The 54,155-nt window shown below is 71.9% G+C and carries 61 protein-coding genes and 2 tRNA genes (2 of these 63 running past the window's edge); 40 read left to right on the top strand and 23 right to left on the bottom strand.

Annotated features, from left to right (window positions below):
- The 3 genes in view from Ari01nite_RS05990 to Ari01nite_RS05980 are tightly spaced (at most 23 nt apart) and all read right to left on the bottom strand, a layout consistent with a single transcriptional unit that may run on beyond the window.
- Positions 1-460 carry the 5' portion of an endonuclease/exonuclease/phosphatase family protein gene (locus Ari01nite_RS05990; protein WP_203780030.1) on the bottom strand. It extends 458 nt beyond the left edge of the window, so only the first 460 of its 918 coding nucleotides appear in the window; it begins with the start codon at positions 458-460; its stop codon lies off the left edge, out of view.
- A gap of 23 nt (positions 461-483) precedes the next feature.
- Complete coding sequence (locus tag Ari01nite_RS05985) at positions 484-1,827, bottom strand: M16 family metallopeptidase (RefSeq protein ID WP_203780029.1); 1,344 nt, start codon at positions 1,825-1,827, stop codon at positions 484-486.
- On the bottom strand, positions 1,824-3,137 hold the full coding sequence (locus Ari01nite_RS05980; RefSeq protein WP_203780028.1) for a M16 family metallopeptidase: 1,314 nt from the start codon (positions 3,135-3,137) through the stop codon (positions 1,824-1,826). The genes Ari01nite_RS05985 and Ari01nite_RS05980 overlap by 4 nt, the downstream gene beginning before the upstream one ends.
- A 129-nt stretch (positions 3,138-3,266) precedes the next feature.
- On the opposite strand from Ari01nite_RS05980, the gene arfB reads away from it, so the two are divergent.
- The 3 genes from arfB (at position 3,267) to Ari01nite_RS05965 (ending at position 6,366) form a co-directional block, all read left to right on the top strand.
- Positions 3,267-3,692, top strand: coding sequence for an alternative ribosome rescue aminoacyl-tRNA hydrolase ArfB (gene arfB, locus Ari01nite_RS05975; RefSeq protein ID WP_203780027.1), 426 nt, complete (start codon positions 3,267-3,269; stop codon positions 3,690-3,692).
- 157 nt (positions 3,693-3,849) lie between these two features.
- The gene (locus Ari01nite_RS05970) at positions 3,850-5,115 is read left to right on the top strand and encodes an MFS transporter (RefSeq protein WP_203780026.1); all 1,266 of its coding nucleotides are present in this window, start codon (positions 3,850-3,852) and stop codon (positions 5,113-5,115) included.
- Between the two features lie 495 nt (positions 5,116-5,610).
- Positions 5,611-6,366 (top strand): alpha/beta fold hydrolase, encoded by a 756-nt coding sequence (locus tag Ari01nite_RS05965; RefSeq protein ID WP_203780025.1) that lies wholly within the window; start codon positions 5,611-5,613, stop codon positions 6,364-6,366.
- Here Ari01nite_RS05965 and Ari01nite_RS05960 read toward each other — a convergent pair.
- Positions 6,353-7,294 (bottom strand): 3-methyladenine DNA glycosylase, encoded by a 942-nt coding sequence (locus Ari01nite_RS05960; RefSeq protein WP_203780024.1) that lies wholly within the window; start codon positions 7,292-7,294, stop codon positions 6,353-6,355. The genes Ari01nite_RS05965 and Ari01nite_RS05960 overlap by 14 nt on opposite strands.
- Positions 7,295-7,438: 144 nt before the next feature.
- On the opposite strand from Ari01nite_RS05960, the gene Ari01nite_RS05955 reads away from it, so the two are divergent.
- From Ari01nite_RS05955 to Ari01nite_RS05940, 4 genes are read left to right on the top strand one after another with little or no spacing between them, the layout of a single operon-like run.
- On the top strand, positions 7,439-8,365 hold the full coding sequence (locus Ari01nite_RS05955; protein WP_203780329.1) for an ABC transporter ATP-binding protein: 927 nt from the start codon (positions 7,439-7,441) through the stop codon (positions 8,363-8,365).
- Positions 8,362-9,204: an ABC transporter permease gene (locus Ari01nite_RS05950; RefSeq protein ID WP_203780023.1), complete on the top strand. Its 843-nt coding sequence runs from the start codon at positions 8,362-8,364 to the stop codon at positions 9,202-9,204. Before Ari01nite_RS05955 ends, Ari01nite_RS05950 begins: the two co-directional genes overlap by 4 nt.
- Positions 9,201-9,455, top strand: a complete 255-nt coding sequence (locus Ari01nite_RS05945) for a helix-turn-helix transcriptional regulator (protein WP_203780022.1) — start codon at positions 9,201-9,203, stop codon at positions 9,453-9,455. The genes Ari01nite_RS05950 and Ari01nite_RS05945 overlap by 4 nt, the downstream gene beginning before the upstream one ends.
- A 36-nt stretch (positions 9,456-9,491) precedes the next feature.
- Positions 9,492-10,286 carry a fumarylacetoacetate hydrolase family protein gene (locus tag Ari01nite_RS05940; protein ID WP_203780021.1) on the top strand — a complete coding sequence of 265 codons (795 nt, stop codon included), beginning with the start codon at positions 9,492-9,494 and terminating at the stop codon, positions 10,284-10,286.
- Here the strand turns inward: Ari01nite_RS05940 and Ari01nite_RS05935 are convergent.
- On the bottom strand, positions 10,275-11,057 hold the full coding sequence (locus Ari01nite_RS05935; RefSeq protein ID WP_203780020.1) for a TetR/AcrR family transcriptional regulator: 783 nt from the start codon (positions 11,055-11,057) through the stop codon (positions 10,275-10,277). The genes Ari01nite_RS05940 and Ari01nite_RS05935 overlap by 12 nt on opposite strands.
- A 79-nt stretch (positions 11,058-11,136) precedes the next feature.
- On the opposite strand from Ari01nite_RS05935, the gene Ari01nite_RS05930 reads away from it, so the two are divergent.
- The 4 genes from Ari01nite_RS05930 (at position 11,137) to Ari01nite_RS05915 (ending at position 12,984) form a co-directional block, all read left to right on the top strand.
- Positions 11,137-11,940 (top strand): NAD(P)H-binding protein, encoded by an 804-nt coding sequence (locus Ari01nite_RS05930; RefSeq protein WP_203780019.1) that lies wholly within the window; start codon positions 11,137-11,139, stop codon positions 11,938-11,940.
- A 68-nt stretch (positions 11,941-12,008) separates the two neighbouring features.
- Positions 12,009-12,080: transfer RNA gene (locus tag Ari01nite_RS05925), tRNA-Gln, on the top strand.
- Between the two features lie 89 nt (positions 12,081-12,169).
- Positions 12,170-12,242, top strand: a tRNA-Glu gene (locus tag Ari01nite_RS05920).
- Between the two features lie 55 nt (positions 12,243-12,297).
- Positions 12,298-12,984: an N-acyl homoserine lactonase family protein gene (locus Ari01nite_RS05915; RefSeq protein WP_203780018.1), complete on the top strand. Its 687-nt coding sequence runs from the start codon at positions 12,298-12,300 to the stop codon at positions 12,982-12,984.
- Here Ari01nite_RS05915 and Ari01nite_RS05910 read toward each other — a convergent pair.
- From Ari01nite_RS05910 to Ari01nite_RS05895, 4 genes are read right to left on the bottom strand one after another with little or no spacing between them, the layout of a single operon-like run.
- The gene (locus Ari01nite_RS05910) at positions 12,933-13,673 is read right to left on the bottom strand and encodes an MBL fold metallo-hydrolase (RefSeq protein ID WP_203780017.1); all 741 of its coding nucleotides are present in this window, start codon (positions 13,671-13,673) and stop codon (positions 12,933-12,935) included. The two genes, Ari01nite_RS05915 and Ari01nite_RS05910, sit on opposite strands and share 52 nt — an antisense overlap.
- Positions 13,670-14,458 carry an alpha/beta hydrolase gene (locus tag Ari01nite_RS05905; RefSeq protein WP_203780016.1) on the bottom strand — a complete coding sequence of 263 codons (789 nt, stop codon included), beginning with the start codon at positions 14,456-14,458 and terminating at the stop codon, positions 13,670-13,672. Before Ari01nite_RS05905 ends, Ari01nite_RS05910 begins: the two co-directional genes overlap by 4 nt.
- Positions 14,459-14,509: 51 nt before the next feature.
- Entirely contained in the window at positions 14,510-17,224 is a 2,715-nt protein-coding gene (locus Ari01nite_RS05900) for a helix-turn-helix transcriptional regulator (protein ID WP_203780015.1), read from the bottom strand.
- A gap of 31 nt (positions 17,225-17,255) precedes the next feature.
- Complete coding sequence (locus Ari01nite_RS05895) at positions 17,256-17,942, bottom strand: IclR family transcriptional regulator (protein WP_203780014.1); 687 nt, start codon at positions 17,940-17,942, stop codon at positions 17,256-17,258.
- A 49-nt stretch (positions 17,943-17,991) separates the two neighbouring features.
- Here Ari01nite_RS05895 and leuC point away from each other — a divergent pair, with 49 nt between their 5' ends.
- The 4 genes from leuC to Ari01nite_RS05875 all read left to right on the top strand — a co-directional run bounded on the left by leuC (position 17,992) and on the right by Ari01nite_RS05875 (position 21,555).
- Positions 17,992-19,449 carry a 3-isopropylmalate dehydratase large subunit gene (gene leuC / locus Ari01nite_RS05890; protein WP_203780013.1) on the top strand — a complete coding sequence of 486 codons (1,458 nt, stop codon included), beginning with the start codon at positions 17,992-17,994 and terminating at the stop codon, positions 19,447-19,449.
- 12 nt (positions 19,450-19,461) lie between these two features.
- Positions 19,462-20,049: a 3-isopropylmalate dehydratase small subunit gene (gene leuD, locus Ari01nite_RS05885; protein ID WP_203780012.1), complete on the top strand. Its 588-nt coding sequence runs from the start codon at positions 19,462-19,464 to the stop codon at positions 20,047-20,049.
- 175 nt (positions 20,050-20,224) lie between these two features.
- Positions 20,225-21,043: an HU family DNA-binding protein gene (locus tag Ari01nite_RS05880; protein WP_203780011.1), complete on the top strand. Its 819-nt coding sequence runs from the start codon at positions 20,225-20,227 to the stop codon at positions 21,041-21,043.
- Between the two features lie 89 nt (positions 21,044-21,132).
- A complete protein-coding gene (locus tag Ari01nite_RS05875; RefSeq protein WP_203780010.1) occupies positions 21,133-21,555 on the top strand; it encodes a hypothetical protein in 423 nt (140 codons plus the stop codon).
- On the opposite strand, the gene Ari01nite_RS05870 is transcribed toward Ari01nite_RS05875, so the two are convergent.
- The 4 genes from Ari01nite_RS05870 to cofC are packed head-to-tail and all read right to left on the bottom strand — an operon-like array spanning position 21,512 to position 25,630.
- Complete coding sequence (locus tag Ari01nite_RS05870) at positions 21,512-22,390, bottom strand: NUDIX hydrolase (RefSeq protein WP_203780009.1); 879 nt, start codon at positions 22,388-22,390, stop codon at positions 21,512-21,514. The genes Ari01nite_RS05875 and Ari01nite_RS05870 overlap by 44 nt on opposite strands.
- The gene (locus tag Ari01nite_RS05865) at positions 22,390-24,675 is read right to left on the bottom strand and encodes an RNA degradosome polyphosphate kinase (RefSeq protein ID WP_203780008.1); all 2,286 of its coding nucleotides are present in this window, start codon (positions 24,673-24,675) and stop codon (positions 22,390-22,392) included. The genes Ari01nite_RS05870 and Ari01nite_RS05865 overlap by 1 nt, the downstream gene beginning before the upstream one ends.
- 55 nt (positions 24,676-24,730) lie before the next feature.
- Entirely contained in the window at positions 24,731-24,928 is a 198-nt protein-coding gene (locus Ari01nite_RS05860) for a cold-shock protein (protein WP_203780007.1), read from the bottom strand.
- A 60-nt stretch (positions 24,929-24,988) separates the two neighbouring features.
- On the bottom strand, positions 24,989-25,630 hold the full coding sequence (cofC, locus tag Ari01nite_RS05855; RefSeq protein WP_239162498.1) for a 2-phospho-L-lactate guanylyltransferase: 642 nt from the start codon (positions 25,628-25,630) through the stop codon (positions 24,989-24,991).
- A 124-nt stretch (positions 25,631-25,754) separates the two neighbouring features.
- Here cofC and Ari01nite_RS05850 point away from each other — a divergent pair, with 124 nt between their 5' ends.
- The 7 genes from Ari01nite_RS05850 (at position 25,755) to Ari01nite_RS05820 (ending at position 30,967) form a co-directional block, all read left to right on the top strand.
- Entirely contained in the window at positions 25,755-26,489 is a 735-nt protein-coding gene (locus tag Ari01nite_RS05850) for a lysophospholipid acyltransferase family protein (protein ID WP_203780005.1), read from the top strand.
- On the top strand, positions 26,486-27,481 hold the full coding sequence (locus Ari01nite_RS05845) for an NAD(P)H-dependent glycerol-3-phosphate dehydrogenase (protein ID WP_203780004.1): 996 nt from the start codon (positions 26,486-26,488) through the stop codon (positions 27,479-27,481). The genes Ari01nite_RS05850 and Ari01nite_RS05845 overlap by 4 nt, the downstream gene beginning before the upstream one ends.
- A complete protein-coding gene (locus Ari01nite_RS05840) occupies positions 27,478-28,608 on the top strand; it encodes a cystathionine gamma-lyase (protein WP_203780003.1) in 1,131 nt (376 codons plus the stop codon). The genes Ari01nite_RS05845 and Ari01nite_RS05840 overlap by 4 nt, the downstream gene beginning before the upstream one ends.
- A 14-nt stretch (positions 28,609-28,622) precedes the next feature.
- On the top strand, positions 28,623-28,979 hold the full coding sequence (locus Ari01nite_RS05835) for a hypothetical protein (RefSeq protein WP_203780002.1): 357 nt from the start codon (positions 28,623-28,625) through the stop codon (positions 28,977-28,979).
- 82 nt (positions 28,980-29,061) lie between these two features.
- Positions 29,062-29,415, top strand: coding sequence for a GntR family transcriptional regulator (locus Ari01nite_RS05830; protein ID WP_203780001.1), 354 nt, complete (start codon positions 29,062-29,064; stop codon positions 29,413-29,415).
- Complete coding sequence (locus tag Ari01nite_RS05825; protein WP_203780000.1) at positions 29,412-30,290, top strand: ATP-binding cassette domain-containing protein; 879 nt, start codon at positions 29,412-29,414, stop codon at positions 30,288-30,290. The genes Ari01nite_RS05830 and Ari01nite_RS05825 overlap by 4 nt, the downstream gene beginning before the upstream one ends.
- Positions 30,287-30,967, top strand: a complete 681-nt coding sequence (locus Ari01nite_RS05820) for a hypothetical protein (protein WP_203779999.1) — start codon at positions 30,287-30,289, stop codon at positions 30,965-30,967. Before Ari01nite_RS05825 ends, Ari01nite_RS05820 begins: the two co-directional genes overlap by 4 nt.
- 48 nt (positions 30,968-31,015) lie before the next feature.
- On the opposite strand, the gene Ari01nite_RS05815 is transcribed toward Ari01nite_RS05820, so the two are convergent.
- Positions 31,016-31,507: a protein-tyrosine phosphatase family protein gene (locus Ari01nite_RS05815; protein WP_203779998.1), complete on the bottom strand. Its 492-nt coding sequence runs from the start codon at positions 31,505-31,507 to the stop codon at positions 31,016-31,018.
- A 105-nt stretch (positions 31,508-31,612) separates the two neighbouring features.
- Here Ari01nite_RS05815 and Ari01nite_RS05810 point away from each other — a divergent pair, with 105 nt between their 5' ends.
- Entirely contained in the window at positions 31,613-32,707 is a 1,095-nt protein-coding gene (locus Ari01nite_RS05810) for a D-alanine--D-alanine ligase family protein (protein ID WP_203779997.1), read from the top strand.
- On the opposite strand, the gene Ari01nite_RS05805 is transcribed toward Ari01nite_RS05810, so the two are convergent.
- Both Ari01nite_RS05805 and Ari01nite_RS05800 read right to left on the bottom strand, forming a co-directional pair.
- Complete coding sequence (locus tag Ari01nite_RS05805) at positions 32,704-33,339, bottom strand: DUF3515 domain-containing protein (RefSeq protein ID WP_203779996.1); 636 nt, start codon at positions 33,337-33,339, stop codon at positions 32,704-32,706. The two genes, Ari01nite_RS05810 and Ari01nite_RS05805, sit on opposite strands and share 4 nt — an antisense overlap.
- 2 nt (positions 33,340-33,341) lie before the next feature.
- Positions 33,342-33,575 (bottom strand): Lrp/AsnC ligand binding domain-containing protein, encoded by a 234-nt coding sequence (locus tag Ari01nite_RS05800; RefSeq protein ID WP_203780328.1) that lies wholly within the window; start codon positions 33,573-33,575, stop codon positions 33,342-33,344.
- Between the two features lie 72 nt (positions 33,576-33,647).
- On the opposite strand from Ari01nite_RS05800, the gene Ari01nite_RS05795 reads away from it, so the two are divergent.
- From Ari01nite_RS05795 to Ari01nite_RS51660, 3 genes are read left to right on the top strand one after another with little or no spacing between them, the layout of a single operon-like run.
- The gene (locus tag Ari01nite_RS05795) at positions 33,648-34,613 is read left to right on the top strand and encodes a thiamine-phosphate kinase (RefSeq protein WP_203779995.1); all 966 of its coding nucleotides are present in this window, start codon (positions 33,648-33,650) and stop codon (positions 34,611-34,613) included.
- 15 nt (positions 34,614-34,628) lie between these two features.
- Positions 34,629-34,856 carry a hypothetical protein gene (locus tag Ari01nite_RS49625; protein WP_438872134.1) on the top strand — a complete coding sequence of 76 codons (228 nt, stop codon included), beginning with the start codon at positions 34,629-34,631 and terminating at the stop codon, positions 34,854-34,856.
- Positions 34,817-35,149, top strand: a complete 333-nt coding sequence (locus Ari01nite_RS51660; protein ID WP_438872147.1) for a GNAT family N-acetyltransferase — start codon at positions 34,817-34,819, stop codon at positions 35,147-35,149. The genes Ari01nite_RS49625 and Ari01nite_RS51660 overlap by 40 nt, the downstream gene beginning before the upstream one ends.
- A gap of 210 nt (positions 35,150-35,359) precedes the next feature.
- Here the strand turns inward: Ari01nite_RS51660 and rpmB are convergent, their stop codons facing one another.
- Positions 35,360-35,551: a 50S ribosomal protein L28 gene (gene rpmB / locus Ari01nite_RS05785; protein WP_026207002.1), complete on the bottom strand. Its 192-nt coding sequence runs from the start codon at positions 35,549-35,551 to the stop codon at positions 35,360-35,362.
- A gap of 162 nt (positions 35,552-35,713) precedes the next feature.
- Here rpmB and Ari01nite_RS05780 point away from each other — a divergent pair, with 162 nt between their 5' ends.
- From Ari01nite_RS05780 to Ari01nite_RS05770, 3 genes are read left to right on the top strand one after another with little or no spacing between them, the layout of a single operon-like run.
- Positions 35,714-37,363, top strand: coding sequence for a DAK2 domain-containing protein (locus Ari01nite_RS05780; protein WP_203779994.1), 1,650 nt, complete (start codon positions 35,714-35,716; stop codon positions 37,361-37,363).
- A complete protein-coding gene (gene recG / locus Ari01nite_RS05775) occupies positions 37,360-39,591 on the top strand; it encodes an ATP-dependent DNA helicase RecG (protein WP_203779993.1) in 2,232 nt (743 codons plus the stop codon). Before Ari01nite_RS05780 ends, recG begins: the two co-directional genes overlap by 4 nt.
- The gene (locus tag Ari01nite_RS05770) at positions 39,588-39,941 is read left to right on the top strand and encodes a DUF952 domain-containing protein (protein WP_203779992.1); all 354 of its coding nucleotides are present in this window, start codon (positions 39,588-39,590) and stop codon (positions 39,939-39,941) included. The genes recG and Ari01nite_RS05770 overlap by 4 nt, the downstream gene beginning before the upstream one ends.
- A gap of 25 nt (positions 39,942-39,966) precedes the next feature.
- Here the strand turns inward: Ari01nite_RS05770 and Ari01nite_RS05765 are convergent, their stop codons facing one another.
- Together Ari01nite_RS05765 and Ari01nite_RS05760 are read right to left on the bottom strand one after the other, a co-directional pair.
- Entirely contained in the window at positions 39,967-41,202 is a 1,236-nt protein-coding gene (locus tag Ari01nite_RS05765; RefSeq protein ID WP_203779991.1) for an LPXTG cell wall anchor domain-containing protein, read from the bottom strand.
- 108 nt (positions 41,203-41,310) lie between these two features.
- The gene (locus tag Ari01nite_RS05760) at positions 41,311-42,279 is read right to left on the bottom strand and encodes a hypothetical protein (RefSeq protein WP_203779990.1); all 969 of its coding nucleotides are present in this window, start codon (positions 42,277-42,279) and stop codon (positions 41,311-41,313) included.
- Positions 42,280-42,618: 339 nt separating this feature from the next.
- On the opposite strand from Ari01nite_RS05760, the gene rsmD reads away from it, so the two are divergent.
- The 9 genes from rsmD to mutM all read left to right on the top strand — a co-directional run bounded on the left by rsmD (position 42,619) and on the right by mutM (position 48,844).
- The gene (gene rsmD / locus Ari01nite_RS05755; RefSeq protein ID WP_203779989.1) at positions 42,619-43,179 is read left to right on the top strand and encodes a 16S rRNA (guanine(966)-N(2))-methyltransferase RsmD; all 561 of its coding nucleotides are present in this window, start codon (positions 42,619-42,621) and stop codon (positions 43,177-43,179) included.
- A complete protein-coding gene (gene coaD / locus Ari01nite_RS05750) occupies positions 43,176-43,655 on the top strand; it encodes a pantetheine-phosphate adenylyltransferase (protein ID WP_203779988.1) in 480 nt (159 codons plus the stop codon). The genes rsmD and coaD overlap by 4 nt, the downstream gene beginning before the upstream one ends.
- A 95-nt stretch (positions 43,656-43,750) precedes the next feature.
- Positions 43,751-44,248 carry an SPFH domain-containing protein gene (locus Ari01nite_RS05745; RefSeq protein ID WP_203779987.1) on the top strand — a complete coding sequence of 166 codons (498 nt, stop codon included), beginning with the start codon at positions 43,751-43,753 and terminating at the stop codon, positions 44,246-44,248.
- A 75-nt stretch (positions 44,249-44,323) separates the two neighbouring features.
- Entirely contained in the window at positions 44,324-44,887 is a 564-nt protein-coding gene (locus Ari01nite_RS05740) for a YceD family protein (RefSeq protein ID WP_203779986.1), read from the top strand.
- 5 nt (positions 44,888-44,892) lie between these two features.
- Positions 44,893-45,066, top strand: a complete 174-nt coding sequence (rpmF, locus tag Ari01nite_RS05735; RefSeq protein ID WP_020518010.1) for a 50S ribosomal protein L32 — start codon at positions 44,893-44,895, stop codon at positions 45,064-45,066.
- A gap of 75 nt (positions 45,067-45,141) precedes the next feature.
- Positions 45,142-46,059 carry a phosphate acyltransferase PlsX gene (locus Ari01nite_RS05730; protein ID WP_239162541.1) on the top strand — a complete coding sequence of 306 codons (918 nt, stop codon included), beginning with the start codon at positions 45,142-45,144 and terminating at the stop codon, positions 46,057-46,059.
- Positions 46,049-46,795 (top strand): ribonuclease III, encoded by a 747-nt coding sequence (rnc, locus tag Ari01nite_RS05725; RefSeq protein WP_203779984.1) that lies wholly within the window; start codon positions 46,049-46,051, stop codon positions 46,793-46,795. Before Ari01nite_RS05730 ends, rnc begins: the two co-directional genes overlap by 11 nt.
- A complete protein-coding gene (locus Ari01nite_RS05720; RefSeq protein ID WP_203779983.1) occupies positions 46,792-47,976 on the top strand; it encodes a glycosyltransferase family protein in 1,185 nt (394 codons plus the stop codon). Before rnc ends, Ari01nite_RS05720 begins: the two co-directional genes overlap by 4 nt.
- 19 nt (positions 47,977-47,995) lie before the next feature.
- Positions 47,996-48,844 (top strand): bifunctional DNA-formamidopyrimidine glycosylase/DNA-(apurinic or apyrimidinic site) lyase, encoded by an 849-nt coding sequence (gene mutM / locus Ari01nite_RS05715; protein ID WP_203779982.1) that lies wholly within the window; start codon positions 47,996-47,998, stop codon positions 48,842-48,844.
- Here mutM and Ari01nite_RS05710 read toward each other — a convergent pair.
- The 4 genes from Ari01nite_RS05710 to Ari01nite_RS05695 form a co-directional block, all read right to left on the bottom strand.
- The gene (locus Ari01nite_RS05710) at positions 48,804-49,367 is read right to left on the bottom strand and encodes a spherulation-specific family 4 protein (protein WP_203779981.1); all 564 of its coding nucleotides are present in this window, start codon (positions 49,365-49,367) and stop codon (positions 48,804-48,806) included. The genes mutM and Ari01nite_RS05710 overlap by 41 nt on opposite strands.
- On the bottom strand, positions 49,364-50,683 hold the full coding sequence (locus Ari01nite_RS05705) for a hypothetical protein (protein WP_239162497.1): 1,320 nt from the start codon (positions 50,681-50,683) through the stop codon (positions 49,364-49,366). Before Ari01nite_RS05705 ends, Ari01nite_RS05710 begins: the two co-directional genes overlap by 4 nt.
- On the bottom strand, positions 50,680-52,245 hold the full coding sequence (locus Ari01nite_RS05700) for a DUF3492 domain-containing protein (RefSeq protein ID WP_203779980.1): 1,566 nt from the start codon (positions 52,243-52,245) through the stop codon (positions 50,680-50,682). Before Ari01nite_RS05700 ends, Ari01nite_RS05705 begins: the two co-directional genes overlap by 4 nt.
- A gap of 142 nt (positions 52,246-52,387) precedes the next feature.
- Complete coding sequence (locus Ari01nite_RS05695) at positions 52,388-53,041, bottom strand: CAP domain-containing protein (RefSeq protein ID WP_203779979.1); 654 nt, start codon at positions 53,039-53,041, stop codon at positions 52,388-52,390.
- 496 nt (positions 53,042-53,537) lie between these two features.
- Between Ari01nite_RS05695 and Ari01nite_RS05690 the strand changes: the two genes are divergently transcribed.
- Positions 53,538-53,732 (top strand): hypothetical protein, encoded by a 195-nt coding sequence (locus Ari01nite_RS05690; RefSeq protein ID WP_089291272.1) that lies wholly within the window; start codon positions 53,538-53,540, stop codon positions 53,730-53,732.
- Between the two features lie 207 nt (positions 53,733-53,939).
- A protein-coding gene (gene smc / locus Ari01nite_RS05685) for a chromosome segregation protein SMC (RefSeq protein ID WP_203779978.1) crosses the window boundary here: on the top strand, positions 53,940-54,155 show its 5' end (the start). 3,363 nt of this gene lie beyond the right edge of the window; only the first 216 of its 3,579 coding nucleotides appear in the window; its start codon is at positions 53,940-53,942; its stop codon lies beyond the right edge, outside the window.

The raw sequence follows: 54,155 nt of genomic DNA, 5'->3' as shown, positions 1-54,155 counted from the left end.
GCGTGTCGAGCCCGGCCGCCGCCAGCGCGTCCCGGGCCGCCGGGGTCAACTCCTGCACCGCCAGCACCGCGACGTCGTGCTCGCGGACCAGGCGGGTCACCGCGGCCGGGTCGGCGGCGCCGCGGAACAGGTTGATCGTCATGACCGTCAGCGGCGTGCCGCCGGCCGGGCCGTGCGCGGCGTCCGGCAGGGCCCGCGGCAGCACCCCCACGGACAGGACCGCGGCCGCCATCACGGCGACCGCGGCCACCAGCCACTTGCGGGCCGCCAGCGCGGCCAGCACCGGTATCCAGGCCCAGGCCGCGGCGTACGGGGTGAACGCCAGCAGGTAGCCGCCCGGCAGGCCGAAGAGCCGCACCCCGGCCCACAGCAGGCCGGGGAGCACCAGCAGGAAGAGCAGGCCGGCCCGGAGCACCCGGTGGGCCGGCCGCACCTCCGGCGGCGTACTGGTGATGGTCATGGCCGCGACGTTAGCGCGCGGCGTTACAGCTCCGCGTCGACCACTTCGCCGACACCGGCGTCGGCCAACTCGCCACGGATCAGCGCCGCGTCGCCCTCGATCACCAGCGTGAGGCCGCCCGGGTGCAGGTGCGCGGCCGCGGCCGCGGACACCTCGGCCACGGTGGCCTCCAGGTACTGCCGGCGCAGCGCCGGGTAGTAGTCGTCGGGCAGGCCGTGCAGCACCAGCGTGCCGAGCGCGCCCACGATCGCGCCGGGCGTCTGCATCTCGACCGACAGCTGGCCGGCCCGCCACGACCGGGCTACCGCCAGCTCGTCCTCGGTCACCCCGTCCACCTGGGTGCGGGTGATCTCGCCGAGCGTGTCGGTGACGGCCGGCACGGTCACCGCGGTCTGCACGCCCGCGGCCACCTCGAACCGGCCGAACCGCCGGGTCATCGCGTAACTGCCGCGGATCCCGTACGTGTAGCCCTTGACCTCGCGGATCAAATGGTTGAGCCGGGACGTGAACGCGCCGCCCAGCACCGTGGCGGCGAGCGTCATCGGCACGTAGTCCGGGGTGGCCCGCTCCGGCGCCCGGTGCCCGATCCGCAGCGTCGACTGCACCGAGCCGGGCCGGTCCACCAGGATGATCCGGCGCTGGTCGCGCACCGGCACGCCGAGCGGGCCCTCCGGCGCCAGCGGTTCGCCGCCGGTGCCCGCGAACGCGGCCTCGCCGAGCGCGGTCAGGTCGAGCGTGTCCAGGTCACCGGCCACCAGCAGCACACCGGGGCGGAGCATCCAGTTCTGGTGGAACGCGACCACGTCGTCGACGGTCACGGCGGCCACCGACGTGGGGTCGCCGTGCAGCGGGCGGCCGTAGCGCCCGTCGCCGAAGAGGTCGGCGCGCAGCACCGCGTCGGCCCGCGGCCCCGGCTGGGCCCAGTCCATCCGCAGCGCGGTCACCTCGTCGTCGCGGACCCGGGCCACGTCCTCCGGGTCGAGCCGCGGGGTGCGGGCGGCCTCGGCGGCCAGACGCACGGCGTCCAGCAGCCGCGGCACGGTCGCGGACACGCCGACCCGGAACGCGTCCCAGTCGACCGACGGCGCCAGCTCGGCGCCCAGGCTCTCCAAAGCCAGCGCGTACGCGGCCGAGTCGCGCGCCCGGGTGCCCTCCTCGAGCGACTTGGCCAGCACGGTGGCGGTGCCCTCGCGGCCGGCCGGCTCGCGGGCGGCGCCGGCATCGAGCAGCAGCATGGCGCTGGCCAGCAGCTGGCCCGGCAGGTGCGCGGCGACCACGGTGCCGCCGCCCACGCTCACCCGGCGCAACTCCGGGAAGGTGTACGGCCGGGCCGGCCCCGCCGAGGGCCGGGTGGTGACGAGCGTCATGGCTTCTCCTCGGGAACGTAGGTCAGCGTCACCCGGGACTCGGGCTTGAGTGCGTACGCGGCGGCCGCGGTCACGTCGTCGGCGGTCACCGCGAGCCACTGCGGCAGGCGGTACGCCACCGTGGCCGGGTCGCCGAACTGGGTCGCGTACCGGCCGAGCGTGTCGGCCCGGCCGCCCACCGTGGACACCTGCCGCCACCAGGCTGTGGTCAGAAGTGCCTTGGCCCGGTCGAGCTCGGCCGCGGTGACCGGCTCGGTGATCAGGCTGCCGACCACCTCGGCCAGCCCCTCCTCGAGCACGCCCACGTCCACGCCGTCCTTGGCGGTGGCGGTGATGATCATCGGGGCCGGCGCGTGCGCCAGGTCGACCCCGTACGACCCGATGTAGTCCGGCTGGGCGATCCGCTTGCCGTCGGCGAGCCGCTGGTAGAGCCGGCTGCCCCGGCCGTTGCCGAGCACGGTCGCGAGGACGGTGACGGCGTCGTACTGGGCGGTGCCGAACGGGTAGGTGCGGTGCGACACGTAGATCCGCGGCGCCGGCACCGCGGCCGGCACGGTCTCGCGGACCGGCGAGGTGGCCGGCCCCGGCAGGTGCCCACTGGGCGCCGGCGGGATCGAGGTCACCGGCTCGATCGCCCCGAAGTATTTCTCGGCCAGCGCGAACACCTCCTCCGGCGAGGTGTCGCCGACCACGGTGAGCACGCAGTTGTTGGGCGCGTAGTAATGCTGGTGGAACGCCTTGAACGTGTCCAGGCTCGCCGCGTTCAGGTCTTCCATCGACCCGATCGTGGCGTGGTGGTAGGGGTGACCCTCCGGGTAGAGCAGCTCCAGCAGGCGCAGCCAGGCATCGCCGTAGGGCACGTTCTCGTACCGCTGCCGCCTTTCGTTCTTTACCACCTCGCGCTGGTTGTCCAGGGTCTCCTGGGTGAGCGCCGGCACCAGCCCGCCCATCCGGTCGGCCTCCAGCCAGAGCGCCAACTCGAGATGCTCGGACGGCATCGTCTCGAAGTAGTTGGTGCGGTCCGGGTTGGTGGTCGCGTTCAACGACCCACCGTTGCCCTGCACCAGCCGCATGTGCTCGGTCTTGGCCACATGCACCGACCCTTCGAACATCAGATGCTCGAAGAGATGCGCGAAACCGGTCTGCCCGGCCGGCTCATGCCGAGAGCCCACGTCATACCAGAGGTTGACGCACACAACCGGCGCGCTCCGGTCCGCACTGACCACAACCCGAAGGCCGTTGCCCAGCCGGGTGGTTTCCAAAGGCCACGGATAGCCGGTACCGACAACCGGCGCGTTAGGGGACGTCACCCACCCATACTGCCTTGTCCGGGGACGGTTCGACGCCCGTCGGGTCCGCCGGACCTGACGGATAACCGCGTGGCGCTCTCCGCGGAGCGGTGCGATGCTGGGCGGCGAGCGCGAGGAGGTAGCAGGCCGATGGCCGAGGTAGTGATCCGGCCGGGCCTGGTGATCCCGGACACGGAGTTGAGCTGGCGTTTTTCCCGGTCCAGCGGGCCCGGTGGCCAGGGGGTCAACACCACGGACTCGCGGGTCGAGCTGTCCTGGAACCTGGCCGAGTCGCCGGTGCTGGGGCCGAGGTTGAAAGAGCGGGCGATAGAACGCCTGGCCGGTCGCCTGGTCGGCGGCGTGCTCACGATCGTGGCCTCCGAGCACCGCTCCCAGCTGCGCAACCGGGAGGCCGCCGAGGCCCGCCTGGCCGGCATCGTGGCCGGTGCCATCGCGCCGCCGCCGCGGGTGCGCCGGGCCACCAAGCCGTCCCGCGGCTCGGTCGAACGCCGCATAGCCGAGAAAAAACGCCGCGGCGAGACGAAGCGCAACCGCCGCTCATTCCCGGGTGACTAGCGCGCAGACCGCCCCGCGAGACCCGTTCCGCGCAGCGGTTTGACTCCGCCTGATCCTGTCGCGCCCCTTGGGTCTACGAACGCGATCTTGTCGATCTGCGGTTCATTGGTGCGGGGTCGGAGGAGCCGCATTCAAGAACGGTTGCGAGGATCGGCGAATGGAGGATCCGGTCGGGACCGCGGTGCGGCGGCCCTGGGATCTGCCGGATTTTCGGCTTTTGTGGACTGCGGGCACTGTTTCGGTCTTTGGCAGCCACGTCACGTTGCTGGCGGTTCAGGTGCTTGCGGCGGTGGTCCTGCAGGCTTCGGCGACACAGATGGGGTTGCTCAGCGCCGCCGGCGTGGTCCCGTACCTCCTCATGGGTTTGATCGCCGGGGTGATCTCGGACCGCTACCGGCGCAAGCCGATGATGGTGGGCACGGATGCCGGGCGCGCGTTGCTGCTGTGTGTCATTCCATTGCTGTACGCCGTGGGCCAGCTCACCTTTCCCGCCCTCCTGATAGTGGTCGCGGCGATCGGCGTTCTCTCGCTCTTCTTCGACGCGTCGGCGCAGGCTTTCATGCCCACGGTGGTCCGGTCGCCGGGGCTGCTCACCGCGGCCACCGCGCGCGCGGAACAGTCCGCCGCGGTCGCGCAGACCGCCGGGCCGCTGCTGGCCGGAGTGCTGATCAGGACCGTGGGCGCGCCGGTGGCGTTCCTGATCGACGCCGTCTCGTTCGCCGTGTCCGGCCTGCTGATCAGCCGGATCAGGGTCGGCGAGACCGTCCGGCCGGCGGCCGGGCGACGCGGGTTGTGGGCCGAGTTGCGCGAGGGCCTGGCGTGGGTCTACCAGCACCGGATGCTCGCGCCGATGGCGTTGAGCGGGCACCTGTGGTTCCTCGCGCACAGCGTCCTGATCGCGGTTTTCGTCCTCTACCAGCTGCGCGGCCCGGCGGACGGCGGCCTGGGCCTCAACGAGTTCCAGCTCAGCGTCACCTACGCGGGCGCCGGTCTGGGCGCGGTCCTCGGCGGCGCGGCCGCGAACCGCTGCTCGGTGCGCTTCGGACCGGGCCGCACCATGGTCGCCACCCGGGTGCTCATGCCGCTGCCCTGGTTGCTGGTCGCGTTCGCGGTGCCCGGCCCGGCCGGCTGGGCGATGCTGATCGCCGGCCAGTTCCTGTTCTGGATCGCGATGGGCGTCGAGGGCCCCAACGAACTGGCCTACCGCCAGTCGGTCACCCCGGACCGGCTGCAGGGCCGGATGAACACCACGATCCGCTCGCTCAACCGCGGCATGATCGTGATCGGCGCTCCGGCGGGTGGCCTGCTCGCCGACGCCACCAGCTTCCGGACGGCCGTCTGGGCGGGCATCGGCGGCCTGGTCCTGTCGGCCGCCTACCTCGCACTCTCACCCTTCCGGCACGCCGACCTGCCGGGCCGCTGACCCGCCGGCCGCCCGCGATCTTGGTGCGCTGATCATCGCCCGCGGTGGTGGTTCGCCCGTGCTCACGGGACCGGTCGGGTCGGCGTCACCGGTCCACGACCTGCGGAGGCGATGGCACCGGCCGCGCATCAATCAAATGGCGAAAGTCGAGAGAACACGAACTCCACATGATCTCTGGAGTTTGCGCGGCCGTTGGGTTGCGGCGAGGTGGACTGCCTGCCCGGGCGGCGTCGGCGTCAAGATCCCGGGTGGCGGGCGGCGGGCGGCGGGCGGCGGGCGGCGGGCGGGAGCGTGGCTGAATGTCGGCAGGTCCAGGTCCGCCGGTGTCCACCGCATCCATTGCCGCCTCGACGCAGTAGTCCTCCGGCCCTGGGCCGCGATACTGCCGGCGACCAGCACCATCAGCCATGTCCGCACCCGGCGATGATGGTGGCCGGCCGATTCGCGCTCCATCCTGCGCGGACCCGGCACCTCGCCGACGAAGGATGCACTTGAGTGGAAAAGCGGACGACAACCGCCGGCCTGTCGGTGATCACCCTGTCCGGCGGCGACCGGGGCACCGTGCTGCTGCTGCACGGGCTGGCCGGCAGCGCCACCGAGATGGTGCCGCTGGCCCGCGGGATCGCCGCGGCCGGCTACCGCGTCCTGGTGCCGGACCAGCGAGGTCACGGGCACAGCACCCGTCGCCCGGACGACGTCTCGCGGGCCGCCTACGTCCGCGACGCCGTGGCGCTGCTCGACGACGGTCCGGCCTGGCTGGTCGGCCAGTCGATGGGTGCGCACACCGCGATGCTCACCGCCGCCGCGCGACCGGATCTCTGCCGGGGGCTCGTCATAATCGAGGGCGGGGTCGGTGGCGGGGGCGGCGACTACCCGGAGCGGCTCGGGAAGTGGTTCGCGTCCTGGCCGGTGCCGTTCGCCGACGAGGCCGCGGCCCGGCGGTTCCTCGGTGACGCGCCGATCGCGGATGCCTGGATCGCCGGCCTCGAGCGTCGCGCCGACGGCCTGTGGCCGCGCTTCGACGCCGACGTCATGGCGGCCGCGATTCGCGAGGTCGCGGCGGTGGCGCGCGGGGCGGAGCGAGACCGGGTCACCGCCCCGGTGCTGACCATCCTGGGCGAGCACGGCACCCTCGACCCGGCAGAGGTGCGCGGGCCGGCCGTGGTGGTCGCCGGCGCCGGCCACGACGTGCATCTGGACCGGCCGGACGAGACGCTGCGGCTGGTCCTGGCGTTCGTCAGCGGTGGTTGAACGGTGCGACCGCCTCGCGGTTGCGGCGGGACGCCTCGGCACCCAGCAGTTCCTCGCACACCCGGATGAGACGGGCCCGCAGCGCCGCGGCCCGCCGGGCGAACTCGCGCTGCCGGGCGACGTACTCGGCCTTGCCCTCCGGGGTTTCGATCTTCACGGGTTCGTAGCCGTAGGAGGTCAGGTCGTACGGGCTGGCCTGCATGTCGAGCAGCCGGATGTCGGCGGCCAGGGCGAAGCAGTCGAGAGCCAGCGCACCGGGCACCGCCGGCCCCAGCTTGGTGGCCCACTTGTGCACGTCCATCGCGGCGTGCAGGCAGCCGGGCTGATCGAGGTCAACCTGGGTGGCCCGGGTGGGCTGGAGCCGGTTGAGACCAACCGCCTCGGGGGTGAAGAACCGGAACGCGTCGTAGTGCGTGCACCGGATCGGGTGCTGCTCGACGACCTTGTCGGTCTCGTCCTGGCCGAGCCGCAGCGGCAGCGGGTGCCGGTGCTCGCGATCGCGGTAGACCATGGCCCACTCGTGCAGGCCGAAGCAGCCGGAGAAGACCGGCCGGGACGCGGTCGCGGTGAGCAGCCCGTGGATGTAGCGGACGCTCTCGCCGCGGGCGTGCATGAACGCTTCCTCGTCGAGGGTGACCACACCGTCCGGATAGGTCAGGTAGAACTTCCAGGCGGCGTGTTCGGCCACCCCGGCAGGAGCGGGCGCGAGGCCGGCGCCGACCCCGGGGTGCCAGCGGCGCAACTGGGCCGGGCGGGTGCCGTAGTAGTCGTAGAGGAAGTCTTCGATGGCGTGCTTTTCGCCGGTGGCACGACGCGTGCGATGGCCCTCGGTCATCTCGTCGGCCCGCTCGGCATGGGCGCGGGCCAGGGGAATCCAGGTGACCGAGGGCAGCGTCGTGGTGAGCGCCCTCACCTGCTTGATCCCCATGGGATTCAGCGTATCCAGCCAACGCGATCAACACGATCACCGTTAGGCGCGAATCAGCGCGGCGGGTCGGGCAACTGACAAAAGTTGTACGCCGATATGTAGTACACCTACTACATTCTTGATAAGGTGCTGGACATGGGAGGAATGACTTTGACGGGGGCTCTCGACGCCGGCACCGGGCTGCCGGGCGACGAGACGGTCATCGCCGTCCGCGATCTCCGGATGCGGTACGGCACCAAGGACGTGTTGTCCGGGGTGAGCTTCACGGCCCGCCGCGGCGAGGTCGTCGCGCTGCTGGGGCCGAACGGCGCGGGCAAGACCACCACCATCGAGATTCTCGAGGGCTTCCGGATGCGCTCGGCCGGCGACATCCGGGTGCTCGGCATCGACCCGGCGACCGGCAACGAGGCCTGGCGGGCCCGCTTCGGCGTGGTGCTCCAGTCCTGGCGTGACCACGGCAAGTGGCGGGTCCGCGAGCTGCTGGCCCACCTCGGCGCCTACTACGGTCCCTATTCGACCGACCGGCATTCCCGGCCCTGGCCGGTCGACGACCTGCTCGCCGTGGTCGGCCTCACCGAGCACGCCGGCCAGCGGATCGCCCGGCTCTCCGGCGGCCAGCGCCGCCGGCTGGACGTGGCGATCGGCATCGTGGGCCGGCCCGAGCTGCTGTTCCTCGACGAGCCGACGGTCGGCTTCGACCCGGCCGCCCGCCGCGAGTTCCACGACCTGGTGCACCGGCTGGCCGATGTGGACGACGCCACCATCCTGCTCACCACGCACGACCTCGACGAGGCCGAGAAGCTGGCCGACCGCATCGTGATCCTGGCCGGCGGCCGGATCATCGCGGACGGCTCGGCCGACGAGTTGTCCCGCCGGGTGGCCGGCGAGACCGAGATCCGCTGGACCCGGGACGGCCAGCGGTTCGTGCACTCGGCGGCCGACGCCACCAGCTTTGTCCGCCAGCTGTTCGCGCAGTACGGAGACGACATCGCCGATCTCGAGGTCCGGCGCAACAGCCTCGAGGACACGTACATGAAACTGGTTGTTGAGGCCGAGGGAGGCGCGCGATGATCGCCGTCATCAGGACCGGGATCGCCCGCGGCGGCATCGAGCTGCGGCAGACCTTCACCAACGCCACCGACCTGTGGGGTTACTTCTTCCCGACCGTGCTGCTGCTCGGCACGATCTTCTTCATGCGCGACGCGCACGTGCCGGGTACCGAGTTCTCGCTGGGCGCCAGCACGCTGCCCAGTGCCCTGGGGATGGGCCTGGCCTTCGGCGGCCTGATCATGGTTTCCCAGCACCTCATCGTCGACCGCGAGGACGGCACGCTGTTGCGGGCCAAGGCGACGCCGAACGGGATGAGCGGTTATCTGATCGGCAAGACCGTGCTGGTCGGCGGGATGGCGCTGATCGCCTTCCTGCTCCAGCTGATCCCCGGGCTGTTCCTGGTCGAGGGCCTGCGCCTCGACCTGGCCGGCTGGCTGACCCTGCTCTGGCTGGTGCCGCTCGCGCTGGTGGCCACCATGCCGATCGGCGCCGTGATCGGCTCGGTCATCGAGAACCCGCGCAACATGGGCATCGTGATGCTGCCGCTGATCGGCCTCATCGCGATTTCCGGCATCTTTTACCCGATCACCAGCATGCCGGGCTGGCTGCATCCCGTCGCGCAGGTGTTCCCGGTCTACTGGCTAGGGTTGGGCATGCGTTCGGCCTTCCTTCCCGACGCCCTGGCGGCCGTCGAGCTGACCCACTCGTGGCGGCACCTGGAGATGTTCGGCGTGCTCGGGCTGTGGGCGGTACTCGGCCTGCTGCTGGCGCCCACCCTGCTGCGGCGGATGGCGCGCCGCGAGTCCGGCTCGGCGGTGGCGGCGCGGCGCGAGCGGATCCTCACGACTGTCGGCCGATGAGCAGCGAGCTCACCTACAACCGGATCGCGATGCTGCGCGCCGAGCGCGGCATCTCGCGGCGGCAACTCGCCGACGCCCTGGGCGTGCACTACCAGACGGTGGGCTACCTCGAGCGCGGCGAGTTCAGCCCGAGCCTCCACCTGGCGCTGCGGATCTGTGCGTACTTCGAGGTGCCGGTGGAGGTGGTGTTCGCGCTGGACCCGTTCCCGCGGCTGGGCGCCGACACGAACGGGGCCTTCCGGTCGGCGTAGATTTCCGGGAGAGCTTCCGAGAGTGGGGGATTTCCCGTGCGTTTCGCCCGTTTTGTTCATGCTGGTGGCGTGTCCTTCGGGGTGGTCGAGGGCAGCGAGGCCGACGGTTTGACCATCGCCGAGATCAACTCGCTGCCGTTCGACAAGGTGCAGTTCAGCGGGCAGCGGTGGGCGCTCGCCGACGTGCGCCTGCTGGCCCCGATCTTTTCCAGCAAGGTGATCGGGATCGGCCGCAACTACGCCGACCACGCCGCCGAGCTCGGCAACGAGGTGCCCAAGGAGCCGCTGATCTTCATCAAGCCGTCCACCTCGGTGATCGGGCCGAACGACGCGATCCGGCTGCCACCGCAGTCGCAGCGGGTCGAGGAGGAGGCCGAACTGGCCGTGGTGATCGGTGCCACCGGCGCCCGGCGGGTCGACCGGGCCGGTGCCGAGAGGGCGATCTTCGGATACACCATCGGCAACGACGTGACCGCCCGCGACCTGCAGCGCAGCGATCCGCAGTGGACCCGGGCCAAGGGCTTCGACTCGTTCTGCCCGATCGGCCCGTGGATCGTCACCGGCCTGGACGTGAGCGACCTGGAGATCCGCTGCGAGGTGGGCCGCAACCCGGACGCCATGGAGATGCGGCAGATCGGGCGTACCAAGGACCTGGTCTTCGACATCCCCACGCTGATCTCGTACGTGTCGCACGTGATGACGCTGCTGCCGGGCGACATCATCCTGACCGGCACGCCCGCCGGGGTGAGCGAGCTGACCGCGGGCGACACCTGCTCGATCAGCATCCAGGGCATCGGCGAGCTGCGTAATCCGGTCGTCTCACTGGACTGAGCTATCCGGCGGCGGAAAACCCAGAGAACCCGATGACCTCTCAATCCCGTCGAGCAGCAGGCCCAGGCCGTACTCGTACGCGTCCCGGGCCTGCTCGTCGGCGCCCCGGTCGAAGCCGCCGGCGTTCCACAGCGCGGTCATCGCCGGGTGTGCCTCGACGTCGAACCACTTCTCCCACAGTTCGCCGCGCTGCAACCACCACTCGTCCGAGCTCAGCCCGGTGGCCCGGCGCAGCAGCGTGCTCTCCGCCTCCTGCCGGGCAGCCGCCACCACCCAGCCCGAGATGGCCGTCGCGGCCCGGCTGACCTGCGCGGTCGGCAGCCCCAGGCCGGACACGGCGGCCAGCACGTACTCCTGTTCGGCGAGCATCCCCGGCCCGATCGGCGGCCGCAGCTGCGACACCCGGGCCAGCCAGGGATGCGCCCGGTACATCGCGAACGTGCGGTCGGCGTACGAGCGGATCTGCTCGCGCCAGTCCTCGGGCCGCGGGCCGTGCAGGCCGCGCTCCACGAACACCTCGTCGACCATCAGGTCGACCAGGTCGTCGCGGGACGGCACGTAGGTGTAGAGCGTCATGGTCGCCACCGACAGTTCGGCGCCGAGCCGGGCCATCGAGGCCGCCTCGATCCCCTCGGCGTCGGCGATCCGGATGCCGGCCGCCACCACCGCGTCGACGGTCAGCCGGGGCGGCCGCCCGGCCGCCTTACGCGCCGGGATCGACCGCCGCCAGAGCAGCGGCAAAATCCGCCCGGTGAAGTCAGTCCCGTCCAACCGCCCCACCCGCCACCCTAGAAAGGAAAAGAACTTCTCGTATACCCTACGGTAAGCCATTCTCGTAGGGAGTACGGAAATGAAGATCTTGGTAACGGGGGCCACCGGTAACGTGGGCCGGATGGTCGTCGACGAGCTGCTCGCCCTGGGTGCCGACGACGTGCGTGCCCTCACCGTCGATCCCGAGCGGGCCGCGCTGCCGGCCGGCGTCGAGGTGGTCCGCGGCTTCCTCGGCAAGGTCGAGACGCTGCCGGCGGCCCTGCAAGGCGTCGACGTGATGTACCTCGCCCCGCACATCCCGACCGTCTTCGAGGCCTGCCGGCTGGCCGCGGACGCCGGCGTCGGCCGGATCGTCGACCTGGCCGGCGCCAAGGGCGACCACTGGCAGGAGGTGGAGGACGGCGTCGAGGCCTCCGGGGTGCCGTTCACCCACCTGGAGCCGGGCGAGTTCATGGCGAACACCGGCATCTGGGCCGAGCAGATCCGGGCCGGTGACGTGGTGCGCGACGCCTATCCGGAGGCCGCCACCGCGGTCATCGCCCAGGAGGACATCGCCGCGGTGGCCGCCAAGGTGCTGGTGACCGACGGTCATGTGGGTAAGTCGTACGAGCTCACCGGCCCGGAGTCGCTGAACCGCCGGGAGAAGGTCGAGCGGATCGGCCGGGCGCTGGGCCGCGAGCTGGTCTACGTCGATCTGCCCCGGGATGCGGCGGTGCAGCAGTTCGCGCTGGCCATGGGGGAGTACAGCGAGTGGTATCTGGACGGCCTGGCGCAGCTCGTCGGGCACCCGCAGGCCGCGTTGCCGACCGTGGCCGAGCTGCTCGGGCGCCCCGCGATGACGCTCGAGGAGTGGGCCCGGCGGCACGCGGACATGTTCCGCTGAGGTAACCCGATTTGGTGGGCCCACATGGGTCGGGTAGAGTTCTTTCTCGGCACGGGAAACCGAGCCAATGGGGTATGGGGTAATTGGCAGCCCGACTGATTCTGGTTCAGTTAGTCTAGGTTCGAGTCCTGGTACCCCAGCGCTACCAATCCTCGCGGAGGGGTGGTGCTGGACTTCTGATAGAGTTCGGCCCGCCGCTGACGCGAGAAAGCGGAAGCAAGCAGGTCCTGGCCCCGTCGTCTAGCGGCCTAGGACGCCGCCCTCTCAAGGCGGTAGCGAGGGTTCGAATCCCTTCGGGGCTACGCAGCGTAACGGCTCGCATCGGTAGATGCGGGCCGTTTCTGTTATTACTGGACGATGCGAGTCCACCGCGTCGACCTCGGCTATTTCATCCGCCCCGCGGAGGAGACCGGCACCGGTTCCCCGCGCGTCGAGCCGACCCTCGGCTATCTCGTCGAGCACCCGGACGGCCCGCTGCTGGTCGACACCGGCATGGGCAGTCACCCCGAGGTGGACGCCTGGTACCAACCCCGCCGGGTGGAGCTTCCCGCGGCGCTCGCGGCCGCCGGTGCCAAGATCGACGAGATCCGGTACGTGGTGAACTGCCACCTCCACTTCGACCACTGCGGCGGCAACCCCGACCTGGCCGGTCGTCCCGTCTTCACCCAGCGGGCCGAACTGGCGATGGCCCGCGACACCGTCGACTACACGCTGCCCGAACTCGTCGACCATCCCGGCGTCCGCTACGAGGAACTGGACGGCGAGGCCGAGGTGCTGCCCGGGGTGCTGATCGTGCCCACCCCGGGCCACACCGCCGGCCACCAGTCGGTCGTGGTGACCAACCCGGACGGCACCGTGATCGTGGCCGGCCAGAGCCACGACAACGCCACCGCGTTCACCGGCGACGTGCTGGCCCGGCACGCCGGCGTCGGCGGGTCACCGGCCTGGCTCGACCGGCTCCTGGCCCTCGACCCGCGCCGGGTGGTGTTCGCTCACGACAACGCGGTCTGGACGCCCGGCGTGAGCCAGGTCAGCGCGCCCTGAGGAAACGCCGCATCGATCTCGGCCCGGCCCTCGTGGAAGTGCGACCAGCCCTCGTAGTGCACCGGCACGACGTGCCGCGGCTTGAGGTGTGCGCAGAGCCGGGCCGCGTCCCGGCCGGTCATGGTGAACCGGGCCGGGCCGGTGAGGCCGAACTGCACCTTGCCCAGGTGCAGGATCGCGGTGTCCACGGCGAACCGGGACGCCACCTCGAGCACACCCGGGAAGACCACGGTGTCCCCGGAGATCCACACCACCCGGTCGGCCTCCCGCAGCGCGAAACCGGTGGTCGGCCCGACGATCGGCACGCTCCAGGCCGGCCCGTGCCGGGACGGCGTGGCGGTCACCTCGACGCCGCCCACCGTGGCGGTCTGCCACGGTGCCAGGCCGGTCGCCCCCAACCGTCTGCCGCCGGCCACCGTGGTCAGCACGACCGGCGCCGACGGCAGCAGCCGGCGGCCGGCGTCGTCCAGGTTGTCGGCGTGCTGGTCGTGGGTGAGCAGCACGGCGTCCAGCGGTCCCAGGTCGGCGACGTCCAGCGCCGGTCCGGCGGTCTTCACCGACGACGTCCCCCAGCCGAACGAGTACCGCCGGCCGGGGGCGTCGAACGTCGGATCGACCAGCAACCGCACCCCGCCGAACTCGACCAGCGTGGTCGGCCCGCCGATGTGGGTGATGGTCAGACCGGTCATCGCGCGTGGGCCAGCGCCCAGTCGAGGACCTCGTCGGCGATCTGCTCCCAGCCCTTCTGGGCCGGCAGCAGGTGGGCGTAGCCCTCGTACTCGCGGCGCTCGGTGACGGTGTTCGACTTGTAGTGCTTGCAGTTCGACTCCTGGACCGAGGGCGGCATGATGTGGTCCTCGGAGCCGGAGACGAACAGCAGCGGCGCCCGGTTGTCGTTGTGGTAGTCGACCCAGGTGTCCTGGTGGCCGGGCTGGAAGTTGGCGAGCACGCTGCCCCACAGGATCCCGCCGTTGGCCGGGATGTGGTAGCGCTCGTAGGTGGCCCGGGATTCGTCCTCGGGGAAGGTGTTGGTGAAGGCGTACTTCCACTGCTCGTAGGTCAGACCCACCGCCTTGTGCCGGTTGGCCGGGCTCTTGAGGACCGGGAAGGTGGACTTCACCTGGGACAGCGGCACCACCCGGACGCCCTCGGTGGGCGCGGAGTTCATGGCCACGCCGGCCGCGCCGAGGCCGTGGTCGAGCAGGATCTGGGTGAACGCGCCGCCGGCCGAGTGCCCGATGATGATCGGCGGCTCCGGCAGGGCCCGTACGGTCTCTTCGAGGTGGGCGATGATCTGCGGGACGGTGAGCGCGACGATCGGGGCCGGGTCGGCGTTGAGCGCCTCCACCTCGGCCTCGAAGCCGGGGTAGCCCGGCGCGACGACCTGGTGCCCCTTGGCCTCGTAGTGCGCCTTCCAGTTCTCCCAGCTGCGCGGGGTGACCCAGAATCCGTGGACCAGAACGATGGGTTTCATGAGGCGATCCTCGGTGAACGTCGCCACCCGCGAATCCCGCGAAACACGTAGTCAGTCGTGCAACGTCTGGCGCAGCTGCCGGCGTGACCGCACGCCGAGTTTCCGGTAGACCTTGCGCAGGTGGTAATCCACGGTGTTGGCGCTCAGGAACAGGTGTGCCGCGATCTCGGCGTTGGTGCCGCCGTCGCGCGCCAGGCGCGCCACGGCGGTCTCCTGCGGGGTCAGGGCCGTTTCATCCGAAGGCGGTACGGGGACCAGGACGCTGTCGCCGAGCGCGCGCAACTCCTGCCGGGTCCGTTCGGCGAACGCCTCGGCGCGCACCTCGGTGAACATGGCGAGCGCGAGGGACAACTGGCCCCGGGCGTCCCGCCGGCGGCGCCGGCGGCGCAGCCACTCGCCGTAGAGCAGGTGCGCACGGGCCAGATCGCCGTGCCCCAGCGTGCCGGCGAGCTCCTCGATCGCCTGCCGGTAGTGCTCCTCGGCCTCGTCCACGCCGGCCAGCAGCGCCGTGCAGCGGGCCAGCAGCCCGCGGGCCCGGGGCGCGTCGCTGGCCCGTGCGGTCAACACCAGATCGGCGTACGCCAGCATGGCCGTCGGCCGGTCACCCGAGCGCAGCGCCGCCTCGACCAGGTCGGGCAGCGCCCAGGCGTAGCGGTGCGGCCGGCCGAACTCGACCACCCCGCCGAGCAGCTCGCGGGCCGACGCGTAGTCGCCCTCGGCGATGTCCAGCAGCGCCAGACTGAGCCGGGTGACCGCCTGCATCCCGCCCAGGTGCAGCATCTCGAAGACCTCCAGGGCCGGCCGCACCGTCTCGCGGACGCCGGGTGGCGCCCGCCAGGTCAGCAGCTCCGGATGGCGCCACACGAGTTCCTGGTCGGCGGTGAGGCCGATGGATCGGCGCAGGCGCTGGCCGGCCGCGTCGTGCCGGTCGGCGTCGGCGAGCCGGCCGAGCACCGCGCCGGTCATCGCGCCGAGGAAGTGCACCAGATCGAGCGCGTGCAGGGCGCCGGTGCGGCGGGCCGCCATCTCGGCCCGCTCGAGGATCACCTGCTTGGGTTCGTCGTCCCAGATGAGGTTGCAGAAGTTGACCCCGATCACGATCCGGGCCAGCAGCGTCTCGTCCGGAGTGGCCGGGTCGGTGATCGCGGCGACCGCCCGGCGCAGGGCCGGAACGCCGCGTTCGAAGCCCTCGGTGATCCAGGCGGCGTAGCCGGCCAGCAGCAGTCCGTCCAGGTCGGTGCCGGCCAGTTCGGCGGCCGCCGCGGCCACCTCCGCCTCGGTGACGCTCGCCAGGTGCTCGGCCCCGATCATCTGCTCGACCGCCTGGATCACGGCGGCCCGGGCCCGGTCCCGGTCGTCGCCGAACGCCTCGGCCGCGGCCAGGCAGATGGCCGCGCCGTCCCGCGGCCCGGTCGGCACGCCGGCGTTCACCGCCGCGATCGCCCGGGTCAGCAGCGCCGAGCCGCGTGCCGGTCCGGGCAGCCCGGTCTCGTCCACCGCGTCGAGCAGCAGCAGCGCCCGGGCGAAGGCACCGGCGGTCAGCGCGGCCGCGGCGGCCTGCACCTGACGGATCGCGCGGGTGCCGGGTTCGGGGGTCAGTTCGGCGGCCCGGCTCAGGAACGTGTGCCGCGCGGTGTGCCCGCCGCGCGCGCCGGCCCGGTCGGCGCACCGCTCCAACTCGGCCGCGACCGCCTCGTCCGGTCCGTCCGCGGCGGCCGCGAGGTGCCAGGCCCGGCGGTCCGCCTCGGCGGTGCCGGTGATGACCGCGGCCAGCGCCTCGTGCACGGCGCGGCGGTCGGCCGAGGTGGCGCCGTTGTAGACGGCCGAGCGCACCAGCGGATGCCGGAACGTGGCCGGTGGCGACCCGGTGACGAGCCGGTCGGTCTCGGCCGGTGCCGCGTCGGCCAGGTCGGTGCCGAGCCGGTGGGCCGCCTCGATCAGCTGCATGTCGGTGCCGCCCGCGTTGGCCGCGGCCAGCAGCAGCCAGGTGCGGGTGCGGGCCGGCAGGGCGCGGATCCGGGTCGAGTAGTGCGCCTCGAGGCGGCTGCCGATCGGCACCGGCTCGGGCAGCGGCCGGGCGCCGCGCAACTGGTCGGCGGTGAGCTCCCGGCCCAGGTCGGTGAGCGCCAGCGGATTGCCGCCGGTGGCCGCCGCGATCTGGTCGGCCAGGGCCGGGTCGAGCCGGGTGTCCACCACGCCGGCGAGCAGTGCCACGGCGGCCTCCCGGTCGAGTCCGGTGATGTCCCGCACCTCGACACCGGCCAGCAGATCGGGCTGGTCGAGACCCTCGGTCCGCAACCCGAACAGCAGCACCACACCCTCGGCGTGCAACCGGCGGGCGACGAAGGCGAGCGCCCGCAACGATTCCCGGTCGAGCCACTGGGCGTCGTCGACCACCACCAGCCGGGGTGCCTCGGCCAGCAGGGTCAGGGCGGCGAGGCTCACCAGGTAGAGGTCGGGCGGCGGGCCGTCGGTCAGACCGCAGGCGACCTGGACGGCGGCGCGCTGGCTGGCCGGCAACCGGTCGCGGCCGGCCAGCAACGGGATCAGCAGCCGGTGCAGGGCCGCATAGGGAAACCGGGCCTCGGCCTCGACACCGCCGATCCAGAGCGCGCCGGGACACGTGCTCTCGGCGTACCGCAGCAGTGTGGTCTTGCCGACGCCGGCCTCGCCGCGCAGCACCAAGCTCGCGCTGCGCCCGGCTCGCGTCCCCGCGATCACCTCGTCGAGCGCCGCACACTCGACCGACCGCCCGAAGAGCCGCACGCGGTGACTCTATCGAGCGGATGTTACGAAGTCAGAGCCCCGAAAGTCGTTGCCCGGCCCGCACCACGGCCATCGCGTGCCGCTCGCCGGGTCGGCGGCCGAGACGCTCGATCGGACCGCTTATCGAGATGGCGGCGATGACCCGGCCGGTGCGGTCGCGGATCGGCGCCGAGACACTGGCCACACCGGCCTCGCGCTCGGCGACGCTCTGCGCCCAGCCCCGGCGGCGGACCTCGGCGAGCGTGCGGCCGGTGAACTTGCAGCGCGGCAGCAGCGGCATGACCGCCTCGGGCGGCTCCCAGGCGAGCAGGATCTGTGCGGCCGATCCGGCGGTCATCGGCAGGACCGAGCCGACGGGTACGGTGTCCCGGAGGCCACTCGCGCGTTCGGCGCTGGCGACACATATACGTTCGTCGGCCCGGCGCAAGTACAACTGCGCACTTTCTCCGGTGGCGTCCCGCAATGCGGAAAGCAGGGGTTCGGCGGCGGTCAGCAGAACGTCCGGTGCGGCGTTCGCCAGCTCGCCGAGACGGGGTCCCGGACGCCACCGGCCCTGGGTGTCACGCACCAGCATCCGGTGGATCTCCAGGGCCTGGGCCAGGCGATGTGCGGTTGCGCGCGGCAGCTTCGTACGGTCTACGAGTTCGGCCAGGCTGGCACCGTCGACGCACGCCGCGAGGATGACAACCGCCTTGTCGAGAACGCCGACACCGCTCATACTGTGTCCCACAAGCCGAAACATACCTCCCAGAATTTAGGATGTCCAGATGGTGGGAGTCACTCCGAAGCCGAGAACCCTGGCAGAAAAGGTCTGGGACGACCACGTCGTGCGCGCCGCCGAGGGCGAACCGGACCTGCTCTTCATCGACCTGCACCTGCTCCACGAGGTGACCAGTCCACAGGCTTTTGACGGCCTGCGGCTGGCCGGGCGACGGGTGCGACGCACGGATCTCACCCTGGCCACCGAGGACCACAACACCCCGACCGGATACGCGGACCCGTCCTTCAACACTCGTCGCGGTGAGCTTCTCACGATCACCGATACGGTGTCGCGCACCCAGATCGAAACTCTCCGCAAGAACTGCGCCGAATTCGGTGTGCAGATCCGGCCGCTCGGCGACGTACAGCAGGGCATCGTGCACGTGATCGGCCCGCAGCTCGGTCTCACCCAGCCCGGCATGACGATCGTCTGTGGCGACTCGCACACGGCCACCCACGGCGCGTTCGGCGCGCTCGCGTTCGGCATCGGCACCAGCGAGGTCGAGCACGTGCTGGCCACCCAGACGCTGCCACAGGCCAAGCCCAGGACCATGGCCGTCACGGTCGTCGGCGAACTGCGCCCGGGCGTCTCGGCGAAAGATCTGATCCTGGCGCTGATCACGCAGACCGGCACCGGCGGTGGCAACGGCCACATCGTGGAGTACCGCGGCGAGGCGATCCGCAAGCTCTCCATGGAGGGCCGGATGACCATTTGCAACATGAGCATCGAGTGGGGCGCCAAGGCCGGCATGATCGCGCCGGACGAGACCACGTTCGCGTACCTGGAAGGCCGCCAGCACGCGCCGAAGGGCGAGGCGTGGGAAGCCGCGGTGGCGTACTGGAGGACGCTGGCGACCGACGAGGGCGCCGAGTACGACACCGAGATCATCCTGGACGCCGCCGCGGTGAGCCCGTTCATCACCTGGGGCACCAACCCGGGCCAGGGCGCGCCGCTGGACAGTGTGGTGCCCGACCCGGAGGAGTTCGTCGAGGAGACCGACCGCAGCGCGGCCCGGCGTGCCCTGGATTACATGGACCTCCAGCCCGGCACGCCGTTCCGCGAGGTGCCGGTGGACGTGGTGTTCGTCGGCTCGTGCACCAACGGCCGGCTGGAAGACCTGCGGGCCGCGGCCGACGTGCTGCGCGGCCACAAGGTGCACGACGACGTCCGGATGATGATCGTCCCGGGGTCGTACCAGGTGCGCGAGGCGGCCGAGGCCGAGGGCCTGGACCGCATCTTCACCGAGGCGGGCGCCGAGTGGCGGTTCGCCGGCTGTTCCATGTGCCTGGGGATGAACCCGGACACGCTCAGCCCGGGCCAGCGCGCCGCCTCCACGTCCAACCGCAACTTCGAGGGCCGGCAGGGCAAGGGCGGGCGCACCCACCTGGTCTCGCCGCAGGTTGCCGCCGCGACCGCGGTGGCCGGCAGGCTAGCCGCGCCCTCCGACCTTCTGGCCGATCGGTAACGGGAGAGACAGATGGACAAGTTCGTTACGCACAGCGGCAAAGTCATGCCGCTGCGGCGCTCCGATGTGGACACCGACCAGATCATCCCGGCCGTCTACCTGAAGCGGGTCACCCGCACCGGATTCGAGGACGGGCTGTTCAGCGCCTGGCGCGAGGACCCGGGATTCGTGCTGCACAACCCGGCGCACGCGGGCGCCACGATCCTGGTGGCCGGCCCCAACTTCGGCACCGGATCGTCGCGCCAGCACGCGGTGTGGGCCCTGCGGGACTGGGGCTTCAAGGTGGTCATCGCGGCCCGGTTCGGCGACATCTTCCGCGGCAACGCGCTCAAGGAGGGTCTGCTGCCGGTGCAACTGGACCAGAAGGCCGTCGAAGCCCTCTGGGAACTGGGCGAGAGCGAGCCGGAGAAGGAGGTCACCGTGGACCTGGCCGGACGTCAGGTGCGGGTGGACGACGCCTCCTGGCAGTTCCCGATCGACGATTTCAGCCGCTGGCGCCTCCTGGAGGGCCTCGACGACATCGGACTGACCCTGCGGCACGAGGACACGATCACCGCGTACGAGTCCGGCCGGCCGTCCTTCAAGCCGGTTGTGACCTGATCAGCAAAACGCTGTCAGCACACGGTTTTTCGCCCTCACCGGGTCCCCGGTGAGGGCGAATTCGTTGCAACACAAGGGTTTTTTTGCCACGAATGTTTGTGTCTGCTGGTCAGAGGGCATACGGTGCGCGCAGAATGGCTCGCAATGGGCCAATCTCACGTTCGGGAGGAATACCGTGAACAAGGCCGAGCTCATCGAGGCGCTCGCCGCCCGACTGGGAGACCGGAAGACGGCGACCGCGGCACTGGATGCCTTCATCAGTGAGGTCGAGGGCGCCGTCGCCAAGGGCGACAAGGTAGCCATCACCGGCTTCGGCTCCTTTGAGAAGCGGGTGCGCAACGCGCGTACCGCGCGCAATCCCAGGACCGGCGAGACGGTGAAAGTGAAGAAGACGTCGGTGCCGGCGTTCCGCCCCGGTACGGCCTTCCGGGAGATGGTCGCGAGCGGAAAGGTCGCCAAGGCCGCCCCGGCCAAGAAGACCACCCCCGCCACCAAGGCGACCGCCACCAAGGCGACCGCCGCGAAGTCCGCCCCCGCGAAGGCCACTGCGGCCAAGCGGACCACGACGGCTGCCAAGACCACGACGGCTGCCAAGGCCACGACGGCCGCCAAGGCCACGACCGCCACCAAGGCGACCGCGGCCAAGAAGACGGGGGCCACCAAGGCCGCCCCGGCCAAGACCGCCGCCACCAGGACGGCCGCCGCCAAGAAGACGACGGCCACCAAGGCCGCGCCGGCCAAGACCACGGCGGCCAAGACCACCGCGGCAAAGAAGACGGCCGCCACCAAGACGGCCGCGACCAAGGCCGCCCCGGCCAAGACCACGGTGGCCAAGAAGGCGTCCGTGACCAAGGCGGCGCCCGCCAAGAAGGCGGCGACCGCGACCAAGACGGCGGCGGCCAAGAAGACCACCGCCCGCAAGACCACGACGGCCGCGGCTGCCACTCCGGCCCGCGCCCGGGCGACCAGCAGCACCGCACGTAAGACCCGCTGACACCGGGTCTGCGACGGGCGTCCACCCTTACGGTGGACGCCTTTCGTGTGTCCGAGCGCGGAAACGCCCGGTGGGCCTACCGTCCGGGCATGGAGCGCGCAACGTTGCCTCGCGGGCTGGTCGGCCGGTCGCTGATCGCCGCGGTGCTGTTCGCGGTGGCCGTGGTGCCGGGGTGGACGCTCGGCGGGCTGATCGAGAGCTGGACCGGCCAGGGGCTGCTCGACTGGCTGGTCACCGGCGCCTGGTCCGGGCTGGCCGTGCGGGTGCTGGCGCCGTACGCCTCGTACCGGCCGCGGGACGGCTGGCTCGGCGTGGTGCCGCTGTACGGCTGGTATCTCACCTGCGTGCTGTGCTGGCGGGTGGCGCTGCTGCCGTTCCGGGACTGGGAACCGCGGGCCGACGAGATGGCCCGGGCCCGCTGGCTCACCGGCGACCTGCTCGGCTACTGGCGGGCCGACGCCGGCCCGGTCAGAGTCGCGACGCGCCCAAAAGCCGGTCCCCGGACCAGGTGAGCAGCCAGCCGGTGCCCTTGGGAGCCTTGTAGGGGGCCGGGTCGGCCTCGTCCTTCAGGGTGGCCACCAGGGTCGGCATCACCTTGCCCTGGCTGCAGATCACCGTCACGTCCGGCGAGCGCAGGTCGAGCAGCCGCTGGGCGGCCAGTTTGGCCTTGGCCGGAGCGTCCGCCGGGTCGGAGGGCTCGGCGAACGCGGCGTCCTGCACGATCGGCAGGCCACCCGTGCGTTGCGCCAGCGGCTCCAGCGTCTGCTTGCACCGCAACGGCGTGGCCGCGTACAGCCGGGCCGGCTCGAGCGTCGACAGCACCGTGCCGATCCGGTCGGCCTGCACCTGGCCCACCTCGTCGATCGGGCGCAGCGCGTCCGGGCCCACCCAGGACTTGCGGTCGCCGGCGTGCGCGTGCCGCACCAGCGCCACCACCGCGGTGACCGGCGGCCGGCCGGCCAGGTGGTCGAGCACCGCGCGTTCGTCGGCGTAGCTGACCCGCTCGGCCGCCTCGGCGAGCGGCAGCCAGGCCGTCGCGTCGACCTCGTCGGTGTCCTGCACCGGGCCCTCGCCGGCGGTGCGCATCAGCCAGTAGTCGACGGTCTTGGGCCGGCCGTCCGGCAGCGTGTAGTCCACCCGCGGCAGCCGCACCTGCGGGACGCCGCGGGCGCCGGTCTCCTCGGCCACCTCGCGGACCGCGCAGGCCAGCGGATGCTCGCCGTTGTCCAGCTTGCCCTTGGGCAGCGCCCAGTCGTCGTACCGGGGCCGGTGTACCAGGCAGATCTCGATGCCGTCGCCCGCCGGACGGTAGAGCACCCCGCCCGCGGCGCGTTGCGGATCGGTCATCAGACCGCCTTGCCGATGATCCGGCGCAGCAGGGCTTCCTGGAGGTGCAGGTGCGGCTCGGACGGGTTTTCCGGGCGGCGGTGCCAGGTGCCGTCGCCGGCCAGGTCCCAGCCCTCGCTCTGGTCGCTCATCGACAGTTCCAGGACGTGCCGCAGGTCGCGCTGTGCCGACGGCAGGGTCACCCGGACCAGCGCCTCGACCCGGCGGTCCAGGTTGCGGTGCATGAGGTCGGCCGAACCGATCCAGTACTCGGCGTCGTCGCCGGCGCCGAACCGGAACACCCGCGAGTGCTCCAGGAACCGGCCGACGATCGAGCGCACCCGGATGTTGTCGCTCAGGCCCGGCACGCCCGGCCGCAGGCTGCACATGCCCCGGATGATCAGGTCGACCTTCACGCCGTCCTGCGAGGCGCGGTACAGCGCGTCGCAGGTCTCCTCGTCGACCAGCGAGTTCACCTTGAACTGGACGAGCGCCACGCCGCCCTCGCGGGCGATCGCGGCCTGCTGCTCGATCCGCTCCACCAGGCCGGAGCGCACCCCGTGCGGGGCCACCAGCAGGCGGCGGTACGAGCGCTGCCGGCTGTACCCGGTCAGGACGTTGAACAGGTCGGTGACGTCGGCGCCCACCTCGGGGTCGGCGGTCAGCATGCCGAAGTCCTCGTAGAGCCGGGCCGTCTTGGGGTGGTAGTTGCCGGTGCCGATGTGGCAGTACCGCCGGATCTGGTTGCCCTCCTGGCGTACCACCAAGGAGGTTTTGCAGTGGGTCTTGAGCCCGACCAGGCCGTAGACCACGTGGCAGCCGGCCCGCTCCAGGGTGCGGGCCCAGGCGATGTTGGCCACCTCGTCGAACCGCGCCTTGACCTCGACCAGCACCACCACCTGCTTGCCGGCGGCGGCCGCGTCGACCAGCGCGTCCACGATCGGCGAGTCGCCCGAGGTGCGGTACAGGGTCTGCTTGATGGCCAGCACGTTCGGGTCGGCCGCGGCCTGTTCGATGAACCGCTGCACGCTGGTGGAGAACGAGTGGTACGGGTGGTGCACCAGGATGTCGCTCTCCCGCAGCCGGTTGAACACGCTGCGCGGCACCTCGCCGTCGGCCAGTTGCGGGTGGGTGGCCGGCACGAACGGGCGGTCCTTGAGGTCGTCCCGGTCGCACTCGCCGAACACCTGCCACAGCGCCGACAGGTCGAGCAGGCCGGGCACCCGCAGCACGTCCTGGCTGTCCATGTCGAGCTCACGGACCAGCAGGTCGAGCACGTGATCGCTGATCGACGCGGCCACCTCGAGCCGCACCGGCGGGCCGAACCGGCGTTGCGCCAGCTCGCGTTCGAGGGCCTGCAGCAGGTCTTCGTCCCGGTCCTCGTCGACCTCCAGCTCGGCGTTGCGGGTCACCCGGAACAGGTGCCACTCCTGGATCTGCATGCCGGAGAACAACTGGTCGAGGTGGACCGCGATGAGCTCCTCGACCGGCAGGAACCGCACCCCGCGGCTGTCGTTCTGCACGGTCACGAACCGCGGCACGTTGTTCGGCACCTTGATCCGGGCGAACAGCTCGGAGCCGCTGCCGTCCGGGTCGCGCAGCACCACCGCGAGGTTGAGCGACCGGCTGGAGATGTACGGGAACGGATGCGCCGGGTCGACCGCGAGCGGCGTCAGCACCGGGAAGACCTGCTCCCGGAAGTAGGTGCGCAGCCGTTCCCGTTCGGCCGGGCCGAGCTCACCCCAGCTGACCAGCTCGATCCCCTCGGCCGACAGCTTGGGCCGGACCTCCTCGGCGAAGCACGCGGCGTGCCGGGTCACCAGGTCGGCGGTGCGTTCGCTGATCATCTCGAGCTGGTGGCGCAGCGACACCCGGTCGCCGCCGCGCATCGGCAGGCCCGCGCTGAGCCGCCGTTTCAGCCCGGCCACCCGCACCATGTAGAACTCGTCCAGGTTGCTCGCGAAGATCGCCAGGAACTTGGCGCGTTCGAGCAGCGGGGTGTCCGAGTCCAGCGCCAGGGCCAGCACCCGGGAGTTGAAGTCGAGCCAGGAGAGTTCGCGGTTGAGGAAGCGGTCCTCGGGGAGCTCGGGCGCGGTGTCCGCCGCGAAAATCTCATCGGGCTCGAAGATCTCATCGGGCCCGGTGACGGGCGACTCGTCGGTCTCGGTCATGTCGGTCATGACGTGCTCCGTCGGTAGCTGCTCGGTCGGGTCCAGGTCGGCGGTACTGCTCTCGCCGCTCCGGGGCAGGAAGCGGCCGTTCGGGCCGCGCCGGCGGGTTTCGGGGATCCGGGGCGGGGTGTGCATCGCTCCATCATTGCCGCTCGCGAGGAAAGGTGAAACGCACTGCGGCTTGATCAACTTAACCGATTCCGGGGATGGCTATCCGGGTGATCGCGCCACCGGTCCCGGTCTCCACCGCGACCCGCTGCCCGAGCCGCAGCAGGCGCAAACCCGAGCGGTCGAAGGCGGGCCCGTCGAAGGCCAGCTCAGTGCCGTCGTCGAGGAGCAGCGTGCCGCTGCGGGAGCCGGGGTCGAAGGTGGCGATCGTGCCCTGCATACCTGCACGCTACCGGCTCCGGGTCACGAGCCTGCTTCGGTTGGCCGCCCTGGCGGTACTTCAGGCGGCCGGCACCCGGCGCCCGGTGAGTCCCAGATCACGCAGCAGCTGGCGGGTGTGCGGGCCCGGACCGAGATCGAGTACGGCCGACAGATCGTCCGGGGTGTCCACGTCCTGCCGCAACCCCGGCCAGTCCCCGGCGAGCGCGGCCGCACCGGAGGCGGCGTGCGCGACCGCCGAGCCGAGTCCGAAGTGCGGGTCGAGCGGCCGGCCGGGCGGGACCGCGAGCAGCACCGTGCCGGAGCCGTTCGCGTCCGCGACGAAGCTGCGCCGGCCGGCCCCGGCCAGCGCGGCGTCCAACTCGCCGGGCCGCAGCGCCGGCAGGTCGCCGGCCAGCACCACCCGGCACCGGGTGAGTCCGGCCACCCGGTCGGCGCCGTGCCGCAGGGCCGCGTTCAGGTCGCCGCCCGGGTCGGGCACCACCCGGGCGCCCAGCGCGGCCACCGCGTCACCGGCCGCCGGGTCGTCGGTGACCACCAGCAGTTCGGCCACCGCGTCGCCGGCGAGCACCGCGGCCACCGTGTCGCGCACCATGGCCAGGGCCAGGTCGGCGTGCCGGGCCGCGGGCACCGCGCCGCGCAGCCGGCTCTTGGCCGCGCTCAGCCGCTTGACGGGGATCACCGCCACCCACTCCCGGACCACCCGCCCATACTGCCAGCGGTAACGGTCAGCACCCCTACCTGGTCCCGGCGGCCGGGAGCGGGCATGATTCGTCTTCAGGCATGGGGACGCGGTGGGGACACGCCGCGGTAGGGCAGGAGGGGCCGTGGCGGTGCGCAGGCTGGGGTTCTGGCGGCGTCTCGCGGCCGGGCTGGTGCTCCCGGTCCTGTACGCCTGGACCAGGCGCACCTGGCTGGCCCTCGACAACATCCCGGCCACCGGCGGTGTGATCATCGTCGCCAATCACGCGTCCCACTTCGATCCGCTGGTGGTGGCCCATTACATCTACGGTGCCGGGCGCTGGCCCCGGTTCCTCGGCAAGGCCAGTCTGTGGCGGTTGCCGGTGCTCGGCCCGTTCCTCCGCAAGGTCCAGCAGATTCCGGTGGAACGGGGCAGTGTGGAGGCGGTGAAGTCGCTCGACGCCCTGGTCGGCGCACTCCAGGAGGGCGGCGCCGTGGTGATCTATCCGGAGGGCACGACGACCCGGGAACCCGGCCTGTGGCCGATGCGCGGCAAGACCGGCGCGGCCCGGCTCGCCCTGGTCACCGGCGCGCCGGTGATCCCGCTCGCGAACTGGGGCGCCGAGCAGATCTTCGACCCGCGCACCAACCGGCTCCGGCTCCGGCCGCGGATGCCGGTGACCGTGATCTCCGGCAAACCGGTCGACCTGTCGCCCTGGGCCGGCGCCACCCCGACCCGCGAGGTGCTCGAGCAGATGACCGATGCGATCATGCTCGACGTGCGTGATCTCCTGGCTGAGCTGCGCGGCGAGGAGCCGCCGCCGCTGTACGACCGACCAGCCCGGCGGGCCCAGGTTGCACCTCACCAGGACGCAGAGTGAAGCGGGCCGCGGTCCTCGGGGCCGGTGCGTGGGGAACCGCCTTCGCCAAGGTGCTGGCCGAGGCCGGCAGCGAGGTCACCATGTGGGCCCGGCGCGAGTCGGTCGCCGCCGAGATCCGCGACCGGCACGTCAACGAGTCGGCACTGCCCGCGGTCAAGCTGCCCGCCGGGATCGGCGCCACCAGCGACCTGGCCGCCGCGGTGGCCGGTGCCGACCTGATCGCCATCGCGGTGCCCTCCCAGACGCTGCGCGGCAACCTGGCCGAGTGGGCCGGCCACTTCCCGGCCGACGCCACCCTGGTGTCCCTCATGAAGGGCATCGAGCTGGGCACCACCAAGCGGATGAGCCAGGTCATCGTGGAGACCGCGCGGGTCGACCCGGACCGGGTGGTGGTGGTCTCCGGACCCAACCTAGCCCCCGAACTGGCCGCCGAGCAGCCGGCCGCGACCGTGGTGGCCGGCACCGACGTCCGGCGCTGCCGGGCCGTGCAGCAGGCCATCGCGCTGCCCTACCTGCGGCCGTACACCAGCGAGGACGTGACCGGCTGCGAGATGGGCGGCGCGGTCAAGAACGTCATCGCCCTCGCATACGGCATCACGGTGGCGATGGGCATGGGCGACAACACCCGGGCCTCGCTGATCACCCGCGGCCTGGCCGAGACCGCCCGGCTGGGCGTGGCGCTGGGCGCCGACCCGCTCACCTTCGCGGGCCTGGCCGGCCTCGGCGACCTGGTGGCGACCTGCTCGTCGCCGCTGTCCCGCAACCGCACCTTCGGCGAGCAACTGGGCCGCGGCAAGACGCTGGAGGAGGCGCAGAAGGCGGCCCGGCAGACGGCCGAGGGCGTGAAGAGCTGCCTGGCGATCCGCGACCTGGCCCGCACCGCCGGGGTGGAGATGCCGATCACCGAGCAGGTGGAGCGGGTCTGCCACGAGGGCGCCGACCCGCGGGTGGCGGTCAAGATGCTGATGGGCCGGGAGATGAAGCCGGAGTGACCAGTTCCGACGGCAGCTGGTCCGACGGCAGCTGGTCCGACGGCACCAGGGCGGTACACGCCGGTTTGCCGGAACCCGTCGTGGGGGAGCCGTTCCTGCCCGGTCCGGTCTTCGCGGCACCGTTCCACCTGCACCCGGCCGACGGCCCCGGCCAGAACGACTACGCCCGCACCTCGCACCCCACCCGGCGGCGGCTGGAGGCGGCGATCGGCGAGCTCGAGGGCGGCACCGCGCTGGTCTTCGCGAGCGGCCAGGCGGCGATCACCGCGCTGCTGCTCGCCGTGCTGCGCGCCGGCGACACCGTGGCGCTGCCCGCGGACGGATACTTCACGGTCCGTGCGTTCGCCGAGGGCACCCTGCGTGACCTGGGCATCGACAGCATCCTGGTGCCCACGGCCGGCCCTTACCCGGACTTCGCCGGCTGCCGGCTGGTGCTGCTGGAGACCCCGGCCAACCCGGGCCTGGACCTGTGCGACATCCGGGCCCTGTCCGACGCCGCACACGCGGCCGGCGCGCTGGTCGCGGTCGACAACACCACCGCCACCCCGCTCGGGCAGAATCCGCTGGCCCTGGGCGCCGACGTGGTGGTCGCCTCCGGCACCAAGGCGCTGACCGGCCACTCCGACGTCCTGCTCGGCTACGCCGCCACCACCGACGAGGCGCTGGCCGGCCGGATCGAGACCTGGCGCAAGCAGACCGGCGCGGTGCCCGGCCCGTTCGACTGCTGGCTGGCGCACCGCTCGATCGCCACGCTCGACCTGCGGCTGGAACGGCAGAGCCGGAACGCGGCCGCGGTGGCGGCGATGCTGGCCGCCCGGCCGGACGTGACCGCGGTGCGCTGGCCCGGCCTCGCCTCCGATCCGGCACATTCGCTGGCCCGGGCCCAGATGCGCCGGATTCCCGGGGTGGTCTCGTTCGAGCTGGCCTCGGCCGACCGGGTGGCGAAGTTCCTGGCCGCGGCCGAGTTGGTGTTCGCGGCCACGTCGTTCGGCGGGGTGCACACGTCGGCCGACCGGCGGGCGCAGTGGGGCGACGACACCGCGCCCGGTTTCGTCCGGCTGTCCTGCGGCATCGAGGACCCGGCCGACCTGCTGGCCGACCTGACGGCGGCACTGGACCGGGCCTGACCTACCGTTCCGGTATGGGATGGGCCAGTTTCTCCGGTGACGAGGTGGCGGCGCTGACCGCCGGTGAGAGCTTTTTCACGGCTCCGGGCGAGCGGGACTGTCCCGCGTGCGGCGAGCGCCGGCTGCGGGCGTACGTGACCACGCCGCCGGCCGCCCGCCGGCCCACCCTGGTCAGCTACGTCTGGTGTTCGTCCTGCCGCAAGTTCGTCGGCACCCGGGCCCGGCACCCCGAGGGCCTGGTCTTCTCCGACCCGCTCGCGGCCCTGCCGGCGGGCGAGCGGCGGTTGCTGGAGGGCAGCCTGGTGGGCTTCCTGGCGCACCTGGACGAGCTCTGGGACACCGGCGTGCTGCCGCAGACTTTCGTGGCCTGACGACTTTCGGACTTGCCGGCGGTGGCATCCTGGTCCTATGGTTCATTACATGAGTAATGAACCGCAGAACTAGGGAGGCTCGGTGTTCGACGACCGGAGCCCGATCTACCTGCAAATCGCCGACGGGATCAAGAACGACGTCCTGAGTGGGGCCCTCAAGGAGGACGAACAGGTCATGTCCACCAATCAGTACGCGGCCTTCTATCGGATCAACCCGGCCACCGCGGCCAAGGGCTTCGCCCAGCTGGTCGAGGAAGGCGTGCTCTACAAGAAGCGGGGGATCGGGATGTTCGTCAGCCCGGACGCCCGCGAGAAGCTCCGCCGGGAACGGCGGGAACGATTCTTCGCCGAGGTGGTCGAGCCGATGCTCGCCGAGGCGGGACGCATCGGGATCGGCCTCGACGAAATAGTGCGGCACCTGGGGGAGCGGCGATGATCGAACTGCGTGACGTCAGCGTCCGGTACGGCCGCAAGACCGCCGTCTCCGAGGTGAACCTCGACCTGCCGGCCGGCAAGATCTACGGCCTGCTCGGGCGCAACGGCTCGGGCAAGACCAGCCTGCTCAGCGCGCTCGCGTCGTACCGCCGGCCGAGCACCGGCCGGGTGCTGGTGAACGGCGCCGAGGCGTACGAGAACCCGGAGGTCATGCGGTCCACCTGCTTCATCCGGGACTCCCTTGACGTGACCGAGACCGACCGCCTCCAGGGGGTGTGCAAAGTGGCCGGCTGGCTGCGACCCACCTTCGACAGCGAGTACGCGGCCAAGCTGCTCGACCTGTTCCAGCTGGACCCCCGGGAACGCGTCATGCGGCTGTCCCGCGGCCAGAAATCCGCGCTCGGCGTGGTGCTCGGCCTGGCCGCCCGCGCGCCACTGACCATCCTGGACGAGAGCTACCTGGGCATGGACGCGGTGGCCCGGAGCACCTTCTATCGCGAGGTGCTCGCCGACTACCTGGCCCACCCGCGGACGTTCATCCTCTCCACCCACCTCATCGAGGAGGTGGCCGACCTCTTCGAGCGGGTCGTCATCCTGGACCGCGGCCGGGTGCTGCTGCACGAGGAGACCGAGCAGTTGCGCGGCCGGGGCGTCACGGTCACCGGCCCGGCCGCGGCGGTCGGCGAGTTCGTGACCGGCCGCACCGTGCTGAGCGAGCGGAGCCTCGGCGGGATCCGCGAGGCCACCCTCGACGGCCGGCCCGACCCGGCCGACGTGGCCCGGGCCGAGGCCGCCGGGCTCACCTTCGGGCCGGTCGGCGTCCAGGAGCTCTTCGTCCATCTCACGTCATCGCAACCGCTGGAGGCGACCCGATGAGCGTCAGCAGCGCCCTGTTCCGGCTGCACCGGGCGATGATCCTGGTGTTCGCCGGTATCGTCGTGACGGTCGAGGTGACCGTAGTGCCGATCATCACCAACTTCACCGATCTCGGGTTCAGCTTCTGGCTGGGCCTGGCCGGCTCGGCCGCGAAGTACTGGACCCTGGTGCTCGGCATCATGCTGGTCTCGGGGCACCTCAAGGTGTTCGTGACCAACGGCTACACGCGGCGCGCGTTCGCGGCCGGTGCGACGGTGTTCGTCACGATCGTGGCGGCCGGCGTCGCCGCGGTCGTGACCCTCGGGCACTGGCTGGAGAGCACCGTGGTCGTCGCGCTCGGCGAGGCGGCGTCCGACTACCCGGTGCTGACCGGCGGCGGCCTGCCCGGCGAGTTCGGCCGGGTGTTCCCGGTGTCGCTGGCCTGGGCGGTCACCGGTGCGCTCATCGCGCTCGGCTTCTACCGGTTCGGCGGCTGGCGCGGGCTGATCGCGATGGTGCCCGCCGCGCTGCCGGCCGCGGTCTCCGAGGGTCTGGTCGCGATCAACGAACGTGGACTGTCCGCCGACCTGCTGCCCTACCTGATCGAGGTGCTGATCTCGCTGACCGTCACGGTGTTCGGGTTGGCGGTGTTCGGCCTGCTGACCCGGGGCGTGGCGATCCGGCGGACGGCCGGCTGAGGCTCACTGGGCTGATCCTCACTGGGCTGATCCTCACTGGGCTGATCCTCACTGGGGTGCGGTCCGCTGGTGTGCCAGGTCGTAGAGCCAGTCGCGGGTGACGGGCATGTCCGAGCCGCCCGTCACCCGGCGCAGCGCGTCGGCCGGACCCACCCCGAGCAGCACCAACGTGGTGCAGGCCAGCAGGGTGGACCGGCCGACCCCGCCGAAGCACTGGGTCACCACGAAGCGGCCGGCCCGCACGTTGGCGGCCAGCCGCCCGGCCAGCAGGATCACCTTGGTGGCCTCCTCGCGCGGGACGGCGTCCTCGGCGGCCGGGAACGCGATGAAGTCCATCCCGACCTCGGCAGCCGCCTCCGCGGTGTCCGACAGGCCCAGGCGCTCCTGCTCGGCCGTGGTCAGCGCGGACACCAGCACGCTGACGCCGGTGTCGGCCAGTTCGCCGAGGCGCTCCGCCGGCCACGCGTCCTGGCGCGGATGCGCGATGGTGGCCAGCTGGCCGGAGCCGAGACCGGCGATCACGTGGAGTGGTGCAGTCATCAACCCGCAGTTCTCTCGTCCGGTGGCGGCGGCCGGGTCATCCCTGGAGTGGTTCACGCAGAGTAGGGTCTTGCCCGGCAAGCCCGCTAGCGAGAGGCGCAAAAAGTGACGACCCCTCGGAAGACCCGCGTGGCGATCGTGTTCGGCGGTCGCAGTTCCGAGCACGCCATCTCCTGCGTGAGCGCCGGAAGCATCCTGGCCGCACTAGACCCGGGCCAGTACGACGTGCTCCCGGTCGGCATCACCCGCGAGGGCCGATGGGTACTGGCCGGCAACGACCCGGCGGCGCTGGCCATCACCGACCGCCGGCTGCCCGAGATCACTGCGGACAGTGGCAGCGCGGTCGTGCTCGCCGCCGACCCGACCGCCACCGAACTGATCGTCCGCGATCCGGCCGACGGTGTCTCCACACTGGCCGGTGTCGACGTGGTCTTCCCGGTGCTGCACGGCGCCTACGGCGAGGACGGCACCATCCAGGGCATGCTCGAGATGGCCGGCATCCCGTACGTGGGCGCCAACGTCTTCGCCTCGGCGGCGGCCATGGACAAGGAGTTCACCAAGAAGCTCGCGGCCGCCGAGGGCATTCCGGTGGGCCCGTACGCGGTGCTGCGTGCCGGCGTCTCGCTGTCGGCGGAGGACAAAGAGCGGCTCGGCCTGCCGGTGTTCGTGAAGCCGTCGCGGGCCGGCTCGTCGCACGGCATCACCAAGGTGACCGACTGGGCCGGCCTGGAGGCGGCGGTTGCGGCGGCCCGGCAGATCGACCCCAAGGTGCTGGTCGAGGCGGCGATCGTGGGCCGCGAGATCGAGTGCGGCGTGCTGGAGGGCGAGGCCGGCGGCGCGCCCGAGGCGTCCCTGCTCGCCGAGATCCACGTGGACGCCCACGACTGGTACGACTTCGAGGCGAAATACCTGGAGGGCGGCCGCTACGACGTCCCGGCCGACCTGCCCGCCGAGGTGACCCGCGAGCTGCAGGAGTACGCCCGGCGCACGTTCACCGCCCTGGACTGCGCGGGCCTGGCCCGGGTCGACTTCTTCGTCACGGCCGACCACCGGATCTACCTCAACGAGATCAACACGATGCCCGGGATGACCCCGACCTCGATGTTCCCGGTGATGTGGGCGGCCACCGGCCTCGAATACCCCAAGGTGGTCGACCGCCTGATCCGCACCGCCCTGCGCCGCGGCACCGGACTGCACTAGTTGCAGCCGCTGGGCACTCCCGTGGCGCGGGACTTGACCGTGCGGGCCACCGCGTCGGAGAACTCGTTGGCCCACTGAGCCGGGTTTTCGTAGCTGCCCGGCACCGACACCCGGACGGCCACCTCGCGGTCCATGGTGGTGAACACGTCGAGGGCCGGGCCGTCCTGGCCCCACCAGCAGACCCCGTCCATCCTCAGCATGATGTCGGTCAGCGGCACGCAGCCGTCCCGCCCGCCGTCCGCCTGCTCGCACATGACCGGCTGCGGGACCCCGCAGGCCAGGGTGATCGGCGGCTCGCCCCACGCGGCGTTCTGCTCGGGGCCGGCGCTGACCCGGCGCGGCGGCAGCGCGCGCAGGTCGGTGGGCAACTGCGAGGTGACGGCGAGGCAGGCTGGGCGGGTCTCGGCGTCGAGTTGCGGTGCGGCCATCGGCACCGGTGCCGACGGCACCGCCGCCGGGGTGCTGGCGGCCGGTGCGGGCCGGGCGGCCGGCTGCTCGGACGCCATCCGGGCAAAGATCAGGAGACCCGCGAGCACGGCGATCGGGACGGCGAACGCGGCGGCCCAGAGGGCGGCACTGCGCGTCGTCTTGTCTTTCGTCGGGGCTTTCGGCGGCGTCTCCAGGTCGACCATTCTCAGATGTTTACCACGGAGCAGGTGACCGTCCGCATGATGCCCTGCACCCCCTGGACCTTGCTCACGATCAGCCCGCCGAGGTCGTCAACGGTGTGCGCCTCGGCCAGCACGACCACGTCGTAGGGCCCGGTGACCGCGTCCACCCGGATGACTCCGGTGATCTTTCCGATCGCGGCGGCCACGTCATGGGCCTTTCCGACCTCTGTTTGGATCAGGATGTATGCCTGTACCACGATCCGCTCTCCCATCTGCCGCCAGCCGTAACCCGAACGTGAAACTACCGTAAGAATCTGTCTGGCTGCGGGATGCCACCGGAAGGAAAGGCTGTATCCGTGAGCATTGCCGATACCGGTGAGTTCGGGCTCATCTCCCGGGTGGTCGCCCGGCTCGACGCCGGCCCGAAGGCGCTGCTCGGCCCGGGCGACGACGGCGCGGTGGTGGCCGCGCCCGACGGCCGGGTGGTGGCGTCCACCGACGTGCTGGTCGAGGGCCGGCATTTCCGCCGCGACTGGGCCGGCGCCGCCGAGATCGGCCGCCGGGCCGCGGCGGCGAATCTGGCCGACATAGTGGCGATGGGTGCCGATCCCACGGCGTTGCTGGTGGCCCTGTGCGCACCGACCGACTTGGACGTCGCCTGGGCCGAGGAACTGGCCGAGGGCTTAGCCGCCGAGACGGCCCTGGTGGGCGCGGGCGTGGTGGGCGGCGACGTCTCGGCCAGCCCGACCCTGATGATCGCCGTCACCGCCCTGGGCGACCTGGGCGGGCGTCCGCCGGTGACCCGCGACGGCGCCCAGCCCGGCGACATCGTCGCCCTGGCCGGCCGGACCGGGTGGGCGGCCGCCGGCTACACGATCCTTTCCCGCGGATTCCGTACGCCGAAGGCACTGGTCGAGGCGTACCGGTGCCCCCAGGTCCCGTACGCCGCCGGTCCCCGGGCCGCGGCGGCCGGCGCCACCTCGATGATCGACGTCTCGGACGGCCTCCTGCAGGACATGGGGCACGTGGCCACGGCCAGCCTGGTGGCGATCGACCTGCGCACCGAGGCTTTCTCCGTACCCGACCAGATGCGCGACGCCGCCACGGCACTGGGCGTCGACCCGTACCACTGGCTCTTAGCCGGAGGCGACGACCACGCGCTGGCCGCGACCTTCCCACCCGGCGTGACCCTCCCCGAGGGTTGGCGCGAAATCGGCTCGGTGCACGACGGCGAAGGCCTGACGGTCGACCGCAAGCCGTGGACCGGGGGCACCGGCTGGGACCACTTCCGCTGACATAGATTTGGCCCCGTGCCGGACATCAAGATCAGACAGGCCGACTTCGCCGAACCCGTAGTACGCGCCCTGCTGACCGAGGTCCTGGCCGAACTGTCCCAGCGCTACGGTGGCAGCGGCGACGACACCCCGGTCGCCGCCGAAGACTTCACGGCGCCGCACGGCGCCTTCTTCGTAGCCGACGACGGCGACAGCCTGGTCGGCTGCGCGGCTGGCGCCGCCACGGCCCCGACGCCGAACTGAAGCGCATGTACACCGCGCCCACCACCCGTGGCCAGGGCCTGGGCCGCCGCATGCTGGCCACCATCGAGGAGTCGGCGAGAGCCGCCGGCTGCACCCGCCTGCCTCTGAGCCCGCCGCCTGCCCGGGTCGGTGGGGCCGCCGGAATGCTGACTATCTCCGTCTCGGATCTTGGGGTTGGACGCCGCCGGGCGCGTGCCGCTAGCGGGATCCTGGGCTGGTTGACTGGCGGATTCGGCGGTGTGAAGGTCAAGGACCAGGGCCGCCGGTTGGACCTTGCGTGCGAGGGAGACTGATCACGGGTTCGGGGGGTGCCAGCCGGCGGCGCAGAGGGTGGGCGACCACCCCGGGCGGTGGCGCGCGCCGCATCTGGTCCGGGCGGGCACGATGACGTACGTCTGAAGGCCGTCACCGCCTGCTTGGGGTGCTGTGGATAAGGGCGGGACTGTGGAAACACACGAAGCCGCCGAACCATACGGCCCGGCGGCTGGTGTGGCTTGCTCAGATCAGGCGCGGACGACCTTGCCGGCCTTGATGCAGGAGGTGCAGACCTTGAGCTTCTTGGTCGTGCCGCCACCGGCCGGGGTGCGCACCGACTGGATGTTCGGGTTCCAGCGGCGGTTGGTCCGCCGGTGCGAGTGGGACACGTTGTGGCCGAAGCCCGGTCCCTTGCCACAGACGTCGCACACGCTTGCCACGGGATACTCCTGGGTTTGAAGCGAACTGATAAAGCGCAGAGCTTTGGGCGCCCGCGAAGGGCAACCCGGCAAGGTTACCCGATGCCCCGCGGCGACAGCCAATCGCCCCCGGTCAGGGAGCGGTCGCGCGAGAATGTCGGAGGTCGTTAGTACGATTTTCGCGTGCTGGAGACCCTCGACGACGCCGCGGTACGCCGCTGGTGCGGTGGTGGGCTGGAGGCGTTGCGGGCGCACCAGCACGAAATCGACTTGCTGAACGTCTATCCGGTCCCGGACGGCGACACCGGCACCAACCTGGTCCTCACCCTCACCTCGGCCCAGCAGGCCCTCGACGAGGCGCAGCAGGCCCTCGACGAGACGCCGGCCGCCGACGAGGCGCCGGCCACGCCGCTCGGCCGGGCGCTGCGCCGGATGGCCCGGGGTGCGCTGCTCGGCGCCCGGGGCAATTCCGGGGTGATCGTCTCGCAGATCCTGCGCGGCATGGCCGACAGCCTGGCCACCGCGGCGGCGGTCCGCGGCGGTGAGCTGGCCCGGGCGCTGCGGTCGGCGTCCGAGGCGGCCTACGCGGCGGTGGCCCGGCCGGTCGAGGGCACGGTTCTCTCCGTGGTGGCGGCCGCGGCCGAGGGGGCCGACCGCATCAAGTCCGACGACCTGGTGGTGGTCGCCCGCGAGGCGGCCCGGTCGGCGTCGGAGGCGCTGGCCCGCACCCCGCAGCAGTTGCCGGTGCTGGCCCGGGCGGGGGTGGTCGACGCGGGCGGGCGCGGGCTGTGCCTGCTGCTCGACGCGCTGGTCGACGCCCTGAGCCCGGCGGGCACCGCGGGCCCCGCGGTGCCGCACGCCGAGCACCCCGTGGACCCCGACGTGGAAGTGGTGGCGGCCGACGTGAGCGACAGCGACGGCGGGTTCGGCTACGAGGTGCAATATCTGCTTGATGCGGGCGCGGAAGCGGTCGAGGTCCTGCGCGGGCAGTTGGACGGCCTCGGCGACTCGCTCGTGGTGGTCGGGACCGGGGACGGCACCTGGAACGTGCACGTCCACGTTCCGGCCGAGCGCATCGGGCCGGCCGTCGAGGCGGGGGTGATGGCCGGGCGCCCGTACCGGATCTCGGTGACGTCGCTGGCGGACACCCGGCCGCATCGGCACGCCCCGCCGCCCGACGGTGATCTGCGCGGTGCCGTCGTGGTGGCGGCGGGGGACGGGCTCACCGCGCTCTTCGAGGCCGAGGGAGCGACCGTGGTGGGGCGCAACCCGTCGACCCGGGAGATGCTCGACGCGATCGCCGCTACCGGCTCCGGATGTGTGGTGCTGCTGCCCAACGACGCCAACACGCACGCCGTGGCCAGCTCCGCGGCCAGGGAGGCCGAGGCGGCGGGCGCACGGGTCAGCGTCGTGCCGACCCGGTCTCCGGTGCAGGCGCTGGCGGCGCTCGCGGTGCGGGACCCGGGGCGGGCGTTCGCGGACGACGTGATCGCGATGGCCGAGGCGGCCGGTGCGTGCCGGTACGGCGAGGTTTGTACGGCGCAGCGCGATTCGCTGACCGTCGCGGGGCCGTGCCGGGCCGGTGAGCTGCTCGGGCTGGTCGACGGCGAGGTGCACGTGATCGGGGCCGACCTCGAGGACGTGAGCCGCCGGCTCCTCGACCGGATGCTGGGCGGCGGTGGCGAACTGGCCACCCTGGTGCTCGGTGCCGACGCACCGGCCGCGCTGGAGGACACCCTGCGCGGGCACGTCACGCACACCTGGCCGTTCGTCGAGCTGCAGTGCTACGCGGGCGGCCAGCCCCGGTACCACCTGCTGGTTGGAGTGGAATGAGCGAGCCCACGACCACCGACACGCCGCTGCGCAAGGTGCTTGGCGAGCGTACGGCCAAAGCCCTTGCCACCCACCTGGAGCTGGAGACCGCGGGGGACCTGATCTATCACTTCCCGCGCCGGTACGACGAACGCGGCGAGCACACCGACATGCGCCGGCTCGAGATCGGTGAGCAGGTGACGCTGCTCGCCCAGGTGCAGGCGGTGAGTGTCAAACCGATGCGGGCGCGCAAGGGCAACATGCTCGAGATCACCATCGGTGACGGCTCGGGGGCGACGCTCAGCTGTACGTTCTTCAACCAGGCGTGGCGCGAGCGCGACCTGAAGCGGGGGCGGTGGGGGCTGTTCGCCGGCAAGGTCACCGACTTCCGGGGGAAGCGCCAGCTCAACAGCCCGGCCTACCAACTTCTCCGGGCCGACGCCACCCAGGACGAGGCGGCCGAGGAGATCGAGGAGTTCGCCGGCGCGCTCATCCCGGTCTACCCGGCCGCGCAGGCGGTGCCGACCTGGGTGATCGCCAAGTGTGTCCGTACCGTGCTCGACACGTTCCAGCCGCCCGACGATCCGTTGCCGGGCGCGGTGCGGGCCAACCGCAACCTGGTCGGCATCGGCACCGCGCTGCGGGAGATCCACCGGCCCAGTTCCAAAGAGGCGTTGTATGCCGCGAAGTACCGGCTCAAGTGGGACGAGGCTTTCGCCGTACAGCTGACTCTGGTGCAGCGACGGCAACGCGCGGCAGCCGCGCCCGGCACCGCCCGGCCTCGCGTCGGGGGCGGCCTCCTGGCGAGGTTCGATGCGAGTCTGCCGTACGAGTTGACCGACGGTCAGCGGCAGGTGGGCGAGGAGATCGCGGCCGACCTGAGCCGGCCGCACCCGATGCACCGGCTGTTGCAGGGCGAGGTCGGCTCCGGCAAGACGCTGGTGTCGGTGCGCGCGATGCTCCAGGTCGTCGACGCGGGTGGGCAGGCGGCCCTGCTGGCGCCCACCGAGGTGCTCGCCACCCAGCACTTCCGCGGGATCAGCGCGCAGCTGGGCGCCCTCGGCCGGGCCGGTGAGCTGGACGGCGATCCGGCCGGCACCCAGCTCACCCTGGTCACCGGTTCGCTCGGGGCGGCCGCCCGGCGGGCCGCGCTGGCCAAGGTCGCGGACGGGAGTGCCGGCATCGTCGTGGGCACGCATGCATTGCTGTACGAGGGAGTCGACTTCGCCGATCTCGGGCTGGTCGTGGTCGACGAGCAGCACCGGTTCGGCGTGGAGCAGCGGGATGCGTTGCGAGCCAAGGCGGCCCGGCCCCCGCACGTGCTGGTGATGACCGCAACACCCATTCCCCGTACGGTCGCCATGACCGTCTACGGCGACCTGGAGACGTCCACTTTGTCGCAGTTGCCGCGCGGCCGGTCGCCGATCGCGTCGCACGTGGTGCCGCCGGAGAAGCCGGCCTTCCTGGACCGGGCCTGGCAGCGCCTGCGCGAGGAGGTCAAGGCGGGGCATCAGGCGTACGTGGTCTGCCCGCGGATCGGCACCGGCCTGACCGACGAGGACGAGGAACTGAGCCTACCCGCGGCGGAAAACCCCAGAGTAAACCCCGAACCCTCCGACAACGAACCGGCCCGGCGGCCCCCGCTGGCCGTGACCGAGGTGGCGCCGCTGCTCGAGGAGGGTCCGCTGCGCGGCCTGCGGATCGGCGTGCTGCACGGCAAGCTGCCCGCCGACGAGAAGGACGCCGTGATGCGCGCGTTCGCGGCCGGCGACCTGGACGTGCTGGTGGCCACCACGGTGATCGAGGTGGGCGTCGACGTCCCCAACTCCACCGTCATGATCATCATGGACGCCGACCGGTTCGGGGTGTCCCAGCTGCACCAGTTGCGCGGCCGGGTGGGCCGGGGCTCGGCGGCCGGCATCTGCCTGCTGGTCACCGAGTCGGTGGAGGGCACCACCGCGCGCGAACGCCTGGACGCGGTCGCCTCCACCACGGACGGCTTCCGGCTCTCCGAGATCGACCTGGAGCAGCGCCGCGAGGGCGACGTGCTGGGCGCCTCGCAGTCCGGAAAGCACTCCCATCTGCGTCTGCTGTCCCTGCTACGGGACGCCAAACTGATCACCGAGGCGCGCGCCGAGGCGTCCGAACTGATCGCCGACGACCCCGACCTGATCAAACACCCCGCGTTGGCCGCCTCGGTGGCCGCCCTGGTCGACGAGGAACGCGCCGAATACTTGGAGAAGGGATGATTCTGCATATCTGCCCGCGCGATGCGTGGGCCAAGGCCGTCGAGGCGGGCGTCTACGAGGGCGACACGCTGGCGGTCCAGGGCTACATCCACTGCTCCACCCCGGAACTGGTGCACCTCCCGGCGAACGCGCTGTTCCGCGGGTGCACCGACCTCCTGCTGCTGGAGATCGCCGAGGACCGTTTGCCGGTCCCGGTCACCTGGGAAGAGGGCGACCCGCCGCACCCGGACGGCAAGCTGTTCCCCCACCTCTACGCGGCCCTACCGGTCGGCGCTGTCGTCGGGGTGACGGAATATCTCCCGGCCGCGGACGGCTCCTTCACGCCGAAAGGCGCGCCACCCGAGGGGTGACGCGCCTTTCTCACTGCGGGCTGGTTCAGGCGGTGAAGTTCACCCGGCGCCGGCGGGCCAGGAAGAACAGCACGCCGCCGATGATCAGCAGCAGGGCCGCGCCACCGGCGACGGTGCCCGCGGCGGCACCGGTCAGCGGCAGTTCACCGCCGCCGCCACCGGCCACCGGGCTGGTGGTCGGCGTGGCCGGGGTCGTCGGCACCGAGGTGGACGCGGACGGCGACGGCGAGCCGCTGTCCGACGGGCTCGGCGACGGGTTGACGCAGTCCTCGGGCTTGGTCCAGGTGATGACGCCGTTCTGCGCGTCCAGGTCGCCGCTCACGGTGACGGTGAGCCCGTCCTGGCCGGGGAACGTGATCGGCGCGGGGCTCTGGCCCGGCTGCACCGTGACGGTCTGCGCCTCGCCCTTGTTCGGGGTCAGCGTGACGGTCACCGGCACGCCGTTCGCCGGGTTCTTGATCGTGAAGACCAGGCCGTCACAGGTGCTCACCAGCGATGCGTCCGGCTTGCCGACCTCGGGCTCCTGGCAGTCCTTCGGCTTGGTCCAGCCGCCGCGCCAGATTTCCTTGCCGTTGGCGGTGACCACGATGCTCTTGGCGTTCGCCGCGGGCACGTCGAGGTCCGCGATGGCGTTGCGCGCCACCGACACAGACTTGTCAAAGCCGGCGTCCCCGGTCACCTTGAACTCGGCGGCCAGGTTGCTGCCCTGCCGGTTGATCAGCTTGAGCTTGACGTTGCCGGTGCAGTCCGAGAGATCCTCGACGGCGGGCTTGGCCTCACAGGTGCCCTTCCCGCCGTTGTACCACTCGAGCTTGCGGTCGCCGTACAGGTCCTTCTCGCTCACCAGCGGGTTGATGATCCGGCTGCCGCGGACCAGGTCGACCTGGGTGAAGCAGGTGGGCACCTCGACCTTGAACTCGAGTTTGGCACGGGTCAGCTTGCTGGCCTGGGCGGGCGGCTCGAAGCTCTTGACCGACGAGTCCATGACGTACTGGGGCAGGGCGAACTTCGCGGAGGGGGCGGTGTAGGACACGAGCGCGAAGTCCTGGTTGGCGCAGAGCGGGCCGTTCAGGAGCACGATGGTCGCGGTGCCGGCGGGACCGTCGAGGTGGGACCGGTACTCGGCCCGCTCAACGGGAGTGCAGCGCTTGCCGCCGCCGTGGCCGCCGTTGCCGGTCGCGTGCGCCGAGGTGGCCACGCCACCGACGCTGAGCAGGGCCGCGACGAGGATTGCCGCGGCGCGGGAGAGGGGGTTTCTCACTACGGGAACTCCAAACTTCGGGGGCAAAGAGGGCGCGCCGACGTGGTCGACGCGCCCCCTCGTTTCTCGTTCCGTGTTGCGTGCTCGCTGGTCAGGCGAGCCTGGTCATCAGGCGGTGAACTGCACCTTGCGGCGGCGGGCCAGGAAGAACAGCAGGCCACCGACGCCCAGCAGGACCGCGGCGCCACCGGCGATGCCACCCGCGGCGGCACCGGTGACCGGCAGGCCACCACCCTCGCCGTCGCACTCTTCGGCGGCGGGCTCCCACTTGATGTCACCGAAGTCCAGGACCTCGCCGTCGTAGCTGATCTCGACGCTCAGGCCCTCGACGCCGTCGAAGAAGACCTCGGTCTTCTTGCCCGGCGTGATCGGCAGTTCCTTGGTCTCGCCCTGGTTCGACTTGACGGTCAGGACGAGTTCCTCGACACCGTCCGGGAGCTCGACGTCCGCCGGGGTGTCGGCCTTGATCAGCAGGCCGTCGCAGTAGGACTCGAACGCGAACTCGGGTTCCGGCGACTCGTCGCCCGGGGTCTCGGTCGGCGTCGGGGACGGGCTGGACGGGCCGGGCTCGGGCTCGTCCTTCTTGCAGCCCTCGCTGCTCGGCTTCTCGACGGAGAGCTCCGCCTCCTTGACGACGATCTTGCTCACCTTGCCGCCGTCTTTGCCGCTGTCCTTGCGCCAGGCGCTGCCTTCGGTCTCGCCCTCGGTCCCGTAGTCCCACTTGGCCTTGACCTTGAGCTTTGCCACCGTGTCCGAGGCGGACAGTTCCTGGGTGGCGGTGAGGTTGGTGCCGGCGAGGGGCAGCGTGTCGCCGACCTTCACACCGGAGACGGTGCCGCCCTGCGGTGCCAGGACGCTCACCTCGATGAGCGTGGCGGTGAGGTTGGACTGGCTGTTGCCGATGGTCCAGGTGACCTTCCAGTCACCCGCGGCGGTCGTGCAGACCGCGTCACCCGACAGGGTCGGGTGGTGTGCGCTGGCCGGGCTGGCGGCGATGCCGACGGCACCGGCCACACCCAGGAACGAGCCGGCGAGCACTGCGGTAGCGCGCCGAAGCTTGGACTTAAGCAGGTTCACGCGTACTCCATGTGACAGGGGTTCGGAGACACGGCGAGGAAGGGGCCAGCCAGCGCCGGAACGGTTGGCGGAAGCTGTCGACGACGCCTCCCCACGTCGTCGAAACGCGGCCGTAACCACGTGCGACAGCGACTGACCATAGCCACTTATGTGAATCTGGGAAACACCTCAGGAGCCGCTAAAACTGTTGTTGCCTATCCGTGATCTTTGATCGACGGAACGCTTCCGTATCGATGCCTAGAGTGGTGACGGGCTGCGGAATTGTTCACTCTGTGAGTGACCTGGGTAAGTGGTGAGTTAGCTTCGAGGTGTGCTATTCCCCGACCCGCTCGAGGCGCCATGACCAGGATCATCGCCGGTGCGCACGGTGGTCGCCGGCTGGCCGCCCCGGCCGGTGCGCTGACTCGGCCCACTTCGGACCGGGTCCGTGAGGCTTTCTTCAGTGCACTGGATTCGATGACCGATCTGTCGGGAGCGCGATTCGCCGACCTCTTCGCCGGGTCTGGGGCGGTTGGTCTGGAGGCGTTGTCCCGCGGGGCAAGCTACGCGCTTCTGGTCGAATCGGACGGCCGCGCGGCTCGGACGATTCGCGACAACATCGTCGCGCTGCGTGTGGGCCCGGTGGCACGGCTGGTGACCGGCAAGGTGGCCCAGGTGCTCGCCGCCCCGCCGGAGGGTGGCCCGTACGACGTCGTCTTCGCCGACCCGCCGTACTCGGTGGACGATGCCGAGATGGCCGCCATGCAGCAGGCGTTGCTGGACAACGGATGGCTGGCGCCGGACGCCGTGCTGGTCGTCGAACGTTCCACCCGTACGCCACTGACCTGGGTGGACGGCGTCACAGCCGACCGCAGCCGACGGTACGGCGAGACTACTCTTTGGTACGGTCGCCGATCATGAGACGAGCAGTGTGTCCCGGCTCTTTCGACCCGGTCACCAACGGTCACCTCGACATCGTCGGGCGGGCCAGCCGGCTGTTCGACGAGGTGGTCATCGGCGTACTGATCAATCAGTCGAAGTCCGGCCTCTTCACGATCGACGAGCGCATCGAGATGCTGCGCGAGGCGACCGCCGAGTACGAGAACGTCCGGGTCGCCTCGTTCCACGGCCTGCTGGTCGACTTCTGCCGGGCGCAGGGTGCCGCCGTCGTGATCAAAGGACTACGCGCGGTCAGCGATTTCGACTACGAGTTGCAGATGGCGCAGATGAACATCGGGTTGTCCGGCGTGGAGACATTGTTCATGCCGACCAATCCGCTCTATTCGTTTCTGTCATCCAGCCTGGTCAAAGACGTGGTCAAGTGGGGTGGCGACGCATCGTCGTACGTTCCGGACTTTGTCGGCGACCGGTTGGCCGAGCGCCTCAAGCAGAACTAGCCCCACCGGCGTGCCGAAAACGGGCACGGCGGTGACGCAGTAACGTGATCGCACCACGCTGCGTGGGGCTAGACGACCAGAGGTGAGGCAAACCGGTGGATCCGCTCGACCGCATCGACGAGGTCATCGAACTCGTCCAGGAAGCGCGCTCCGTACCGATGTCGCGGACGAACTTCATGTTCGACCGCGGTGAAATGATCGAGCACCTCGAGGTGCTCCGCTCCGAGCTGCCGTCGGAGCTGCGCAAGGCCGCCGCAGTCCTGGACGAGCGGGACCGGATCATCGAGGCCGGGCGCCGGGAGGCCGATCGGATCATCAGCGAGGGTGAGACCGAACACGCCCGGCTCGTCTCGGTCAACGAGATCACCGTCTCCGCCGAGCACGAGGGCGCCCGGATCATCGCCGAGGCCCGCACCGAGGCCCAGCGGCTGCGTGAGGAGGTCGACGACTACGTCGACACCGCGCTGGCCAACTTCGAGCAGTTCCTCACCCGCGCGCTCGCCTCGATCGAGCGCGGCCGGGACAAAATGCACGCGCTGCGCGAGATCGGCACCTTCCAGGGCGAGGACAGCGAGCGCCCGCTCCCCTTCTGAGGGGGCCTGATTCGACGCTGGGGCGCCAGCTCAGGTAACCTTTTTCGTCGGCCTACCTATGGCTGAGAGTTCATGATGCCCAAGTCACCGCAGAGTCACCTGGATCCCAGGCAGCCGCTGGTCGTCGACACGACGAAACTCCCGCGCCAGCCTGGTGCTACGCGTGCCCTGAAACGGGTGGTCCCGGCACCGGCGGACCTCGGCCTGGAGCTGATCTCGGTCCTCGAGGGGTCGGACGTCGAGCTCGATCTCGAGCTCACGTCGGTCTCCGAGGGGGTCTACGTGTCCGGCCGGGTCCGCGGCTCGCTCACCGGCGAGTGCGGTCGCTGCCTCAACGAGATCAGCCGGCCCTTCGACGTCGCACTCAAGGAGCTTTACGCGTACGCGGACAGCACCACCGAGGAGACGACCGACGAGGACGAGGTGGGCCGCATGCAGGGCGACCTGATCGACCTGGAACCGGCGGTCCGGGACGCGGTGGTGCTCATGCTGCCGACCAACCCGCTCTGCCGGGCGGACTGCCCAGGGCTGTGCTCCGAGTGCGGGGTGCATCTCGACGACCTGCCGGCCGACCACAGCCACGAGGCCGTCGATCCTCGCTGGGCCGCTTTGCACCAACTGACGAAACCTGAGGAGTAGGAACCGTGGCCGTCCCCAAGCGCAAGATGTCGCGCAGCAACACCCGGTCCCGCCGGGCGAACTGGAAGGCGACCGCGGTCGCGACCCAGGCGTGCCCGCAGTGCAAGTCGCCGAAGCTGCCGCACACCGCCTGCTCGGTCTGCGGCACCTACAACGGCCGTCAGGTCCTCGAGGTCTGAGCCTCGCGGGTGACGCGTCCTAGCACAGGGCGGGTCGCACCTGAGCAACGGCGAACCACCGGTGCGCCGGCTCCGATCCGGGAGCCGGGCACCGCGCGGATCGCCGTCGACCTCCTCGGCGGGGACCATGCTCCCGCCGTCGTGGTTGACGGCGCTCTGCGCGCCTGCCAGGCCGATCCGGCCCTACACCTCCTTCTCGTCGGCCCGGCTGAAGCCGCCGACGCGGTGGTTGCTGCCCTCGATCCCGATCAGCGGGCGCGGGTGGTCACCCTGGGTTCCGATGAGGGCGTACGCGCTGCCGTGCGCGCCGTGGCCGAGGGCCGTGCCGACGCCGCTCTCTCGGCCGGCAACACCGCCGACACCGTCACCTCGGCCGCCCTGCACCTCGGGCGCTGGCCGGGGGTCCGCCGCCCGCCGCTGACCGCCGTGCTGCCCAGCGCGGCCGGCCGGCTCGTGCTGCTCGACGTCGGTTCCTCGGTCGACCCCGACAAACAGACCCTGGCCGTGCACGCCCGGCTGGGCGCCGCCTACGCCGCCGTGGTGCACGAGGTGCCGGCGCCCCGGGTCGGCCTGCTCACCATCGGCACCGAATCCGGCAAGGGCGACCGGCTGCGCCGCGCCGTCCCGCCGCTGCTCGCCGGCCTCGATCTGCCGGCCGGCGCCTCCTACGTGGGCCTGGTCGAGGGCCACGACGTCGTGACCGGCGCGGTCGCCGACGTCGTGGTGACCGATGGCTTCACCGGAAACGTCCTGCTCAAAGGCCTGGAGACGGCGTACGCCGCGCTGGGCTCACCGGACCGCACCAGCACCGGCGTGCCGCCCCGCGCGGCGCTGCTGCTGGGCGTGGCCGGCACCGTCGTCGTCTGTCACGGTGCGGCCTCCGGGCCCGACGTGGCGGCCGGCATCGACCTGGCCGCCCGCCTGCACCGCCGCGCCGCGGTGCCGGCGATGGCCGCACTGACCACTGCCAACGAGGTGTTCGATGAACGATAAGCGCCGCCGGCCGCCGACCCTCCCGCTGGAGGAGGCCTTCGGTGTCCCGTTCGAGCCGTCCCTGCTGGAACGGGCGCTCACGCACCGCTCGTACGCGTACGAGAACGGCGGCCTGCCCACCAACGAGCGGCTGGAGTTCCTGGGCGACTCGGTGCTCGGCGTCGTGATCACCTCGGCGCTGTACCACAATCACCCGGACCTGCCCGAGGGCCAGCTGGCCAAGCTGCGGGCCAGCGTGGTCAACATGCACGCGCTCGCCGACGTGGCCCGCGGCCTGGGCCCCAGCGGCCTGGGCCCGCATCTGCTGCTCGGCAAGGGCGAGGAGACCACCGGCGGCCGGGACAAGGCCAGCATCCTGGCCGACACGTTGGAGGCGCTGCTCGGCGCCATCTATCTGGAGCACGGCCTGGACGTGGCCGGCGACGTGATCCACCGGCTGTTCGACCCGCTGATGGCCGAGTCGGCCGGCCGGGGCGCGGCGCTGGATTGGAAGACCAGCCTGCAGGAGCTCACCGCCGCGCTGGGCCTCGGCGTACCGGATTATGTGATTGAGGATTCCGGGCCGGACCACGCCAAGACGTTCACCGCCTGGGTGGTGGTGGCCGGCGAGCGCTACGGCGGCTCGGAGGGGCGCAGCAAGAAGCAGGCCGAGCAGCGGGCCGCGGCGGCTGCCTGGCGCACGCTGAACGACCGCGGCGCCGAGGCCACCGCGGACGACAGCGAAACCGTCCGGTGAGTCTCGCGGTGGACGACCGGCCCGAGAGCCCGGTGGCCGAGCCACGGGAACGCCTCTGGACGGCCGCCGGCCGCTGGCGCGGGCTGTTCGCCGCGCTGGGCATCTTCGCGCTGACCCGGGTGGGCCAGTTGCTCGTGCTGGCCTGGCTGGACGGCGGTGCCGACGAGCCGGCCGGGATCCGCGAGCGGCTGCTGGTCTGGGACGCCGGCTGGTTCCTGCGGGTCGCCATGGACGGCTATCCGGAGTCGTACACGTACGGCACGAACGGGCAGCTCGAGGGCAACGAGCTGGCCTTCTTCCCGGTCTATCCGATGCTGATCCGCGGCCTGGCCGCGCTCGGGCTCGGCCCGCAGTCCGCCGCTCTCACGGTGAGCTGGCTCGCCTCGGCCGGCGTCGCGATCGCGCTGCACCTGCTCGGCACCACGCTGTACGGCAAGCGGGCCGGCTGGGCGCTGGTCGCGATCTGCTGCTCGGCCCCGGTGTCCATCGTGTTCTCGATGGCCTACTCCGAGGGGATCTTCCTGGCCCTGGTGGCCGGCATGCTGGTGGCCGCGCACCGCCGGGTGTGGTGGGCGGCCGGCCTGCTCGGGCTGGGCGCCGCGCTGACCCGGCCGACCGGTGCCGCGGCCGCGCTCGCCCTCGCGGTGGCCGCCGTGCTGGCGGTCCGCGAGTCCCGGCAGAAGGCGTGGCAGCCGCTCGGCGCCGCGGTGCTGGCCCTGTCCGGCGTTCCGCTGTTCCTCGCCTGGGTGGGCTGGCGGGTGGGCGACCCGGCGGCCTGGTTCCGGATCCAGACCGCCGGCTGGGGCACCTCGTTCGACTTCGGCACCAGCACGGTCACGTTCGTCACCACGACGCTGCGCGACGGCGACGGCTGGATCCCGGTCAGCGTGGCGCTGATCCTGCTGGTGGCGCTGGCCGCGGCCGGGGTGGCGCTGGCCGGCAGGCCGTGGCTGCCGCTCGCGGTCTACGGCGTGGTGGCCATGGTGCTGGTGTACGGGCAGGCCGGCTTCTACCACTCGAAGCCGCGACTGCTGGTGCCCGTACTGTTGACGCTGCTGCCCGCGGCCGTCGCGGCGGCCCGTGCCCGCCCCCGGGTCGCGGTGCTCTCCATCGTCGCCTGGGCGGCGTTCGGCCTGTGGTACGGCGCCTACCTGGTCGCCGTCTGGCCGTACACGTTGTAACCACAGAGGAGATCGCGCGGTGCCCGAGCTGCCCGAGGTCGAGACCGTCCGGCAGGGCCTGGCCAAGTGGGTGGCCGGCCGCACCATCCGGACCGTCGAGGTGCACCACCCGCGCGCGATCCGGCGGCACCTGCCCGGCGACGGTCACTTCATCGCGATGCTCCAGGGCCGTACGGTCCTGGACGTGTCGCGCCGCGGCAAATACCTGTGGCTGCCGCTCGACTCGGGCGACGCGATCGTCGGGCACCTGGGGATGAGCGGCCAGCTGCTGATGCAGCCGGCCACCGCCGAGACCGAGAAACACCTGCGGATCCGGTTCACCTTCACCGACGACGGGCCCGAACTGCGCTTCGTCGACCAGCGCACGTTCGGCGGCCTCGCGGTCTCCGAGGGTGGCGCCGAGCTGCCGGCCGAGATCTCGCACATCGCCCGCGACCCGATGGACCCGCTTTTCGACGATGAGGCGTTCGTGGCCCGGCTGCGCGGCAAGCACACCGAGGTCAAGCGGGCGCTGCTCGACCAGACCCTGATCAGCGGGGTCGGCAACATCTATGCCGACGAGGCCCTGTGGCGGTCCGGGCTGCACGGCAACCGGGCCACCGACCAGCTCACCCGGCCGGCCGCCAAGCGGCTGCTGGCCCACGTGCGGGACGTGCTGGGCGAGGCCATCGTGGCCGGCGGCACCAGCTTCGACGCGCTCTACGTGAACGTGAACGGGGAGAGTGGCTACTTCGACCGGGCGCTGAACGCGTACGGTCGGGAGGGACAGCCGTGCCACCGGTGCGGCACGGCCATCCGCCGGGAGCAGTTCATGAACCGCTCGTCGTTCAGCTGTCCACGCTGCCAGCCCCGCCCGCGAACGCGCTGACGTACGGGCTGGCGTCGGTGGCCAGGCCGAACCCGGCACCGCGCCGGCCCATCAGCCGCCGGGCCGCGGTGAGCAGGCTGGCCGGCACACCGTGCACGAGGTGGCCGTCGCCCGGCCGCACGCCGTCGCCGTCCCAGCTCTGGTACGCCGACCACGGACCGTCGAAGACGCAGATGCGTACGCCCAGATCGCGGTAGAGCGGGTGGGTCGGCACACCCGGATTGAGCACCACCCGGTGCAGGCCGCGCCGGGCCGCCAGCCGCACGGTAAGCGCCACCGGCCCCACCCCGCCGGACCCGGCCGGAGCCCGGTCCAGGAACAGCCCCTCGACCCCGTCCTCGCGCCAGGCGTCCACGTCGGCCAGCACGTCGGCCAGCGAGCGGCTGCCCCAGTCCAGGTCGATCCGGCCCAGCGACTGGTGCAGCGTGCGGCGTTCCCCGGGCAGGTCCCGGATCAGCCAGGTCTCGGTGTCCAGGGCGAGTTCGGGCGCGGGGTGGGCGTACGGCGGGAACAGCGTCTTCACGTTCGTCTCCGATGGTCGGCGGCGGTCAGGGCGACGACGAGCAGGCCGGCCAGATGGGTCACGGCGAGTGCGCCAACGGCGTCCGGCAGGGGGCCGGCTGTCGACAGCGGGAGGACTTTGAGGGCGGGGATGGCCACCGGCGGCGCGGCGGCGAGGCAGGCGGCGACCGCGGTGCGGCCCCGGGCGGCGAGCAGGAAGGTGACCGCGAAGACCCCGCCGAGCAGCATGCCGCCCGCCAGCACCAGCACGTTCGGCCGGATGTCGCCGAGCGTGGCCACGGTGGCCGGCAGCCGGTACGCGGCCACCGCGAGCGCGATACCCATGGCGAACGGCGGCAGCAGCCCGGCCAGCGTGACCAGGGTGACCCCGCGGACCTGACCGGCCTCGACCTGGTCGGTGTGCCAGCCGATCAGCGCCTCCAGGATCGGCACCGCGAGCAGCAACGGCAGCCAGAACGGCACGGTCGAGCCGGACGGGCCGGCCTGCCACAGCACCCCCACGCAGATCGCCTGGGAGGCGCCGATCACCAGGTGCCCGCCGGCCCGGCGCACCTCCGGCGCGGACGGCCGGTAGGAGCGGCGCTCGCCCGGCAGCATCGCCGGCCGGAACGCGCGGACCAGCGCCACCACGATCGCGGCCGGCAGCAGCGTGCCGATCGGCAGCCACGGCACCGGCGACCCGGCCAGCGCGGCCACCGCGGCGACCCCCAGCAGCCAGGCCGGCAGACACCACCGGACGACCGCGACCTCGGCCCGGGTGACCAGCGCCGCGGTGACCGTGGCCAGGGTGGCGAGCCCGCCGAGGCCGACCACCAGGGCGAGGCCGCGGTGCGGGCCGAGCAGCGCGGCCGGTGCCACCCAGACCAGCGCGCACCAGAGACCGGCCACCGCCGCGAAGCCGCCGCCGACCAGCCGGCAGGCCGCCTCGATCCCGGCCCGCCGGGCGACCGCCACCCCGGCGCTGGTCAGCGCCTGGGCCGCGGTCCAGCCGAGCAGCAGGGTGGCCACCGGCACCGGCCAGGCCACCCGGGAAAGCGGATCGCCGGCGGCCACCGCGACGCTGAGCGGCCCGAGATAGAGAGCGCAGCGCACCAGGGCGGCGGTCAGGTAGGCGCGGCTGCCGGGAGCGCGCCGGGAGCGGCTCCGCCGGTGGTCCGGTACGGCCGGGACGATCTCGGCGACCTCGGGCAGCGGGGTGGCGGCGTGCCGTGGCCGGACCCGTACTGCGGGCGTGTGCCGGGCCGGCGCAGGCAACGCGGGCCGACGGCCACGGGTGCGTTGCGTCCGGGTCGCGGCCCGTCGTGGGGTGATCGTCATCGGCCCTCCCCGGCCAGGCTGATCGTGGTGGTCATCGGTCCGCCGGGGTCGGCCGGGCCGACCGGCTGCCGGGCGTCCGGCCGCAGCCAGCGCAGCGTGGCCGGCGGTTCGGCGCGCGGTGCCGGCACGGCGAGGGTCAGCTCGAACGCGGCCGGCGGCGGCGGTCCGGCCAGGTCGGTGTAGAGCGCGCCGTACACCCGCACCACCCGGTCGGTGGTGAAGTGCAGCAGCGCCCGGCGCCGGGCCGCGTCGCCGAGGGTCCGGCGCCGGCCGGGCTGGCGCAGCAGGCCCACGATGGCCATCGCGAGCTCGGCCGGGTCGTCCGGTTGCACCAGCACGCCGGCCTCGCCGAGCGTCTCGGCCGCCGGACCGACGTCCACCCCGACCACCGCGCGGCCGGACATCATCGCTTCGATCAGCCGGTACGGCGGGTCGGCCGGTCCCGGCACGTGCGCCACCACGTGCCCGCGGGTGTACCGGTCGCGCGGGTCGGCGGGCAGCGGATGCAGCCGGACGGCCCGGCCCAGGCCGGTGCGCTCGATCATCTCGGCGCAGTGGTCCTCGTGTGCCGCGGTGACGCCGACCAGGTGCAGAACGGTGCCCGGCACCGCACCAGCGACCTGTTCGAACGCGGCCAGCAGCGGACCCAGCCCGCTGTCCGGCCCGCCGCTGCCGGCCCACACCACGGCCGGCTCGGTCTCCGGCTCGGCGACGCCCGGGTATTCGGACGGGTCCACCCCGGCGGGCACCTGCACCAACCGGGTTGCCGCGGCGCCGTGCCGCAGCGCCCAGCCGTGGTGGTATGCGCTGAGCGGCGCGATCAGGCCGGCCTCGGCGTACCCGGTGCGGGCCACCGCGGCCCGGAACCGGCGCAGCACCGCGCGCACCGCGGGGGACAGCCGCTCCTCGTGCGGCTTGTGCCGGGTCACCGGCGCCCGGGCCTCGGTAAGCAGCAGCGGTACGCCGGACCGCCAGCGACCGGCCAGCGCGGCGAGCAGCGGGGTGGTCCCGCCCACGCAGTGCACCAGCCCGGTTTCCGGCAGTTGCACGGTCAGCGCGCCGAGCGCATGCCGCAGCAGGGTCGCGGCGGTCTTGGCATCGCGCGCGGCGAGCCGGGGCAGCGGCTGCTCCGAGGTCTCCGGCTCGCCGCCGCGCCACGCGTCCATCAGGAGGTCGGCCAGCGGGACCCCGCCCAGCGGGTCGGGCCGCTCGTCGGCGAGTTCGGCCAGGCCGCGCAGCCCGGCGGTGAACCTGCCCTGTTCGAGCAGGCCGCGGCAGAGCAGGTGAGCGGCGCCCCGGCCGGTCTCGTTGTGATCGCCGCGCCGGCGTTCCCGGGCGGGTTCCCGGCTGACCTGTACGGCACGGGCCGAGCCGACGTTGAGCGGCAGCGGGTACGCGGGCGCGGCCGGCGGCTCGCGATCGGTGACCGTCAACAGGTCGAAGCGGAACCGGCGCAGTCCCTCGACCAGGCTCCGGCACCATCCGCTCAGCGCGTCCCGGCGGTACGGGTACCCGCCGCCGGTGAGCAGGCATACGCGCTCGTGCGACGGGGTCGATTTCACGAAGGAGGCAACGACACAGCGGGGGCTGGCCGCGAGAACCTGTCGGGTAGGCGACAGAATAACGCGCTTTTCGCCCTATTTGCCGCCCGATATGTCCGGAACGCCCCCATACAACCGCCCCGCCCGCCGCCCTAAAATGGACCTAGCGGCCGAATATCTGGCCCCAGACGATGGTGCCGTCCACGCCACGCACCGCCCCGACGCCGATCGCCTCGAAGGAGCAGTTGAGGATGTTGGCCCGGTGGCCGCTGCTGTTCATCCAGCTGTCCATCACCGCCGCCGCGTTGCGCTGGCCGCGTGCCACGTTCTCGCCGCCGGCGTCGTTGTAACCCTGCTCGCGGGCCCGGTCGGTGAAGCTGCGGCCGTCGTCGCTAACGTGGCTGATGTAGAGGTTGCCGTGCGTGCCCAGTTCCTTGACGTGCAGCCGCATCGCGGTCCGCAGCCTGGTGTTCAGCGCGACCGTGCCGCAGCCGGCCGCCCGCCGCTCGACGTTGACCAGCCGGATGACCTCGGTCTCCTCCGCCGCCAGCCCGGTCACCGCGCGGGTGGTCGCCGACGTCGCCCGGGGCTTCGGGGTGCCGGCCTTCGTGGTGGCCTTACTGGTGGACGCCTTGGGCTTGGCCGCGGCCTTGGTCTGCGCGCCGGCCGGGGCGGACGCCGGGGCGGAGGGGGACGGCGTTGGCGTCCCGGCGCCGGGTGCCCCGCCACCAGCACCCGGCGCCAGGGCGGCAATGGCGGCCGCGGGCGTCTCTGCGGACAGGCCCGAGCCGGTGACGCTGGCCGGAAGAATCGCCACGCCGGCACCGAACGCGCCGAGGAGGGCAGTGATCGAAACGCCTAGGCGGACCGCCGGGTCGGTACCGCTTCCGCGATGCCGTCCAGACCGGTTCGGTCTTGTCAACGCCCTGCCTCCGTATTTCTGTCCCGGATCGAGGCGTCTCGACCCGGGTGACGGTAAGCAGTGGGGATGAGCAGGGCCAAACCGGCTAAGGAAAACATAAGGCCAGGTAAAGGACCGGAGGGTGGCATGATTCACTTGCCTGGAGGGCGTGAGCGGGTGCGCACCGCTTGACGGAGCGTGCGTATCGGCGGACTATGGAGGTGTCGCCAGTCGCGCCCACTCATGCCCGGTTCCTGTCAGGCATGAGATATCTGCACCTAAGAGCACGTTTCGAGGGTGCATGATTCTGTGCCCACGCGTGCCCGTGTGCACTCCGCGGCGCAATGCTGGGCGCGTTCCATAGGGCGAGATCTCAAACCCAAGAAGAAGCAGTGCTTCTCAAGGAGTCACCATGGCGAAGGCCCTCTACGGCCACGTAGGCGCGGCGCCCGACCGGCGCCTGCTCGACGAGGTCACCCGACTGCGTTCCAGGGTGCAGGCTCTGGAGTTCGAGGTCACCCGCCTCCGGGCGGAGAATGATCGTCTCGCGGCTGCCGCCGCGGAGGCCGACGACATTCTGCGGCTGACCGAGCCGGCGCTGACCTGAGCTTCACCGGCCGCTGCGATCCGGCGGCCTGTCCCCCTAGCATCTGAATACGCATCACAACCGCGCGCCTCCACCCCGTGGCGGCGCGCATCCTTTTGCCCGATTTCTAGTGAGCGACCGGCCGCCGAGCGCGGCGTGTCCGGCCGCTGAGCGGACCTGCGGGTAGCCTGCACCCCAGTATCCGTTTCGCCGACCCCACGGAGATCCGTGCACCTCAAGAGCCTCACGGTCAAGGGCTTCAAGTCCTTCGCCTCCGCCACGACGTTGCGGCTGGAGCCGGGCATCACCTGCGTGGTGGGCCCCAACGGCTCCGGCAAGTCCAACGTCGTCGACGCCATCGCCTGGGTGCTGGGCGAGCAGGGCGCCAAGGCGCTCCGCGGCGGCAAGATGGAGGATGTCATCTTCGCCGGCACCGCGGGCCGG

Source organism: Paractinoplanes rishiriensis (assembly GCF_016862375.1).
In the GTDB taxonomy this organism is placed as follows: domain Bacteria; phylum Actinomycetota; class Actinomycetes; order Mycobacteriales; family Micromonosporaceae; genus Actinoplanes; species Actinoplanes rishiriensis.
The sequence above is the reverse complement of the archived record's forward strand: the minus strand, read 5'-3'. Positions and strand labels throughout refer to the sequence as shown.

Coding starts and splice junctions, on each gene's coding strand:
- Ari01nite_RS05985 (WP_203780029.1), bottom strand. CDS start 1,827: ATGACGCTCGTCACCACCCGGCCCTCGGCGGGGCCGGCCCGGCCGTAC.
- arfB (WP_203780027.1), top strand. CDS start 3,267: ATGGCCGAGGTAGTGATCCGGCCGGGCCTGGTGATCCCGGACACGGAG.
- Ari01nite_RS05970 (WP_203780026.1), top strand. CDS start 3,850: ATGGAGGATCCGGTCGGGACCGCGGTGCGGCGGCCCTGGGATCTGCCG.
- Ari01nite_RS05960 (WP_203780024.1), bottom strand. CDS start 7,294: ATGGGGATCAAGCAGGTGAGGGCGCTCACCACGACGCTGCCCTCGGTC.
- Ari01nite_RS05955 (WP_203780329.1), top strand. CDS start 7,439: ATGACTTTGACGGGGGCTCTCGACGCCGGCACCGGGCTGCCGGGCGAC.
- Ari01nite_RS05950 (WP_203780023.1), top strand. CDS start 8,362: ATGATCGCCGTCATCAGGACCGGGATCGCCCGCGGCGGCATCGAGCTG.
- Ari01nite_RS05945 (WP_203780022.1), top strand. CDS start 9,201: ATGAGCAGCGAGCTCACCTACAACCGGATCGCGATGCTGCGCGCCGAG.
- Ari01nite_RS05930 (WP_203780019.1), top strand. CDS start 11,137: ATGAAGATCTTGGTAACGGGGGCCACCGGTAACGTGGGCCGGATGGTC.
- Ari01nite_RS05915 (WP_203780018.1), top strand. CDS start 12,298: ATGCGAGTCCACCGCGTCGACCTCGGCTATTTCATCCGCCCCGCGGAG.
- Ari01nite_RS05910 (WP_203780017.1), bottom strand. CDS start 13,673: ATGACCGGTCTGACCATCACCCACATCGGCGGGCCGACCACGCTGGTC.
- Ari01nite_RS05905 (WP_203780016.1), bottom strand. CDS start 14,458: ATGAAACCCATCGTTCTGGTCCACGGATTCTGGGTCACCCCGCGCAGC.
- Ari01nite_RS05895 (WP_203780014.1), bottom strand. CDS start 17,942: ATGAGCGGTGTCGGCGTTCTCGACAAGGCGGTTGTCATCCTCGCGGCG.
- leuC (WP_203780013.1), top strand. CDS start 17,992: ATGGTGGGAGTCACTCCGAAGCCGAGAACCCTGGCAGAAAAGGTCTGG.
- leuD (WP_203780012.1), top strand. CDS start 19,462: ATGGACAAGTTCGTTACGCACAGCGGCAAAGTCATGCCGCTGCGGCGC.
- Ari01nite_RS05875 (WP_203780010.1), top strand. CDS start 21,133: ATGGAGCGCGCAACGTTGCCTCGCGGGCTGGTCGGCCGGTCGCTGATC.
- Ari01nite_RS05870 (WP_203780009.1), bottom strand. CDS start 22,390: ATGACCGATCCGCAACGCGCCGCGGGCGGGGTGCTCTACCGTCCGGCG.
- Ari01nite_RS05865 (WP_203780008.1), bottom strand. CDS start 24,675: ATGCACACCCCGCCCCGGATCCCCGAAACCCGCCGGCGCGGCCCGAAC.
- Ari01nite_RS05860 (WP_203780007.1), bottom strand. CDS start 24,928: ATGCAGGGCACGATCGCCACCTTCGACCCCGGCTCCCGCAGCGGCACG.
- Ari01nite_RS05835 (WP_203780002.1), top strand. CDS start 28,623: ATGGGATGGGCCAGTTTCTCCGGTGACGAGGTGGCGGCGCTGACCGCC.
- Ari01nite_RS05825 (WP_203780000.1), top strand. CDS start 29,412: ATGATCGAACTGCGTGACGTCAGCGTCCGGTACGGCCGCAAGACCGCC.
- Ari01nite_RS05820 (WP_203779999.1), top strand. CDS start 30,287: ATGAGCGTCAGCAGCGCCCTGTTCCGGCTGCACCGGGCGATGATCCTG.
- Ari01nite_RS05815 (WP_203779998.1), bottom strand. CDS start 31,507: ATGACTGCACCACTCCACGTGATCGCCGGTCTCGGCTCCGGCCAGCTG.
- Ari01nite_RS05805 (WP_203779996.1), bottom strand. CDS start 33,339: ATGGTCGACCTGGAGACGCCGCCGAAAGCCCCGACGAAAGACAAGACG.
- Ari01nite_RS05795 (WP_203779995.1), top strand. CDS start 33,648: ATGCCACCGGAAGGAAAGGCTGTATCCGTGAGCATTGCCGATACCGGT.
- recG (WP_203779993.1), top strand. CDS start 37,360: ATGAGCGAGCCCACGACCACCGACACGCCGCTGCGCAAGGTGCTTGGC.
- Ari01nite_RS05770 (WP_203779992.1), top strand. CDS start 39,588: ATGATTCTGCATATCTGCCCGCGCGATGCGTGGGCCAAGGCCGTCGAG.
- rsmD (WP_203779989.1), top strand. CDS start 42,619: ATGACCAGGATCATCGCCGGTGCGCACGGTGGTCGCCGGCTGGCCGCC.
- coaD (WP_203779988.1), top strand. CDS start 43,176: ATGAGACGAGCAGTGTGTCCCGGCTCTTTCGACCCGGTCACCAACGGT.
- Ari01nite_RS05740 (WP_203779986.1), top strand. CDS start 44,324: ATGCCCAAGTCACCGCAGAGTCACCTGGATCCCAGGCAGCCGCTGGTC.
- rnc (WP_203779984.1), top strand. CDS start 46,049: ATGAACGATAAGCGCCGCCGGCCGCCGACCCTCCCGCTGGAGGAGGCC.
- Ari01nite_RS05705 (WP_239162497.1), bottom strand. CDS start 50,683: ATGACGATCACCCCACGACGGGCCGCGACCCGGACGCAACGCACCCGT.
- Ari01nite_RS05690 (WP_089291272.1), top strand. CDS start 53,538: ATGGCGAAGGCCCTCTACGGCCACGTAGGCGCGGCGCCCGACCGGCGC.